The sequence below is a fragment of the Adlercreutzia equolifaciens genome (genome assembly GCF_029076695.1).
GTDB lineage: Bacteria > Actinomycetota > Coriobacteriia > Coriobacteriales > Eggerthellaceae > Adlercreutzia > Adlercreutzia equolifaciens_A.
In genome coordinates this window covers 403,700-461,370 of the sequence record NZ_JARFIK010000001.1, presented here as the reverse complement: position 1 = coordinate 461,370, position 57,671 = coordinate 403,700, and the positions used below count along the sequence as shown (strand labels likewise).

Annotated in this window: 44 protein-coding genes and 5 tRNA genes (1 of these 49 cut by a window edge); 25 read left to right on the top strand and 24 right to left on the bottom strand. The window is 56.7% G+C overall.

The features are described from left to right. Positions 1–60: 60 nt before the first annotated feature. The gene (locus PZH32_RS01620) at positions 61–2,037 is read right to left on the bottom strand and encodes an MDR family MFS transporter (RefSeq protein ID WP_275205883.1); all 1,977 of its coding nucleotides are present in this window, start codon (positions 2,035–2,037) and stop codon (positions 61–63) included. Positions 2,038–2,405: 368 nt separating this feature from the next. Between PZH32_RS01620 and PZH32_RS01615 the strand changes: the two genes are divergently transcribed. Next, positions 2,406–3,716, top strand: a complete 1,311-nt coding sequence (locus PZH32_RS01615; protein WP_275205882.1) for a hemolysin family protein — start codon at positions 2,406–2,408, stop codon at positions 3,714–3,716. Between the two features lie 568 nt (positions 3,717–4,284). Here the strand turns inward: PZH32_RS01615 and PZH32_RS01610 are convergent. Next, positions 4,285–5,091, bottom strand: a complete 807-nt coding sequence (locus tag PZH32_RS01610) for an amidohydrolase family protein (RefSeq protein WP_275205881.1) — start codon at positions 5,089–5,091, stop codon at positions 4,285–4,287. A gap of 196 nt (positions 5,092–5,287) precedes the next feature. On the opposite strand from PZH32_RS01610, the gene PZH32_RS01605 reads away from it, so the two are divergent. Both PZH32_RS01605 and PZH32_RS01600 read left to right on the top strand, forming a co-directional pair. Continuing rightward, positions 5,288–5,379: transfer RNA gene (locus tag PZH32_RS01605), tRNA-Ser, on the top strand. 65 nt (positions 5,380–5,444) lie between these two features. Next, a tRNA-Ser gene (locus tag PZH32_RS01600) sits at positions 5,445–5,537 on the top strand. A 387-nt stretch (positions 5,538–5,924) separates the two neighbouring features. On the opposite strand, the gene PZH32_RS01595 is transcribed toward PZH32_RS01600, so the two are convergent. The 5 genes from PZH32_RS01595 to PZH32_RS01575 form a co-directional block, all read right to left on the bottom strand. After that, positions 5,925–6,845: an ABC transporter ATP-binding protein gene (locus tag PZH32_RS01595; RefSeq protein ID WP_275205880.1), complete on the bottom strand. Its 921-nt coding sequence runs from the start codon at positions 6,843–6,845 to the stop codon at positions 5,925–5,927. A 91-nt stretch (positions 6,846–6,936) separates the two neighbouring features. Beyond that, positions 6,937–8,220 (bottom strand): peptidylprolyl isomerase, encoded by a 1,284-nt coding sequence (locus PZH32_RS01590; protein ID WP_275205879.1) that lies wholly within the window; start codon positions 8,218–8,220, stop codon positions 6,937–6,939. 339 nt (positions 8,221–8,559) lie between these two features. Next, on the bottom strand, positions 8,560–10,371 hold the full coding sequence (gene typA, locus PZH32_RS01585) for a translational GTPase TypA (protein WP_275205878.1): 1,812 nt from the start codon (positions 10,369–10,371) through the stop codon (positions 8,560–8,562). Positions 10,372–10,506: 135 nt separating this feature from the next. Further along, positions 10,507–11,130 carry a J domain-containing protein gene (locus PZH32_RS01580; protein WP_275205877.1) on the bottom strand — a complete coding sequence of 208 codons (624 nt, stop codon included), beginning with the start codon at positions 11,128–11,130 and terminating at the stop codon, positions 10,507–10,509. A gap of 9 nt (positions 11,131–11,139) precedes the next feature. Continuing rightward, the gene (locus PZH32_RS01575; RefSeq protein WP_275205876.1) at positions 11,140–11,823 is read right to left on the bottom strand and encodes a CPBP family intramembrane glutamic endopeptidase; all 684 of its coding nucleotides are present in this window, start codon (positions 11,821–11,823) and stop codon (positions 11,140–11,142) included. A gap of 37 nt (positions 11,824–11,860) precedes the next feature. On the opposite strand from PZH32_RS01575, the gene PZH32_RS01570 reads away from it, so the two are divergent. After that, positions 11,861–12,676, top strand: a complete 816-nt coding sequence (locus PZH32_RS01570) for a TraX family protein (RefSeq protein ID WP_275205875.1) — start codon at positions 11,861–11,863, stop codon at positions 12,674–12,676. Here the strand turns inward: PZH32_RS01570 and PZH32_RS01565 are convergent. From PZH32_RS01565 to PZH32_RS01515, 11 genes are all read right to left on the bottom strand, one after another. Beyond that, positions 12,659–13,738 (bottom strand): Rpn family recombination-promoting nuclease/putative transposase, encoded by a 1,080-nt coding sequence (locus tag PZH32_RS01565; protein WP_275205874.1) that lies wholly within the window; start codon positions 13,736–13,738, stop codon positions 12,659–12,661. The two genes, PZH32_RS01570 and PZH32_RS01565, sit on opposite strands and share 18 nt — an antisense overlap. Before the next feature lie 168 nt (positions 13,739–13,906). Beyond that, a complete protein-coding gene (locus PZH32_RS01560; RefSeq protein ID WP_275205873.1) occupies positions 13,907–14,407 on the bottom strand; it encodes a hypothetical protein in 501 nt (166 codons plus the stop codon). 54 nt (positions 14,408–14,461) lie between these two features. Beyond that, a complete protein-coding gene (locus tag PZH32_RS01555; RefSeq protein ID WP_275205872.1) occupies positions 14,462–18,172 on the bottom strand; it encodes a leucine-rich repeat protein in 3,711 nt (1,236 codons plus the stop codon). A gap of 359 nt (positions 18,173–18,531) precedes the next feature. Next, on the bottom strand, positions 18,532–19,119 hold the full coding sequence (locus tag PZH32_RS01550; protein WP_275205871.1) for a signal peptidase I: 588 nt from the start codon (positions 19,117–19,119) through the stop codon (positions 18,532–18,534). A gap of 95 nt (positions 19,120–19,214) precedes the next feature. Continuing rightward, positions 19,215–20,306 (bottom strand): MucBP domain-containing protein, encoded by a 1,092-nt coding sequence (locus PZH32_RS01545; protein ID WP_275205870.1) that lies wholly within the window; start codon positions 20,304–20,306, stop codon positions 19,215–19,217. After that, entirely contained in the window at positions 20,303–21,145 is an 843-nt protein-coding gene (locus PZH32_RS01540; RefSeq protein ID WP_275205869.1) for a hypothetical protein, read from the bottom strand. Before PZH32_RS01540 ends, PZH32_RS01545 begins: the two co-directional genes overlap by 4 nt. 12 nt (positions 21,146–21,157) lie before the next feature. After that, positions 21,158–21,913, bottom strand: a complete 756-nt coding sequence (locus PZH32_RS01535) for a hypothetical protein (RefSeq protein ID WP_275205868.1) — start codon at positions 21,911–21,913, stop codon at positions 21,158–21,160. Positions 21,914–21,915: 2 nt separating this feature from the next. After that, positions 21,916–22,641, bottom strand: a complete 726-nt coding sequence (locus PZH32_RS01530; protein WP_275205867.1) for a hypothetical protein — start codon at positions 22,639–22,641, stop codon at positions 21,916–21,918. Between the two features lie 17 nt (positions 22,642–22,658). Beyond that, a complete protein-coding gene (locus PZH32_RS01525; RefSeq protein WP_275205866.1) occupies positions 22,659–26,600 on the bottom strand; it encodes a hypothetical protein in 3,942 nt (1,313 codons plus the stop codon). Positions 26,601–27,108: 508 nt separating this feature from the next. After that, positions 27,109–27,184: transfer RNA gene (locus tag PZH32_RS01520), tRNA-Ala, on the bottom strand. Between the two features lie 125 nt (positions 27,185–27,309). Beyond that, a tRNA-Ile gene (locus PZH32_RS01515) sits at positions 27,310–27,386 on the bottom strand. Between the two features lie 122 nt (positions 27,387–27,508). On the opposite strand from PZH32_RS01515, the gene PZH32_RS01510 reads away from it, so the two are divergent. Continuing rightward, complete coding sequence (locus PZH32_RS01510; RefSeq protein WP_275205864.1) at positions 27,509–28,036, top strand: bifunctional nuclease family protein; 528 nt, start codon at positions 27,509–27,511, stop codon at positions 28,034–28,036. A gap of 101 nt (positions 28,037–28,137) precedes the next feature. On the opposite strand, the gene gyrA is transcribed toward PZH32_RS01510, so the two are convergent. The 4 genes from gyrA to dnaN all read right to left on the bottom strand — a co-directional run bounded on the left by gyrA (position 28,138) and on the right by dnaN (position 35,422). Further along, positions 28,138–30,939, bottom strand: coding sequence for a DNA gyrase subunit A (gyrA, locus tag PZH32_RS01505; RefSeq protein WP_275205863.1), 2,802 nt, complete (start codon positions 30,937–30,939; stop codon positions 28,138–28,140). Between the two features lie 71 nt (positions 30,940–31,010). After that, positions 31,011–32,954, bottom strand: coding sequence for a DNA topoisomerase (ATP-hydrolyzing) subunit B (gene gyrB / locus PZH32_RS01500; protein ID WP_428994007.1), 1,944 nt, complete (start codon positions 32,952–32,954; stop codon positions 31,011–31,013). 182 nt (positions 32,955–33,136) lie between these two features. Further along, complete coding sequence (gene recF, locus PZH32_RS01495) at positions 33,137–34,252, bottom strand: DNA replication/repair protein RecF (RefSeq protein ID WP_275205861.1); 1,116 nt, start codon at positions 34,250–34,252, stop codon at positions 33,137–33,139. Positions 34,253–34,321: 69 nt separating this feature from the next. Then, positions 34,322–35,422, bottom strand: a complete 1,101-nt coding sequence (dnaN, locus tag PZH32_RS01490; protein WP_275205860.1) for a DNA polymerase III subunit beta — start codon at positions 35,420–35,422, stop codon at positions 34,322–34,324. A 701-nt stretch (positions 35,423–36,123) separates the two neighbouring features. Here dnaN and PZH32_RS01485 point away from each other — a divergent pair. From PZH32_RS01485 to PZH32_RS01440, 10 genes are all read left to right on the top strand, one after another. After that, entirely contained in the window at positions 36,124–37,224 is a 1,101-nt protein-coding gene (locus tag PZH32_RS01485; protein WP_275205859.1) for an ATP-binding protein, read from the top strand. A gap of 71 nt (positions 37,225–37,295) precedes the next feature. After that, positions 37,296–39,023: a chromosomal replication initiator protein DnaA gene (dnaA, locus tag PZH32_RS01480; protein WP_343074484.1), complete on the top strand. Its 1,728-nt coding sequence runs from the start codon at positions 37,296–37,298 to the stop codon at positions 39,021–39,023. Between the two features lie 362 nt (positions 39,024–39,385). Further along, the gene (gene rpmH / locus PZH32_RS01475) at positions 39,386–39,520 is read left to right on the top strand and encodes a 50S ribosomal protein L34 (RefSeq protein WP_022737978.1); all 135 of its coding nucleotides are present in this window, start codon (positions 39,386–39,388) and stop codon (positions 39,518–39,520) included. A gap of 9 nt (positions 39,521–39,529) precedes the next feature. Beyond that, complete coding sequence (gene rnpA, locus PZH32_RS01470; protein ID WP_275205858.1) at positions 39,530–39,922, top strand: ribonuclease P protein component; 393 nt, start codon at positions 39,530–39,532, stop codon at positions 39,920–39,922. After that, positions 39,885–40,139 (top strand): membrane protein insertion efficiency factor YidD, encoded by a 255-nt coding sequence (gene yidD / locus PZH32_RS01465; protein WP_275205857.1) that lies wholly within the window; start codon positions 39,885–39,887, stop codon positions 40,137–40,139. Before rnpA ends, yidD begins: the two co-directional genes overlap by 38 nt. Before the next feature lie 34 nt (positions 40,140–40,173). Beyond that, positions 40,174–40,950 (top strand): YidC/Oxa1 family membrane protein insertase, encoded by a 777-nt coding sequence (locus PZH32_RS01460; protein ID WP_275205856.1) that lies wholly within the window; start codon positions 40,174–40,176, stop codon positions 40,948–40,950. Positions 40,951–41,048: 98 nt separating this feature from the next. Then, on the top strand, positions 41,049–41,618 hold the full coding sequence (locus tag PZH32_RS01455; protein ID WP_275205855.1) for a protein jag: 570 nt from the start codon (positions 41,049–41,051) through the stop codon (positions 41,616–41,618). Between the two features lie 65 nt (positions 41,619–41,683). Next, entirely contained in the window at positions 41,684–42,358 is a 675-nt protein-coding gene (gene rsmG, locus PZH32_RS01450) for a 16S rRNA (guanine(527)-N(7))-methyltransferase RsmG (protein ID WP_275205854.1), read from the top strand. Between the two features lie 105 nt (positions 42,359–42,463). Beyond that, entirely contained in the window at positions 42,464–43,450 is a 987-nt protein-coding gene (locus tag PZH32_RS01445) for a ParA family protein (RefSeq protein WP_428994006.1), read from the top strand. Further along, on the top strand, positions 43,443–44,531 hold the full coding sequence (locus PZH32_RS01440; protein ID WP_275205853.1) for a ParB/RepB/Spo0J family partition protein: 1,089 nt from the start codon (positions 43,443–43,445) through the stop codon (positions 44,529–44,531). Before PZH32_RS01445 ends, PZH32_RS01440 begins: the two co-directional genes overlap by 8 nt. 106 nt (positions 44,532–44,637) lie before the next feature. On the opposite strand, the gene rlmN is transcribed toward PZH32_RS01440, so the two are convergent. Next, positions 44,638–45,687, bottom strand: coding sequence for a 23S rRNA (adenine(2503)-C(2))-methyltransferase RlmN (gene rlmN / locus PZH32_RS01435; RefSeq protein ID WP_275205852.1), 1,050 nt, complete (start codon positions 45,685–45,687; stop codon positions 44,638–44,640). Between the two features lie 103 nt (positions 45,688–45,790). Here rlmN and PZH32_RS01430 point away from each other — a divergent pair, with 103 nt between their 5' ends. After that, positions 45,791–46,735: a D-alanine--D-alanine ligase family protein gene (locus PZH32_RS01430; protein ID WP_275205851.1), complete on the top strand. Its 945-nt coding sequence runs from the start codon at positions 45,791–45,793 to the stop codon at positions 46,733–46,735. A 67-nt stretch (positions 46,736–46,802) separates the two neighbouring features. Here PZH32_RS01430 and PZH32_RS01425 read toward each other — a convergent pair whose 3' ends face one another. Continuing rightward, the gene (locus PZH32_RS01425) at positions 46,803–47,441 is read right to left on the bottom strand and encodes a hypothetical protein (RefSeq protein ID WP_275205850.1); all 639 of its coding nucleotides are present in this window, start codon (positions 47,439–47,441) and stop codon (positions 46,803–46,805) included. 143 nt (positions 47,442–47,584) lie between these two features. Here PZH32_RS01425 and PZH32_RS01420 point away from each other — a divergent pair, with 143 nt between their 5' ends. The 9 genes from PZH32_RS01420 to dnaB all read left to right on the top strand — a co-directional run. Further along, positions 47,585–50,548: a helicase C-terminal domain-containing protein gene (locus PZH32_RS01420; protein ID WP_275205849.1), complete on the top strand. Its 2,964-nt coding sequence runs from the start codon at positions 47,585–47,587 to the stop codon at positions 50,546–50,548. 14 nt (positions 50,549–50,562) lie between these two features. Then, a complete protein-coding gene (locus PZH32_RS01415) occupies positions 50,563–51,822 on the top strand; it encodes a hypothetical protein (RefSeq protein ID WP_275205848.1) in 1,260 nt (419 codons plus the stop codon). Positions 51,823–51,882: 60 nt separating this feature from the next. Then, positions 51,883–54,960, top strand: coding sequence for an aminopeptidase (locus PZH32_RS01410; protein ID WP_275205847.1), 3,078 nt, complete (start codon positions 51,883–51,885; stop codon positions 54,958–54,960). A gap of 53 nt (positions 54,961–55,013) precedes the next feature. Then, positions 55,014–55,089, top strand: a tRNA-Arg gene (locus tag PZH32_RS01405). Between the two features lie 273 nt (positions 55,090–55,362). After that, positions 55,363–55,656 (top strand): 30S ribosomal protein S6, encoded by a 294-nt coding sequence (rpsF, locus tag PZH32_RS01400; protein ID WP_275205846.1) that lies wholly within the window; start codon positions 55,363–55,365, stop codon positions 55,654–55,656. A 49-nt stretch (positions 55,657–55,705) separates the two neighbouring features. Continuing rightward, positions 55,706–56,200 (top strand): single-stranded DNA-binding protein, encoded by a 495-nt coding sequence (locus PZH32_RS01395; protein WP_275205845.1) that lies wholly within the window; start codon positions 55,706–55,708, stop codon positions 56,198–56,200. A gap of 20 nt (positions 56,201–56,220) precedes the next feature. Beyond that, entirely contained in the window at positions 56,221–56,481 is a 261-nt protein-coding gene (gene rpsR / locus PZH32_RS01390; protein WP_016310128.1) for a 30S ribosomal protein S18, read from the top strand. Between the two features lie 15 nt (positions 56,482–56,496). Then, a complete protein-coding gene (gene rplI, locus PZH32_RS01385) occupies positions 56,497–57,078 on the top strand; it encodes a 50S ribosomal protein L9 (protein WP_275205844.1) in 582 nt (193 codons plus the stop codon). A 239-nt stretch (positions 57,079–57,317) separates the two neighbouring features. Further along, positions 57,318–57,671, top strand: partial view of a replicative DNA helicase gene (gene dnaB, locus PZH32_RS01380; protein WP_275205843.1) — the beginning only. It continues 1,050 nt past the right edge of the window; the window shows 354 of its 1,404 coding nt (coding positions 1–354); its start codon is at positions 57,318–57,320; the stop codon falls past the right edge of the window.

The window sequence follows — 57,671 nt, the reverse complement described above, 5'->3', positions numbered from 1 at the left end:
GCCTCGCGGCTTCCCAAGCCCAAGCGGCCCCGTTGCCTTGCTCGCCGGGGCCGCTTGATTTTATTTAGAGGGCAGCTCGCACACACCGCTGGCATCTTCTACGCACTCGTCCTGGCCCGAGGGACCGGCCCCCACACTCACGGCACGCTCCGGATGATCGGCCAGGTAGGCGGCCATAGAGTACTGCGTGATGTCGCTGCGGTTGATAATGCCCACAATGTGGCCGTCCTCCAGCACCGGCACCTTCTTCAAGTGGTTCTCGGCCAGCACACGGCACACATCGGGCAGCTTCGCATGGACGCTTACGCAGATGGGACGTGCGGCGCCAATCTCGCGCACGGGCATCTGCATAAGCTTCGCCAGCTTCTCCTCGTAGCCCTCTTCGTCGATCATGGTGCGGTTGATAAGCACAATGGGATCGGTGAACGAGGCGCCGCGAGGCGACAGGCGCTTCAGGATGTCGCCGTCGGACACGAAGCCCACCGGCTCACCATGGGCGTCCACAATTGGTGCCGCGGAAATGCCCTTGTTCACGAACAGGCGCATGGCCTGCTCCACTGTGGCATCCACCGGCAGCGAGAACACGTCGGTTTTCATAATGGACTTCAGCAGCGACTTGCGCGCGCCCTCTTCGTCCACGGCCGCTTCCTCGCCGGGTTTGTCTTTCACCAGCGCGATGGTCATAACCAGGCCGATCAGGCACAGCAGGGCGCACACGGTAAAGGCCACGTTGATACCGAACATGGTACCCTGGGCCTCTCCGAAGGTGGGCACCGTGGCCGCTTGGGTCATGGTGGACGCCGAAATAATAATAGCCGTGCCCAGCGAGCCCGCCACCTGACGCAGGGTGTTGTTCACCGAGGTGCCGTGGTTCATGACCTTGTTGTCCAGGGCGTTCATGCCCCAGGTGGTGATGGGCATGTTCACCAGGGCCATAGAGAACATGCGCACGGTGTACACGATGGTGATGTAAATGATGTTCGACTCAAGGTTCAGAATGGCGAAGGCCACCGTAGTAAGCGTCAGCAACGACATGCCCGTAATAGCCATCTTGCGAGGGCCATGGCGGTCGAACATCTTGCCGGCAATGGGGTTCATGATGCCCATGAGGATGGCGCCGGGCATAAGCACCAAACCGGACAGCGTGGCCGAGAAGCCGCGCAGGGACTGAATGTAGATAGGCATGAGGATACCGGCGGCCAGCAGAGCGCCTTGCACCAGCATGCCAATGATGGTGCCAATGAGGAAGCGGCGGTTCTTCAGCACCTCGACGCGCAGCATGGGGTGCGGCAGGCGCGTCTGACGAATGAAGAACCACACGACGCCGATCACACCGACAAGCGTCGTGCCGATGGTGACGGGCGTGAACCCGCTCGATCCCAGGGCCGAGAAGCCATAGAGCAGCATGCCGAAGCCCAAGGTGGACAGTGCCAGGGACAGCGGATCGAGCACCGCGTCGCCCTTGTTCGCCGGCGGCTTGTTGTCGATGAAGAATAGCGACAGCACAATGATGGCCAGCGAGATGAAGAACACCGCATAGAACAGAATGTGCCAGTCGGCCTGATCGATAACGAAGCCCGCCACCGTGGGGCCGATGGCCGGCGCAAAGGCAATGACCAGGCCGAAAATGCCCATGGCCGAGCCGCGGCGATCCACGGGGAACACCAGCATGAGCACCGTCATGGTAACGGGCATAAGGATACCGGCGCCCGCCGCCTGCACCAAGCGGCCGCCCAGCAGCAGCGGGAAGTTGTAGCCCACCGCCGCCATCAGGGTGCCCAAGGCGAAGCACCCCATGGAGAACACGAACAGCTTGCGCGTGGAGAACCGGTCCTGCAAAAATGCCGTAATGGGGATCATGATGGCGTTCACCAGGGTAAAGCCCGTCGTCAGCCACTGGGCCGTGGACTGGTCGACGGCCATCTCCTCCATAATGGAGGGAAGGGCCGGGGTAACAAGGGTCTGGTTGAGCACCGTTACAAAGGCACCCAGGACCAGCACGATCAGCATCAGCCACTGCTTGCGCGTAAGCTTCATATCCACCTCATTTGCTCTCGCAACTTCTTATGCTCATGGAAAACTATGTCACTTTACCACCGCGTCAACGAAGTTGATGATGGGCTCGGTCAAGAAGTTCCTTTCTTGTAGGAACGGGCGAGCTCGATCCGCAGGGGACGGCCGGCGGCCCCGTCCGAGAACCAGAAGCTCTGCTGGCCGCAGCACAGCTTGCTCCCTTCTGTCCGACCACTGTCTTCACCAAGGGCTCTCTGGCTTGTAATAATGTGGTGTCAGTTTCTCTCCAGGCGAACGTCGCTGAAGAAAATCGCCTAGGATAAGACTCATATATGTTTCAACGACGAAGGTGCCCGCTGGGCAGATGCCTTCCGCGAAAGGGTGTTTCCGGTATGTATACCGCCATATGCTTGCTACTCGTGCTGTTCTTCCTGCTTATGAACGCATTTTTCGTAGTAGCCGAGTTCGCGCTCGTCCGTGTGCGCAAAAGTCAGATCGACATGGCCGTGGCCGAGAAGCGCCGCGGGGCTGAAGCTGCCCGCGACGTGACCACCCACATCAATGCCTACCTGTCCGCCTGCCAGCTGGGCATCACCCTTGCCTCTCTGGCCATCGGCTGGTTGGGCGAGCCGGCCGTTTCCGCCGTGCTGGAAGCTCCGCTGCTGGCCTGGGGCTTCCCCGAGTCGGCTGTCTACCCCATCTGCGTGGCCGTGGGCTTCTTCATCGTCACCACCCTCCATGTGGTAGTAGGCGAGCTCATCCCGAAGTCCTTCGCCATCTTCTCCACCGAAAAGTACGCGCTGCACACCGCTGGTCCTCTGCGCGTGTTCTACCGCATCACCTACCCTGTCATGGTCATCTTCAACGGCATCACCAACGGCGTTATGCGCCTGTTCGGCCATGACCCGGCCGACGAGCACGAGGTGTACACCGGCGAGGAGATCAAGCTGCTCATCGACGAGTCCACGGAAAACGGCCTTATCGGCGCCGAGGAAAACGAGTTTGTGGACAACATCTTCGACTTGGGCGACAAGGACGCCGAGGGCATCATGACCCCCCGCACCGACGTCATCTGCCTGAACCTGGAAGACTCACTGGAAGAGAACCTCGAGCTGATTCGCCAGTACAAGTACTCGCGCTACCCGGTGTGCAATGGGTCGAAAGACCATATGGTGGGTTTCGTCCACACGAAGGACCTGGTAGATATGCCCCTCGACACGCCCGTGGCCGACTGGAACATCCGCGACCTGCCGCCCGTTCCCGAAGGCATCCCCATTGCCAAGCTGCTAGAAACCATGCAGGAGGGCCGCACGAAGATCTGCGTCGTAGTTGACGAGCACGGCGGCACGGCCGGCATTGTCACCATGAGCGACATCATGGAGCAGATTGTGGGTCGCATCGACGACGAGTACGTCCACGACACCGATGACGACGTGGAGCAGATGCCCGACGGCACCTACCAGATCAACGGCACCCTGGGCATTAACGAGCTGGTGGAGATCCTGGGCTTCGAGCCGGAAGAGGCCGGCGACGTGGAGACAGCCGGCGGCCTGCTGCTCTCGCTGTTCGATCGCATTCCTGGCGAGGGCGATGTCTGCGTCCTGGAGGACAAGGGCACCAAGGTTACCTTTACCGTGCTGGCCATGGATCGCCTGCGCATCGACCGCATCGGGATGGCTATCGAGCGACCAGACGTGGAGTAGCACTGACGGTTCTCTCCCAGACACGTGAAAATGGAGTAGCTCCACGCCTGAGGTTCCATTCCCGGGACACGCGAAAAGGCCCTTTTGGGCCTTTTCTTGTTGTTGGGGGCTAATTCCCCCGGGCCGCGAAAACCAAGGTCGGGGCGCTTGGTTCCAGAACCAGGGGGTTTGGTTCCAGAACCAGAAAAAGTTCCAGAATTAGGGGGTTTGGTTCCCCCTCTTGCTTTTAAGAGGATTTATGACCTGGGGTTTTGCGACGTGGAGGTACCGAACTCTTCGGTTTTGACAGCTGTCAGGGAACCAAACTAGGCACTCTTGGAACCTGGAGGTTCAAGCCACCTGACCGCGGACGGCCCCGGCATCCCCTCCGGGCACGCGCCGCTCCGCTGCTCGGCCTTCGGCCTCGTGCGCTTCGCTCCTTCATGTATTCACTTGGCGACCTTTGGTCGCCTTTCTTTTTGGTGTTCAGACGGTGCCCTCCGGGGATGCCGGCGCCGTCCGCTACGCTGTCTGGATTTGGGGCATAGGTTGGAGCTTTGGCTTTAGCCTGGGATTGCGGGCGAAATAGCTACTTGAGAAGTTCGTCTTCCTCTATTCCGATGAAACGCAGGGCGTTGTCCCAGGTTATGGCTTTGAATTCTTCTTGGGTGAAATCCATAGCGGCCAGCATGTTCAACTCCGACACGGGGCTCCACATGGGGAAGTCGCTGCCGAACATTACGCGCTCGATACCGTAGGCGCGGGCTAGTTCCACGGTGCGACGCGGGCCGAGGAATTCGAGGGCACTAGAGGTGTCGATGTAGCAGTTCTCGTCCTCGAGGATTTCCAAGGCATAGTCGAAGATGGACCAGCCGCCGAAGTGCGCGGCATCCACCACCAGGTTCGGGAAGGTATGGAGGATCTTCTTCAGGCGCCTTGGATGGGAGAAGTCGAAGCGGTAGTCTCCCGTGTGGATAACGATGGGCAAGCGTCCCTCGATGCACTCGTAGAGACGCATGAGACGCGGATCGTCCATGTTCACACGCTGATTGTCGGGGTGGATCTTCACGCCTTTCAGCCCCAGACCAATGGCGCGGTCGATTTCTGCTTCCAGGTTCTCGTAATCTTGATGCATGGTGGCGAAACCGATGAAGTTGTCATGGGCAGCGCACTGCTCGGCCACGAAGTCGTTGATGGTTTCAACCTGCGCGGGACTGGTGGCCACCGAATGGACCAGGTGATGGGTAATGGGAGATCCCTCACAGGTATCCAGGAGCGCCTGGGCCGACGCGTCCGGGGCATCCATATGGGCAGAGTAGAACTTCCCTACTGATCCGACGGCCTTCTGGGAAATCTTCTCGGGGTAGATATGGGAGTGGGCATCAATGATGGGCATGGCTCGTCCTTCGTTTTCTCTCTTTGGCACCATTGTACGCAGCGATGCTTGCGGGCGATATGGTCAAATCGCTGAAAGAAGGGCTTCCGCGGCCAACTTATGCAAATACGCCCATCCTACGAAAATTTTCTTGAGGTGCGCCGTTTGCTGCGCTATACTTCTAAGGCACTTCACTTCGGTGAGGCAGACGCTATGCGGAGAGATGTCCGAGCTGGCCGAAGGAGCACGATTGGAAATCGTGTATGCCCCAAAAGGGTATCTGGGGTTCGAATCCCCATCTCTCCGCCAGATTTTCCCACGAGCCTTCCCGGCTCGTTTTTCTATGGCGTCCCTGTGGACGCATCACCCCGCGCGGAGGGGTGGCAGAGTGGTTGAATGCGGCGGTCTCGAAAACCGTTTCACCGGTAACCCCGGTGACGAGGGTTCGAATCCCTCCTCCTCCGCCAGTTTACTTTCTACAAGGTAGTTCCTACCTGCAGCAACACATTTCAAAACAAGCTAGACCTCGAGTTCTCTGAAGGACTGCTGTCTTTCTGGGCATTTTCTTGCGTTTTGTTAGCATGGAGTGGCCTTCGGAGCCAAGAAAACATCTTCTTGGGAGGAGTAACCCTCTTGTTTTTGTCCCATGTGGTCAATCAGAGCGTGATTTCCATCGGAGTGTCGGCAGAGAGGTTAACTAAACGCAAATTATTCCCCCGAAACGCTCGAAACTTGGCTATAGGGGAATTTGCCGAAGGAGAGGATGAGGGCGAATCCGAAGCCGAAGCCGGGGCCGGGACGAAGCCGAAGCCGAAGCCGAGGGCGAGAGCGAGAGGGAAAGGCGCGTCGAACCTCTAGGCTCCGACGATGCTGTAGTGGCCGTGGGCTTCTACTACTTCCAAGGGTACGTCGAACAGGCGCGTCATGACGTCGCTGGTGAGCAGCTCTTTCTTGGGGCCATCGGCCACGAGGCGGCCGTCCTTCACCAGCACCAGGCGTTGCATTTCCGGGACGATATCCTCGGGATAGTGTGTAACCAGCAACACCGCGCGACCCTCACGGGCTAGCTGGCTCATGGTGTTTCGCACATGGTACATACCGGCGGGATCGAGTCCCGTGCAGGGCTCGTCGAAGATGAGTACGTCCGGATCGTGCACTAAGGCACGGGCGATGAGAACGCGGCGTGCCTGGCCCGTCGACAGCGTCAGGATGTCCCTATCCGCCAAGTCGGCGATGCCCAGAGCGGCCATGGTCGAGCGCGCCTGAGCACGCTGACCCTCGGTCACCTCTCGCCGCAGGGGCACGCCGAGCGAGCCGAACAAGCCGCCAGCCACAATGTCCGCCGCTGGCAGATGCACGCGAATCTGATCCTGCATCGACGAGGACACCACGCCCATGGCCTTCTTGATGTCGGCCAAAGGGGTGCGGCTGCTGCCGCGAAACAGCACGGGCGCTTCATCGCGATGAAGCGGGTGCACCTCACGCGTAATGAGCCCGATGAAGGTAGACTTGCCCGAGCCGTTCGGGCCCAGAAGCGCCACCGACTCTCCCTCCTGGAGAGAGAACTCCCCTACCGAAAGAATCGAGCGGCCCGCGCGTCTCACACAGGCATCGCGCAGCTGCACGAGAGGAGCCTGAGCCGATGAGGATACCCCAGCGCCTTGTTTGCCGTCCCCAAAAAGAGCCGAACCGTCGCCTGCAAGCGTGCCCGAATTGCCATAACCAGCGAGAAGGCGCTCATCTTGCGGGTTCGGGACAACTTCAGCACAGACCATGGGTCCATCTCTCCTTCTCATGCGGAAGCGCCCGCTCAATGAGCGGGCGCTTCCTTCTCTCTCCTCGCAAGGTAACCCTCGCGACGTTTCTCTATTCGGCGGCCGTTTCGCCCTCGCCGGAACCCTCATTGGAGCCCTCGTCAGAGCCTTCGCCTTCGGCACTCTGGTCGCCGGCGTCAGAGCCCTCGTCCTGAGCACCTTCCTCGGAGCCCTCTTCCTGGGTGGCCTCATCGCCCGTCTCTTCGCCGTCAACCGTCTCGACGCTGATCGGGTTGCCGTCGGCATCGGTGCCCACAATCTGGGCGCTGTCGTCGGTCTCGCTCTTCGGGTAGTTCGCCATGTCGACGTAGTAGGGCAGGCCCTCGGGCATGTCGTTGATCACGATGTCCGCACCCTCGCGCTGCTCCTCAACCCATGTGTAATAAGCTTGGGACTCGTTGTTGGACGTGAGGATCGTGCGCACGGCCTCCTGGAACTCCTCGGGCAGCTGGTCCATCTTGGTCAGCTCCTCCGGAGCCTCGAAGACGTCGGTGCACTGAATGATGTGGATACCATAGCTGCTGGTAACCAGACCGCTGATCTCGCCCTTCTCCAGCTCGTTCAAGGCCGTGGTGTACTCCGTCACGAAGCTGGTCAGCTTGTCCCAGCCCACGTTACCGCCGTCGGCAGCCGAGCCGGTGTCCTTCGAGTAGGACTCGGCGGCGGTGGCGAAATCAAGCTCGCCAGACTGCAGCTTCTCGAGCACTTCCTGGGCCAGGTCTTCATCGCTGGCGTCAAACAGGATATGGGAAGACTTCTTCGCGCCGTCGTAGGTGGGAAGATAGGTCTGCGCCGTAGTTACCAGCTCTTCCTCGGTGGGCTCCTCGGAGTTCTCGGCCAGCTTGGTGCGCAGCTGCTGGGATACCAGGGAGAGCTCGATGTTATCGCGATACTCGTCCTCGGTCATGCCCACGGCCTCAAGGGCATTGGCCCAGGCCTCATCGGAATCGTAGTTGCTGCGCATGGATTCGATGTACTGGTTAACCTCGTCGGAGTCGGCCGTGATGTCCATGGCCTCGCTGCCCTGCTTCACCAGCTCCTGGTCCACATAGGAATCGATGATCTCCTCGCGGACGCTCTCGGGGGTGTAGTCGTTCTCGGCGAGCCACTTGCCCCAGGAGTCCTCGTCGGTGACGCCCATCTGCTCACGAATGCCCTCGATGGCAGCCGTGATGGTGTCCTCCTGGATCTCCACCCCGTTGACGGTGGCGGCTACCCCTCCGGTGTAGGTTTGCTTGTTCTGCCCATCGCTCGAAGAGCAGCCCGTGGCGCTCAGAGCGCACAGTGCAGCCAGGCTGACGACGGCAAGGGACTTCGCAAAAAACCGTTTCTTCATACTTACCTTCCCTCATAGGTGACGGGGCTGCGAATTTCGTTGCACGAGTGCGTTTTGAGACAGTCCCCGATGATTTCGTTCTGCATTGTCCCACGGCTTACCATTAGGTAACAACCGCCGCACAATTTGCCCACTTTTGATTCACGTATCGTCAATGACTGCAAAGAAAGAAACCCCATGTCAACCATGAGTAATTGACATGGGGTTTGATGCGAAAAAGAGACGTGTTCACAGGTGCGCCCAAGGAAGTCAGTGAGATTCCCTCTGGCGCGAGGCCAAGCGTCTGTTAACGCCGCAACGCTAGCGCTCCCGACGTCCGTCAGCAGCGACGAGGCCCGCTTACTTCTTGGCGGCCTTCTTGCGGTCGGTGGCGGACAGCAGGCGCTTGCGCAGGCGGATGGACTCCGGCGTCACCTCCACCAGCTCGTCGTCCTCGATGTACTCCAAAGCCTCTTCCAGCGTGAAGGTGATGGGCGGCGTCAGCTGAATGGCCTTATCGGCCGAGCTGGAGCGCTGATTGCCCAGGTTCTTCGTCTTCTCGACGTTCACCACCATGTCGCCTTCCTTGGCGGACTCGCCCACAATCATGCCCTCGTAGCACTCGTCGCCCGGGCTCACGAACAAACGCCCGCGCTCCTGGAGCGTGTCAAGGGCGTAGGCCACCGCCTTGCCCGTGGACATGGCGATCATGCCGCCGTTCTTGCGGCCGGCCATTTCGCCCGAGAAGGGACCGTACTCCTTGAAGTGGTGGAACAGCACCGCCTCGCCGTGGGTGGCGTTGAGGATACGCGTCTTCAGACCCATGGTGCCGCGCGAGGGGATGCGGAAAGTGAGGTGGGTCATGGTCTCGTCCTGAGCCATGTCCTCCATGATGCCGCCCGCGGTGCCCATGACCTCGATGGCCTTGCCGGCGTACTCGTTGGGCACGTCCACCGTGGCTTCCTCGATAGGCTCCAGCTTGCTGCCGTCAGCGGCAGTCTTGTACACCACGCGGGGACGGCCCACCTGGAACTCGAAGCCTTCGCGGCGCATGGTTTCCATGAGCACCGACAGGTGCAGCACGCCGCGGCCAGCCACCTCGATGCCCGTCTTGTCCTCAAGCTCGTTGATGCGCATGGAGATGTTGCTCTCCTTCTCGCGCATGAGGCGCTCCTTCAGCTGGCGGCCGCCCACAATATCGCCCTCGCGACCCACCAAGGGGCTGGTGGAAGCCTCGAATACGACGGCCATGGTGGGCTCCTCCACCTTGATGGCGGCCATTTCCACCGGGTTCTCGGGATCGGTGATGATGTCGCCGATGTCGGCGTCCTCGATGCCGATGACGGCCACAATGTCGCCGGCGTCGGCGGCGGTCACCTCGGCCTTGCCCAGGTTCTCGAAGGTGTAGACCTTGCGAATCTGCGCGCGGCGCTCGGTGCCGTCGGGCTTCACCACCAGCACCTGCTCCTTCTCATGCAGCGTACCCGAGGACAGACGCCCAACGCCGATGCGGCCCTCGTAGCTGGAATGGTCCACCGTGCACACCTGCAGGGCCACCGGGCCATCGATGTCCACGTCGGGAGCGGGAATCTCGGCCAGAATGGTGTCCAGCAGCGGGATCATGTCCATGTTTCCGTCATCGGGAGTCATGCGGGCGTAGCCGTTGACCGCCGAGGCGTAAACCACGGGGAAGTCGAGCTGCTCGTCGGAAGCGCCCAGTTCCACCATCAGGTCGAACACCTTGTCCACCGCGCCCTCGGGGTCGGCGTTCGGACGGTCGATCTTGTTCACCACCACCACAATGCGCAGACCACGCTCCAGGGCGTGGGACAGCACAAAGCGCGTCTGGGGCTTCGGGCCCTCGTAGGCATCCACAATGAGCAGCGCGCCGTCGGCCATGTTCAGCACGCGCTCCACCTCGCCGCCGAAATCGGCGTGGCCCGGGGTATCGATGACGTTGATCTTCACACCCTTGTAGGTGATGGAGATGTTCTTGGACAAAATAGTGATGCCGCGCTCGCGCTCCTGATCGTTGGAGTCAAGCACGCGCTCCTCTACCTGCTGGTTCTCGCGGAATACATGGGACGACCACAGCAGACGGTCGACCAGCGTGGTCTTGCCATGGTCAACGTGGGCGATGATGGCAACGTTGCGGATGTTCTCTTGCTTCATGAATCTTCTTTCGTATCGTTGGGCTCGGGATGGCCGGGTTCGCAGCCGTCGATGCCGCTTGCTGCGAAGGCGGCAAGGCGTCGTGGCGGCGAACACTGGTGCATCGGCCGAGCATGGGGCCTGGAAATTATAAGCCTACTCTTCCAGGAGTGCTTCGTATTCTTTGCGTTCCTCGGTGAGCTTGGCCAAGTGATCGTTCAAAGTGTTGAGATTTCTTTGCGCGCCGATCACCTGGATGATACCCCACACCGTTGCCGTACCCGCAACAGCAGCGATCATACCGAGGATGCCGAAGGGGCGACGGATGGTGACAAGGGTGGCAACAGCACCGACACCAGCCATGATAAGGCCGTTGCGACGCTCGTCGGCCACCAAGTCGCGCTGGGATACCAGCTGGGCACGGGCGGCGGCAATGCCGGCCAAGCGCGCCTTGATCTCGGCGACGGTGAGGTACTCGACTTCGACATCACCCTCGGTCTCTGTCCAAGAGCGAGCCGCAGCGCCCCCCGAAGAGGCGCGGGAGGACGTCGAGGATCCCGAGCCACGAGACCCACGAGCTTTCCCCGCCGAGGAGCATAGAAGGTCATAGGCCTCTTGCAGGCGCTTGAACTGTTCCGTAGCGCGGTTCTGCAGCTTCTCGTTGCCCGCGAACTTATCGGGATGGAGAATCTGCACCGTCTCGCGGTAGGCAATTTTGATGTCGTCGGCCGAGGCGTCATCCTCAAGACCGAGAATATGCAAGGCTTCTGTTCTGTTCATGCGGGCATCCTAGCACGAACCGCCCGCTTGGCCGCAGTGCATTCCTTGCCTGCACGAAAACCGCAGCGCTGCCGCAAGGAGCAGGGTCGTTACTGCCACGGTAACGACGTCGGCCATCGATCCTGTCAGATAGGAATCAGGCAACGAGAGTCCTATGCAAAGAGGGATACCCAAGTACAGCACATCGAAAGCGAAGTGCAGCCCAAGAGGAGCCGCCAAGCTTCGTGCTCTCAGCCACCCGACCGCCTGGAACCAAAGGCTGCGCACCACCAGCTGCGCCATGAGCACGCCGAACAAGGTGGCCTGGGTCACCTTCAGTACCGCCTGAATGGCCAGAATAAGCCAGGGAATGCCGCTGGTCTGAGCCGCCGACCAGGCCTGATCCGAAACGAGAGGCCCGTCGGGGGCAAGATGGAGAATGCCGAACAGCAGCGCCGACACCACCACTGCCTGCTTTGTGCGGCCCGATCCCCACCAGGATATCAAGCCCCAGAGCACCACGCCGCGAAAGAGCACTTCCTCGACCACGCTGGTTTCCAACGCCACCGCCAGGGCATTGCCGAGGCCCTCAAGGGTGAAGCCCCCTGGCAAGCCGGCGGCAACCGCCGTTCCCATGCCACCAATCAAGCCAGCAAGCAGCACCAGCGCCACTGGTGCGGCGGCGATGCGGTTGCAATGTGGCGCTGCGGTCAAAGGGTTCCCCTTCCGTGTTTTCGTTTACTATAGCAGCATGAACAGACCAGCCATTACAAGTTTCACGCTGAAGGTTGTGGCCATTGCGGGCATGACCTGCAACCACGTGGCGAACATTTTCGCCTTGCAGCTGCCTGGCTGGGCCACGGTAGCCCTTTGCAGCCTGGGCGGCCTCACCTTTCCCATCATGGCGTTTCTGCTGGGAGAAGGCTATCGCTACACGTCAAACATTCGAAGCTATGCGTCGCGCTTGGCGGTGTTTGCCGCACTGTCCCAGATCCCCTATTCGCTTTTATGGGGCGCCGGGGCCAGCGTGCTTGTCACCCTTTTGCTGGGCCTGGGCGTGTTGTGGGCCCACGACCACGTGCGCCGGCGCTCCTTGTTTTTCGGCCTTTTTGCGATGGTCCTTGTGGCAAGCGTGTGGTGCGACTGGGGCATCATTGGCCCTCTGATGATTTACCTGTTCTATCGGCTGCGCAGCGAAGGCGCGCGACGGGCGGTGGGACTCACTATGCTGGTGGCCGCGTTGGCTTTGGGGCTTCCCGCCCTCGAAGGCCTGAGCGGCGAGGCATTGCTTCAAACGGAAGCGCCTATCGATGTAGTGGCCCAGGGGCTGCTGGCTGTGGGAGGAGACGGCAGCGGCCTGCCAGCCTTCGTCAGCTATACGGTCAACGATGCCGGAGCGCTTGTCAGTTCCTTGGGAGCCTTAGGCTATGCCACTGTGGGCTTTGGTTTAGCGACGTTGCTCCTTATAAACTTCAACGGCCGGCGAGGCCGACCGTTGAAATGGCTCTTCTATTGGTACTATCCCGCGCATCTTTTCCTGCTGTGGGGGTTAGCCCAGATCATCTAAGCCCAGTTCGCGGGCTTTTGCCGCCAGCGCGGCCTCCCGCGCCGCCAGCGCTTCCTCCCTTGCCGCAAGCTCTTCCTTCTGGACGGCAAGGCGCTCTTCCTTGGAGGCGAGGCTTTCCTCCATGGAGGCGAGGCTTTCCTCCATAGAGGACAAGCTTTCTTCCTGAGCTGCAAGGCTGTCTGCCCGTGCGGAAAGACTCTCTTCCTGCTCAGCCAATGCGCCTTGCTGAACCATCAGCCTCTCATTCTCCGCGGCCAGCCGCTCCTCCTTGACAGAAAGGTTCTCTTCCTGAGCCGCAAGGCTCTCCTCCTTGGAGATAAGGCCCTCTTCCTGAGCTGCAAGGCTCTCCTCCTTGACAGCAAGCCTCTTCTCTTCGCCGGCAAGCCTTTCCTGCATACCCCGCAGCCATTTGTCCTTTGATGCAAGATCTTCCTGCCATGTATAGACGTCCATGTTTTCCCTCCGCCATCTTTCGTCTGCATTGGCACTTGCAACGGCACTTTTGATGTCCGCGGTCAAACTGCAGGGACGCTCAACGGTGCCTTCTGCCACGTATTCTAACAGGTCGTGAAGGGGGCCTTTCTGGAGTCTTGCGAACGCCTTTGCATTCAAGATGATCCACTTGAAATCATGCCCAACCTCTATCGACAAAGCGTCCCGGCACAGCACGTCGAGCTCGTATACGGGAAGACCCCTCTGGTAAGGGTCATAGGTGCAGATGAAGATAATGATGCTTCGCGGAAGAGCGTCATACGGGTCCCCTTTCTGCAACATGCCTACGTCCATGGCTCCCTGATAGTAGCGAAGGCGTTTGCCCATATCGAAGTCACCCACGGTCTGCATCTCTATATCGTAGACAGCGTTGCTGGATTTCACATAAACGTCGGCCCGGATGCCGCGCGAGGCCAATCGCGGCTCGATAACATGCTCGATGTGCGAGTACTCGATTCGCTCGATATCAATGCCAAGGATGGCCTCGAGCACTCGGCGACAAATGCTTTCGTCCGCCATGACGCGGCTGAACATAGGTGCGTCGGTAAACTCCAGTTGACCATTGCGCATGGTTGCTCCTTTGATCGCAGGGGAAACCACGCCATGATGCCTATGCTTCGTCACATCCTTGTCGCATTAGACTCGCCTTCGGTTCGCAAGCCATCAAGCACAATGCAAAAGGGCCGCCGGCAACTGCCGACGGCCCTTGTCTTCGCGTATTTGTCTCTTTGCGAAACCTTAAGCGGCGGTGCCCAGGAGGCGGGCTAGTTCTTCGCGGCCGTTGAAGCGCACGGCCGGGGCGTCGGGGTTGCCCGCGAGAAGCACCTCACCCTCCCATACGTTGCCGCCCTGGTCGAATTTGTGGGAGCGCACCACCCAGCGGAACGCCGGACGGTTCTTGCGGGAAAGCTCAGCCGGCTGATCCGCATAGCTGAGGGAATCGAGGGTGCGCTGCAGCGTCGATACTTCGTCCCAGCCATGTTCCACCATCACAATGCCGCGTTCGGCGTTATAGAGAACGCCGTCGCCCACGAAAGCCACGCGCATTCTCTGGCGGCGCTTCTCCTCGGCCATCATAATGCCGGCGATAACCGCAGCCACCACAACCCACCACAGCACAGCCACCACCAGGTCAAGCGTGGTATCCACCTGGTTGAACCCAAGCCCGAACCACAGAGCCAAAAGGGCCACGGAGGCAACCACCGCTACGGCGACCACAATCCAGTTGTTCTTTCTCATCTTTCAGCCTTTCCTATGGCGGGACCGCCCGAGGGCCATCCCGCCCGATGATGTCTACAGTGCCTGACGACCGTCAGCGGTGACGTTGGTGGTTTGGGAAGCATCGGAGCGACCGAGGATCTGATCCTCGTAGTCGTCGATGTCGTCCTTCATGCCCAAGCGGCGGCGCACCACGGCAATGCCGTAGATAGCCGTAGCCACCAGACCCAGAATCATCAGCCAGTGCGCCCAGCAATCGGGGTGATCTTCCTCGAAGGCGCCCATGGGGGTGGCGTCATCGTCGATGGTAGTGCCGTTATCGGCGGCAGGCGCAGCAGCCTGGGGCGTCGCATCGTCAGCGATGGTCTCGGGAGCCGCGAAATCGTTGGCCGGCGCTGCCGTTGCCGTATCTTCACCCTCAGCTGCGGGAGTGTCATTGGCGGTAATGACCGTGCCCGGTGCGGCGGCCGGTGTTACCACTGTTGCCGTCGGTGCAGGCGCGGCTGGATTGGTTGTCGTTCCCGGCGTGGGCACCGTAGGTGCAGGGGTGGTCGGAACCGTGCCCCCCGGATTCGGCATCGGATCGACTGGATCAACAGGGGAAGGATCGGGCTCGGTCGGATCGGGGTCCGTCGGTCCCGGCGTGGGCACTGGATCCTCGCCACCCGGGCCCTCTTGCTCCGTGCGAGTGTAGCGCAGCGTGATGGTGCCTATCGTTCCTTCAACAACGGTAAGGGCACCACTTCGATCGGTCGGCTCATACTGAAGGCCGTTATAGACCGGTCGCGGCGTGACGTCGGCGGCCGAAACCTGGGTTCCAACAGGAACGGTAAACGTTTCCGTATAAGAGCCATCCGCAACACCATTCGTTACGTATTCATGGGTTACCTGGTAGCTGCCCATCACCACCGGAACCTCAGGCGTAGCAACGGTACGCGTAAGCGTTAGCTTGACACCGGCGGAGGCGCCAGCGCCCTCGAAAGCGGCGTCGCCGTTGTTAACCAGATATCTGCTTGTTCCCGTCTTATTGAGATTGTCGGCCGTTAAGTTCATCGTATAGGTGAGAGTGTGCTTGGTGAAGGGCGTATCGTTCACCGTCCAAGTGAGAACACCGGCTTCGTAGCTGCAGACGCCAGCGCTGGCCACAATGTTGCTCACACTAAAATCTGCACTGTTCACGGGAATGGTCACCGTATGCTGTCCATAGGCCCCAGTAAACGCAGCGTTCATTGCCCTGCCGAAACTCTCGGTATCAATGGAAGTGTAGTAGTTATCGGCTCCGCAGACCGCCGCCATAGCGTTCTCGGCATATTTCACGGCCGCCGTGCCGGGCGAGTGAAGAACTCCGTAGATACCGTCTACGCCTGCGTCTCTAATCTGCTGGGCGATACCGGCGATTTTCTCGTCATTCTCTTTCAGCTGGGCCACGGTCTTCAGCTGCGTTGGCCCGTCATAGGTGGGACGGCCGTCGGACAAGAAGACCATTGTTGTATTGCGGGCTTCGTCCTGTGCTTTTGCAAGCTTGAGGGCCTCGTTCAATCCCAACGCGTAATCGGTGTTCTCGTTCAAAGGCTCCAATTGCTTAATATAGTCGGCCGCTTCGGTGGCGCTCGTCATGAAACCGGAACTTTCTTGCGTTGCATTTCCTGCGTGCAAGCCTCCAAAGGTAACGATAGCTACGCGGCAGTCATAGCCAGGTGTTCCGAGGAGTTTGCCTGTCATGTCAAGAAGCTTCGACTGCATGTCATAGAAACGGGCATTGCTGTCCGCTTCGTTACCGCGCTGCGCCATGGAAGCAGACAAGTCAGCAACGAAGATATAGTCCATCTGCTTCTGGCCTGTGTAGTAAGCGTCGACTTTCACCTCGGCGACACCCTGCTCAACATTGGCCCAGCGGGCTTGCTGGGAAATCTGTGTTCCGTTTTCGTAGGTGTTCCAGTTGCTACTCTGTCCAACAGCGCCGGTGGTCCATCCCTCATCCAGCTGCAGCGCCCGAATAGTCGTGGGGGGGTCGAGTTTGAACTTTCCCGCCAAGATATCCTCTACGCGCCCCATAATCTCGTCGTTGGAGCCCACATAACCCATTTTCGTTGCATCGTCGACCGTCAATCCCGTGAGGCTCGAGCACCCATAGAAAGCAAAGCCACCGATGGTTTTTACATCCTGCAGACTTGCTATGGTGCTCAGATTCTTGCAGCCCCAGAACGCGTAGTTATCGATGACGTCGACAGCCTCCATGGCAACCTTTTCGAGTCCGGTGCAGTTATAGAAGGCATACTGCCCGACGGTTCCCACGTCGCTGAGCGTGGCGGTCTTGAGTCCGGTGCAGTTATAGAAGGCGTAGTTATCAATCGCTTCGACGGCTTCCGCAGAAACTTCTTCGAGCCCGGTGCAGTTATAGAAGGCGTACTGCCCGACGGTTCCCACGTCGCTGAGCGTGGCATTCTTGATGCCCTTGCAGCTGGCGAAAGCGTTCTTGCCCACGATGCCGACATTGATCAGATCGACGTTCTCGATGGCCGTGGCGCCCACAAATGCCTCTTCGGGAATTGCCTCTACATTTTCAATAGTGAGCCTTACGGAACTAGAGCAATTTTGCAGCAGGCTATTACCTGAGGCGTTAAATCCCCCGTCAATATGAACTTCTTTCAAGTCCGTACAGCCGTAGAAAACTTGACCTCCGAGAGACTCGACGTTGATCAAATGAGCGGTTTCTATACCCGTGCACCCGTTAAAGAGCTGAAGACCGAGCGTGTTGATATTACTTAAGCTGACCGTTCGCAAACCGGTGCAGCCATAGAACATGGTGGTACCGAGAGAGGAGATGCCGTCTTTCTCTCCATCGATCGTAAGAGACGTGAGTCCTGTGCAATACGAGAAGGGGGAGCGATCAAACTCTTCGATATTGGTCATAATAAGATCCGTTAACGCACTGCACTGGCGGAAGGCTTCTGCCTGCACGAGACCGATTCCGTCAAGTGCCACCTCGGCAACCTTTTTGCTCTCTGCGAAGGCGTTCGTTCCAATCTCATCGATGCTTTCAAGAGCCACACTCTGCAACTCAGGACATTTAAAGAAAGCGCGCTCTCCGATGATCTGGGCATTGGAGATGGAAACTTCTTCAACAGCGGCCCACATATAGAAGGCATAGCCTGCTATCTCGCCTGCTCCGTTAACGTCGATTCTTTTGACCGTAGACCCAAAATTTGTAAAGGCATCGCGGGCAATATTTCCCACGTTGCGCAGCTTCAGCGCCGTCACGTCCGATGCTTTGATATTAAGCTCGGACAAATACCCTTGGACCGCTTCCTTGGTCAAACCATCCACATTGCTGATAGTCAAAACGCCGTCTGCAAACGCTACATGAGGCGCTTCGGCCTCTTGCTCGGTTTCGTTTTCGTCCGTTCCCTCCGAGTTCGATGAGTCATTTCCGTTAGCGACCGACTCCTCGTCGCCTTGAATGTCTCCCTCGCCCTCGTTGGAAGTCGCCGCGCCAGACTGCTCGCCTTCTTGTTCAGAAGCGTCACCCGAAGAAGACTCCTCATCGCCCGAGTCCCCTTCTGATTCGCTTTCCGACAGGGATGCCTCTCCGCTTTCCCCTGCCTTGTCGGCCAGTTGATCTTCCAACTGCTCCGTCTCCGCTTCGTCGCCTTCGGCGGCTCCGGCAGAGTCGGTGAACATGGTTACGTTCAGGAAGGAAAACACCAGCAGAACCGACAGCATGGTTGCTATGAACTTGCCCTCGGCGGTGTTTCGTGCGTCGGCAAAACGCGCCAACTTGTACATTCGTACCACCAACCTTTTCTTCTTCGTCCTTGCCCTTAAGGAACCAGATGTCTTATCGCTGGTACGATCTGGCAACCAACCACGAGCGACCTGGCTGGAAAGCCTGAAACTCAGTACTACCGGTAACGCGTATCTGCGGAATACCTCCAGCGGTGAGGCATCCGATTCCTCATTCCCGTCTCTTCTGGTTCGGTTAAAATCGAAGGGTGGGAGCCTCGATAGTATCAAACAATCAATGACTTATTTACTAAATTATGACAAAAGGGCTGATCAGAGCATTGATGTTAACTTCCTGTAACTTTAAGCGTCAATAAGGAAGCGTTCGCTACGAATTTCGCGTTGTTCGTATAAAAGCGAATTTACCCTTCACGGCGGCGCGCCATATTCCCCAAAACCGAACCTGCGACGCAAAGCGCCACGGCCATGAGCAAATACCATCCCACGGCCAACATGCCTGGCAGGGAGCGCAACGCCATAAGTACGTACCCGATAACGGGCACCCCCAGCTCCACTCGACCCAGCACATTGGCGTAGGGCACGGGGCGCACGTCGTTCTCGGCGTTGGCGTCGCCCTTGGTGACCAGCTCCCCCTCATCGCCGTGATTTTCCTGGACTCGATGCACAATGACATCTTCGCCGCGCCAGAACGCCGCAACATCGCCCTCCGCCAGAGACGACGGGTCCACGGACGCCGCGTACACGACGCTTCCCGTGGGATAGGCCGGCTCCATGCTGCATGAAATAATGGCGTAGGTTTGGAGCCCCATCACGCGCGGCACCACCGACACCGCCAGGCACGCCACCAGCGCGCCGGCCAGCAGGCAGCCGCCCAACACCGAGCATACCCGTGCCAGCACGCGCAAGCGGGCAACCCGCCGATGGACTTTCTCGGAAAAGCTATCGGCAGCATTAGGCTCGGAGGATATGTCGAGGGATTGATCGGCCACGTAAAAGGCACCTTATCACAAGAAGCACCCGTCAGAAACGGGTGCTTCGCAACGACAAATGAAAATGGGATGCGGCCCCAGAGCCACCGCAGGTCCTAGACTTCCGTTGCCTCGTTCTGCTTCTTGCGGCCGCGCAGCAGAATGAACACGATGAGCAGCGCGATAGCAGCAGCGGCCACGGCCCAGGGAATCCAGGCGGTATTGGCAGGCTGCTCGGCACCCGGGGTGGCCCCAGCGGCCATGGGCGTCTCGTTATCGTCCAGGTTCTCCTCCGTCGGCGCCGCCAGCGGAGCGCCTTCATCGCTGATCACTTCGGTACCCGCATCGGTGACCAGCGGCGTGACGCCCTCATCACCTTCTGCATCGGCTTCAGCGGCATCCACGGTGGTGGCCGTGGGGGTGGTAGCAGTAACCGTGGTGCGGTACGCATCCGGCACGGTCGAGCCGTCGGGAGCGATGATAGTCACGGTGCCATCGGGGTTCGGCACGGTGGTGTAGCCCTCGGCCAGGCGGTCGTACACGAACGGGAACACGTTCTCGGCCTCGTTGGCCGTCAGCGTCTTGGTCAGCACATCGGCCCGCGGCACATAGCCCTCGATATAGGCCGCCGCCGTGGCCGGTACATCGCCAATATCGCCGAAGAACTGCTGGGACGGAGCAATCTCGTTGCCGTCAGCGTCCGAATAAGTAACGGTGTAGGCCACGCGATTGGCCTGGATGCCGTAGGCCACCACAAAGTCGGTGTCCTCGGTAATAACCGCCGGAGCAGCCGCCACCAGCGAGCCATCGGTGCTCACGTTGGCGTAGTACACCGTCGAGGTCACTTCCTCGCCGCGAATGTTGTCGGAGCGCACGTTGTCCAAAGCCGCCAGGCGGATGCCCTTGGCGTAGTACTTGCTATCCTCGGGCACTTCGATTGCCAGCGACGAGAAGTCCACGGTCTCGCCCGGAGCCACATCGTCAATCACGACGCTGTCCTGGCCGTTAATGGTGCCCTGATTGCCGCCGTACACCTTCACGGTATAGGTGGTGCCCGCGTAGGACACCTTCTCCGCCGCGGGCGTCTGCTCCGACGCGGCATCGTCGGTCGGCTCAGCGAAAGCCGGGGCCGCTACCAGCGACAAGGAAAGCGCCGCCGCACAAACCAGGCCGAGGGCCTTAGTTGCTTTCATCTTGAAGAGACTCATCGGGCCTCGCCCTCCTTTTCCTGCTTGTTGGCGCGGCGATTGCGTACCACCACGGCGACGATCACCGCCGCAGCCACTACCGCCACCGCGATAAGGCCGCCAAGCTGCAAAGCATCTCCCGTCTGGGAAAGATCATTCTCGTTCTTGTCCGTCGTCGGTGTAGAGGGGGTTTCCTCGCGCGGCGTCTCCGGCTCCACCGGCGCAGTGGGCTCCTCCGGGTTGTCCTTGGCCGGCTCGGCCGCGAAGGACAACTGCACCTTCGCGTTGGTGTCGAAGTAGGGGTTGCCGTGGGTCTCGCCATCGATGGCCACTGACAGCACTACCTTGGCATGGGCCTGGGAAGGCAGGGTGTCCAGATAGAACCAATCACCCGTGGCCGTGGTGGCGTCAAACAGACCCTGGGTCGTGCCCGTGCCCGCATCGCCCGACACGGTCTCGTTCTCCAGGATGACCTTCTCCTCACCCTGAGGGTTGGTGTACACCAGGCGGTAGCTGTAGGCGCCGCCGCTGTTGGAGTTGGCGTCGGTGAAGGACTCCTCCATGGACTTCAACACTTCGTTGCGCATGTACCAGTCCGCCGAACCGTCGTAGCTCTCGAACAGGTCGATGTCGAACTGCGCGGAATCACCCGGCTGCATACCGCTAATGGCTTGGGCAATGTCCGCCGAGCCGTCGTCCTTCATCTCGGTGCCGGTGAACTCCACGGTCCACTGGCGCTCGATGGTCTGAGCGAAGGCAGGAAGCGCACAAGCTAGCGAAAGGCACACAGCCGCCAGCAGCACCGCAAAGATGCGGCGGTGCGAAGCGAGCTGGGGAGGGGCGCTTGTCATGGATCTCATAAGGCCACCTCGCTAATTTTCCTGAGACCAGTCAAGGCCCTGGGCCTCGAACTGGCTCACGTCGATGCCCCAAGCACTCTTGGCGGCGTCATAGGCGTTGTTCACCTGCACGGAGTCTACCTGCGCCGAAAGGCCCAGCCAGCAATCCTCGTAGGACTCGGCGGCGTTCTGCAGGGCGGAATCCACCGCCACCTCGGTCACCGCCGGAGTAGCAGCTGCCTCGCCGGCCTTCAGCAGGTGCTTATAGTAGAACACCAGGCGCTCATCGTTGCTCTCCTCGGGAGAGAACACCCAATCGCCCTGGGAATCGGCGTCGTAGGTCAGCTTGATATAGGCCGGGTTGAGGGTGGCCGTCTTCGTACGCGGATCGGCCGCACCTTCCTCGGGCTCCTCGCCCGTGGCCCAGTACTTACGCACGGTCAGGCGAACGTACTCGTCCATGTCGTCGGAAGCGTTCTGCACCGAAAGCTTCTCGGCGTAGGGCGTGTCGAGCTGGATGGTAGCGTCACCGGCCAGCAGCAGCGCGGGATCCTGGATAAGCTGGTTGTCGCCAGCCACCACACGGGGCGTGGCCTCGGTACCCGTCTGCTCGGTGAGCACGACGCCGATATGGGCCTGCTGGATTTCAGCCACGTAATCATCGCTGAAGAACGTGAGAGCCGAACGGGCCGGGGTGGCCGCGATCATGGCGAGGCACCCCACCAGAGCAGCGGTCAGGACAATAAGGGCGATGCGCTGAGCCAGCGGGAGATTCTTGATAGTCTGCATGGCTACTCACCGTCCTCTCCGTTGGCGGTGACACCCGAGTCAGTGGTCTCGGTCGGGGTATCGGGCTCGGCGGGTTCGCTGTCGTCCGCACCACTCTCGCCCTCAGTCGTCTCGGAAGGTGTCGGGTTCAGAGAGGCCTCCTCGATGACGATTGGCCCCTCCTCCGTCACAAAGGTGCCGCAAAGCTTATCGTCCTCCGTGCGGTCGACTTTAGCGCACTGCTGGATGACCACGATATCGAAGGGACGCATATTGTCCTTGTCCCCTACCTCTACTTTGACCTCGATTGTGGGCGTGACAGCATTGGGGTCAATCGGCTTCAGATAGTAGTACCAGTTGTCCTTGCCCTTCACCCAGCCCTCGCCGGCTATCACGTTAATGCTCACATCGCCGGCCATATGATTCGGATCGGGGTAGATCAGCTGCACGCGTACCAGGGCAGCGACCTTGCCGGTATTCTTCACGGCGATAGTCTTATCCAAGCCGTACAGCTTCTCCTCGACTTCCGTCTTCGGCTTATCGGGATCCTTGGGATCCTCAGGATCGGTCGGATCGTCGGGATCGTCGGGATCGTCGGGGTTGTCTGGCGTCCACGAGAAGGCAATCAAGCCGTTCGCCTTTGAGGTGTCGGTATAGTACGCGAATGCCGTGGTGGCCATCACGCTCAGGCAGGCAACCAGAGCGAGGCACAGGGCCACAACAAACTTACGGGAAACGTTGCGGTTCATCTCTCTCCTCCCCTTCTCTAGTTAGCTGCCACGGCAGGAGTCTCTTCCGTAGAAAGCTCCAGCTCTTCAGGCGTGTCGGTCTCTACCTTCGTCGTGCGCTTCAAGTAGAGAGCATCTTGAGTGACTTCAACTTCTGTCGCACCCTTTGCGTAGCTGTTCACCACGCTGGTAGAGTAGGCACCCTCATCCTTGTAGGTGTTCTTGAACTTCATGGTTATGTTGGCATCCATACCTACTTCGGCATGGGGCGCATCGGTTTCGAAATTATCGCCGACGGTGTCGACCTCTTCCACAACCACATACCAACCTTCTTTGAGGTGCTCAAGAAGGCGCGTCTGCTCTGCCTCAGAGTCCTTATCGAAGGTCATGGCCAATACGGTTTCGAAAACAGGCTCGGCCGCACCGGGAGTTGTTTTGTTCGCTTCGTAATGGGCCTTACTTTTATATACGACCACTTTGAAAGCCGCCGTTAGCGATCCGTTCTGATTTTCTTTCAGGTCATCGATATTCGACCAAGATTTGTTGATGGTCAGATCGAAATACTTCTCCTCGGGAGGGGTGGGGTCGTCGGGGCCCTCAGTGCCGGGTTCCCGACCAATAACAATCTTGCCATTGCAACCAATGCCGCCGCCGTTATTGTCAGAATAGTTGCCCGCAAAGAATACCGTAGCGGCACTAAAGGCTGCTTGACGGGCCGAGGCACCTGTCTTTTTCCCCTCCGGATCTTCCCTTTGATTCAGGGTAGGCTTGGCTTTCAGTGCCATGAAACGCGTTGCGCTGGCGTAGCCATTTTCCGGGAATTGTTCAATTTCATAAATGTTGTAGTGGCTCGGTGTGCCCGACGACAGCTTGGCTTCCAGCGTCTTGTAAAACGTTGCACCTGTGGTCGGATTACCGTCTTTGTCGTAGAGCGAACCGCCAGGGACCGTATCAGCCTGATACTCGGGCTTGGGCGCGTCAAAGTCAAGGCGGAATGCCAGCTTGATGTATCCAGGCGCGCCGCCATCGTCGTACTTTTTCATTTCAAGAATGACGCCGCCCTCGGAGAGCTCTGTGTTCGCCATATTTATTGGATGAAGGTACGTGCCTAAAAGGTCTTTCTCCAGCTGCGCTAAATCAGTTTCTTGGGGAACGTAAATCCAAGCATATTTCTCAACAGAGGGGTCGGCGAACGCTTGCGTCTCCCCTGTGTTCGGATCCATACCCGTATTAAAACACTTAAGCGTTGCACGAGAGCTACTTCCTGCAGGCGCAAAGGAGAGTTCGGCTTGGCCGTATTTGATGCGCTTAAAGATGGTCGTTGCACGACCGCTCATGAATCCCCACCAATTATAGGATCCACCGCCTAGCATGTCATTGAACACGGCACTTTGTTTTGCACAGAAAAAGTCATCGGAGGAGCCTTCAGGCAAAGCCGTTTTCAAACCACCGAATTCTTGGTTATACCAATATCCCTGGTCAGAAGCCCAGGCATCACCGAATTCGTTTTCGTTGGTGGTATGACCATTTTGTTTTGCCGTGTTGTCAAAGATGGCTGCATCGGAAGTAATAACCGTTCCGTTGGTGCAAGCAGCCACTCCACCGCCCCATCCTTGGGCAGTGTTAGCAGTTACCAGCGGGCTATACACACGCAGGTAACCACCAGACTCCAAGAACAGGCCGCCTCCACCGTAATCAAACGCCGTGCCTGTCGCATTGTTGGTAATGAAGCCCCGCTTGATATAGCTGTCTCCAGAAACAGGCACTTTGTCTTTCAGAGTCGCATCCGGATGGCAGAAGATGCCACCGCCTTCGGAGTAGTCGCAGTAGTTGCCCGCGATGACGGTGCTTTCCACAAACAGATCCGGTTTAGCTTCTCCCGATCCACCTTCACCGGGCAACAACAAACCACCACCAGCATCGGAAGCAAAATTGTTGACTATCTGACCACCGTCAATGCGCGTTATGCCCATCGAGAATACGCCGCCACCACCGCCAGCAAAGATGTTCCACCAGCTGCTGTCAGGCTTGGCCGTTTTGTTCTTTGGATTCCAGTAAGACATGTCACGCATGGCGCGGTTGTTGGAAATATTAGCTTTCTCTTTCAGAAAGAAAGAGTTGCCCGTCTTGTTTGGTGAGGAGTCGGTAAGCTTCGACGAGGGTTTCACATAAACCCCGCCGCCGTCGTTCGCGGCGCGATTGCCAGCAATGACAGCGCTGCCTTGAATCACAAGATCAGTATTGTCCTTGATATAAACACCGCCGCCGTTATACCTGCCATAGTGTTTATTGTCGCTGAATCCATTACCGCCATCGCCGCCGTTTATACACTCCTCTGGATCACCAGCGTAGTTGTTGGCAATGACAGCTTCTCCCCCGACAGTAACGGTGCAGTTATTCGCCCACAGGCCACCACCGTTTTTACTACCTGCACGGGCAATATTTTGAGCCACCACAGCAGTGCCAGAAATGGTCAAGGCGCTGTTCGTTCGTGTTTTACCATCAAAGCGAATACCCGCTCCGTCGCCGTCGTCTTTCTCTTCGTATTTATAACGCCCGTTCCCGACAATGAATCCACCGTTAACGGTCACATTAACACTCGTTCCCTCAACGACATCAGCGTTGATGGCGTGGTAGCCGTTGGTGTTAACAAGCAATCCACCACTCATAGAGAAGTTGCCGCCACGTACCTTGATGAGCGTGAACAGACCCTCACCGATAATGGAACCTGCTTCGTGCATATCGAGCTCCATCGTTGCTCGCTCCTCTGAAGAGGTTCCTGTCGAGCGATCGGTGTCAGAGGTCGACACATAGTAAGTAAGTACCTTCGCTTCATCATCATACGAACCGCTTTGGGCCAGTTCTTCTTGCGCCCATTTTTCAGTTAACGACCAATCCTCGTTTTTAGTCCATGTATCGGGTCCCGTTGTCTTTGCGAACTCCTTCGCTCTCGGTTTGATCCCCACAGAATTTTTATCCGTAAGGGAAAGCTGAGCTCCCGGTCCAACAAGTATCAGGCTCTTGGTCGAATTCCTGAATGCCTCCCCCGCCGATAGGGAATGCCCGTTCAGTTCAATATTTTTCACTCCCTTGACTTCAAGCGTCTCTAATTTCGGAGCAGTAATATCGGCTATTAACTCAACAATGCAAGATTCATTTATCTTCAAGCTGCTCTTGAGTTCTTCCCAGGTTGAAACTTGATGATATTTGCCAATCTCTTCAGCAGTGACGCGAACTACTATTTCCTTGTTCTCGTCAGCGGCGGAAGCCAAGGTGTCCTTGGTTAGAAGATAGGCGCCGTCCTCGCCTTCGAGAGAAGCAGACTTGGAAACGTTGGCGTCTTCACCCTCGGCATCATCAGACGTAGCTTCGGAATCAGAATCAACAACGGGAGACGCAGCAAGGGGAGTAATCTCATCCGCAAGAGTCTCTTCGTCGTCCGTTGTTATTGGCTGCGTTGGCTCCTGATTCCCGACAGAGATGTCCTCGTCAGGGACAACCGTCGAATCATCGACTGATATGTCGTTATCAGAAGCGACAGGTTCATCAACCGGATCAGATCCGTTGCTGTCGGAGGGGTTTTCCAAAGCAGGCGTTTCAATAGGTTTCTCTATTGAAGAGGACTCATCTTCGGGAGTAGTGTCCTGTTTCTCGTTGAACAGGTAAGACACCGCGCCGACTTGATAGACCGCGTTATCCTGAACAACCGCTTCCACGGTAAAAGGGAGATCATAGGCAGTTTTTGCCTCAAAAACATACCCTTGCTGAGCGATGTCTTTTCCCGCCACGCGAACAACAAGTCCCGGGTCGGCATCAAAGCGCACGGTGACGGTCTGATCGACCGCGGGCGGCTCCTCCTCTGGAGCACCAAAGGCCTGAATGTTACTCATGGAGGCAACAAGGGCAGTAGCCGTTATGACGGCGATGGCCTTGCGCCAGGGTGAGGTTTTATGAGCGAAGTCTCGGCTTACTTCTTTCATAGTCTCCACCATTCCTTTTACGTGGGCGCTGTGCGCCCGGTTCCTCGTCTTTCCGCTTTACGCGTCTTCTTGCTTTCCCAAGAAGCACATGAAATGCGTCAATGCGCGAGAGGGCAAGCTCCTTCGCGCATATCGTGTTTTCAGTCTTAAAAGGATACGAACGATGCGTTATTTGTAACTAACGATCAATTCCCCCTTCTGTTCTGTTTTAAGCGAAGTTCTCAAGCCCCCAGATTCCTCGTCTTTCCGCTTGCGACCTGCGCTTATTTGTTTAACGACTGTGAGGATATTGTAAACAAATGCGCCATCAAAAGTCCATAGTCAGCCCGTCAATAGGCATTCCCGAAAGGCGATGACACCAAATTGTTGATTTTCATCATGATCTATAAGATTTTGGGTAATAAAATACTCCGCACACTTTTCGCACACTTGCGCGGGCTCCCCGCACACTTCCCTGGAGAAAAAGAAAAAGGCCAGCCGCCCTATAAGCGACTGACCTGGCAATTCATGGTGGAGCGTAGGGGGATCGAACCCCTGACCTCAGGCTTGCAAAGCCCGCGCTCTCCCAGCTGAGCTAACGCCCCATGAAGGACTTCTTCTTGTTTTAGCATTCAGGATAGTTTGATGAAATGGGAACAAACCGTCCCGAAATATAATAAACGCTCCACCGGCTAACTCGGCTCACGGTGGAGCGTTTATCGCTAAAAAATGGTGGGCCCGAATGGATTTGAACCAGCGACCTCACGCTTATCAGGCGTGCGCTCTAACCAACTGAGCTACGGGCCCTTGAAAAAGTGCTTGACTATCTTACGCCACAAGCAGCGCCAGGGTCAAGGAAAATTTTGCCGTTTTGTAAAAAGAGTCAGGATGGCGGCAAACGGTAAACGTGGCACAATAAAAGAAACCTGATGGAAGGATTCGCTATGGTGCCGTTGAAAGTTCTTACCCTGGTTGTGGCCGGCCAGGGGCAGCCCTCGGTGCTGGTGCTGCAGCCCGTTGAAGACACCCCGGTAGGCAAGGCGCGTATTATTCCTATTTGGGTAGGCCCCTCAGAGGCCGCGCAAATTGGCATGGCGCTGGAACAGGTTAAATTCCAGCGCCCTATGACTCACGACCTCTTCCTTGACGCCCTTACCAACCTTGATGCGCGCATCGACTCCATGGTCATCACCCGCGCCAAGGGGCAGATGTTCTTCTCGGAACTCACCCTTAACCAGGCGGGGCGCCTTATTCGCCTGGATGCCCGGCCCAGCGACGCCGTCTCACTGGCCCTGCGCCAAGGAGCCCCTCTTTATATAGAAGAGGAAGTGCTCGATCAGGCATCCTTTCCCTTCCTTTTCAAAGGTGAGCATCAATCAGAGGAAGAGTTGGCCGAGTTCAAAACTTTCCTCGATCATTTGTCCCCTGAGGACTTCGAGGATATCGAAGGCTTGTAGGCTCTCGCAACAGGCTCGAACAGCAAGAAGGGCCGCGCTCCTAAGGGAGCGCGGCCCTTCTCTTGTTGCAGCAGTATCGAAGGAGTACCGGGAACTAACTCCTACTCTTCGCCCTCTCCGTCGCCGTCAAGGTCGTCGATGGCAAGAGCGCCGTCTTCGCTCTCCTCAATGAGCTCAAGCTGGTCCTCGTTATCGTTCGCCACGGGCTTGGCCTTTTTCTTGCCCGTGGAAGAAATAGCCACAGCGCAAACGCGGTCCTTGTCAGCCACGTTCATGACCTTCACGCCCTGGGTGGAGCGACCCAGCTCAGAGATGCCCTTCACCGGGGTGCGTACAATGACGCCCTCTTCGGACACAATCATGATCTCGTCATCGGGGCCGACAATCTTCATAACCGCCAGCAGACCCTTCTTCTGCGTCATAGTAATAGTGTAGACGCCCTGGCCGCCGCGATGATGCTCGGGATACTCCTCAATCTTCGTGCGCTTGCCGAAGCCCTTCTCGGTAATCACAAACAGATCGGTGCCGGGGCGGGCAATTTCCATGCCCAGCACATGGGCATCGGCAGGCACGTTCATGCCGCGCACGCCCTGGGTGCCGCGGCCCATGGCACGAGCCTCGGACTCATCCCACAGGATGGCCTTGCCGGCGCTGGACACCATAATGACCTTCTCACCGGGAGCCACGCGCTTCACCGAGATCAACTCGTCGCCATCCTTCAGGTTGATGGCAATGAGGCCGTCGCGGCGGGTGCGGTCGTACTGGTCCATGGACGTCTTCTTCACGTTGCCCTGGGCGGTGGCGAACATGAGGAACTCGTTGGCCGGGAATTCCTTCGTGGCAATAACCGCCGAGATGGACTCGCCCTTCTCCAGCGGCAACAGGTTCACGATGGCCGTGCCGCGGGCATGGCGGGATGCCTCGGGGATCTCGTACACCTTGAGGCGGTAGACCTTGCCCTTGGTGGAGAAGAACAGCATGTAGGAGTGCGTAGACGCCACGAACAGGTGCTCCACGAAGTCGGCGTCCTTCAAGTTCACGCCCTGCATGCCCTTGCCGCCGCGCTTCTGCTGTCGATAGGTGCTGACGGGCAGACGCTTGATGTAGCCGGCCTTGGTCATGGTGACCACCATGTTCTCATCGGCGATGAGGTCCTCGACCTCGATGTCCTTGGCCTCGGCGGCAATGCGAGTGCGGCGAGGGCTGCCGTACTTCTTCTTGATTTCCTGCAGCTCCTCCTTGATAACCTGCTTCAACAGGTTCTCGTCGGCCAGGATACTCTTGTAGTAGGCAATCTTCTCGCGCAGCTCGGCCAGCTCTTCCTCAATCTTGGTGCGCTCCAAGCCGGTCAGACGGCGCAGGCGCATCTCCAGGATGGCGTCGGTCTGCTTCTTCGACAGGCCGAAGCGCTCAGTCAGGCGCGCGGCGGCTTCCTTGTCAGTTTCCGACGAGCGAATGATATGGATGACCTCGTCGATATTGTCGAGGGCGATGATGTAGCCCTCGAGGATGTGCTCGCGCTCCTCGGCCTTCGCCAGCTCGTAGCGCGTGCGACGGGTGACCACGTCTTTCTGGTGCTCGATATAGTAGAAGAGGATTTCCTTGAGCGAGAGCACGCGCGGAGTGCCGTTGACCAGGGCCAGCATGTTAGCGCCGAAGCCCACCTGCAGCTGCGTGTGCTTGTACAGCTTGTTGAGCACCACCTGGGGAATGGCGTTGGCCTTCAGGTCGATGATGATGTCGATGCCCTTGCGGTCGGCGGCGTCGTGGATGTTGCTGATTTCCGGCAGCTTCTTGTCGCGCACCAACTCGCCCAGCTTCTCCAGCAGGCGCTTACGATTCACCTGGTAGGGAATCTCCTTCACCACAATGGAGGCACGGCCGTTCTTCTTCTCCTCAATGGCGCACTTGGCGCGGATGGTCATGTTGCCGTGGCCGGTCTCGTAGGCATCCAGGATGCCCTTCTTGCCCATGATAAGGCCGCCGGTGGGGAAGTCGGGGCCCGGCATAACCTGGAGCAGCTCTTCTGTGGTGACGTCGGGGTTGTCCATCATGAGGCAAGTAGCGTCGATGGTCTCGCCCAGGTTGTGGGGCGGGATATTCGTGGCCATACCAACGGCAATACCGTTCGAGCCGTTGACCAGCAGGTTCGGGAAACGAGAAGGCAGAACCGTGGGCTCCTGCAAGCTCTCGTCGTAGTTGGGCTGGAAGTCGACGGTTTCCTTGTCCAAGTCGCGCAGCAGCTCCATGGCCGGCTTATCCAGACGGGCCTCGGTGTAACGCATGGCAGCGGCGGAGTCGCCGTCGATGGAGCCGAAGTTGCCGTGGCCGTCGATGAGGGGCAGGCGCAGGCTGAAAGGCTGGGCCAGGCGCACCATGGTGTCGTACACAGCGGAGTCGCCATGGGGGTGGTACTTGCCGATAACGTCACCAACGGTACGAGCCGACTTCATGTGCGGCTTGCTAGGCGTATAGCCCGACTCGTTCATGGCGTACAGGATGCGGCGGTGTACCGGCTTCAAGCCGTCGCGCACGTCCGGCAGGGCGCGGGACACAATAACGGACATGGAGTACTCGAGGAACGAGGTCTGCATCTCCTTGCCCAGGAAGGCCGCGCGCACGGTCGTACCTTCGCCGCCATTGGCTCCTTCGATAATGGAACCATGGGGGTTCGGCATATCGACGAGCAGAGAGCGTGCCTTCTCCTCCTCGGAGATGACGTGCTTCACGTCGGATTCCTCATCGATGGTAGAGCTGGCCGAGGCAAGTTCCGCTTCCTCGTCGGCTTCTTCATCGGTATCGACATCTTCGGCCAGGTAGGCGGCGTCTTCCTCGGCCGCTTCTACCTCGTCGCGCTCCTCAGCGTCGTCGAAGTCGTCGAAATCATCAAAATTATCAGCCATTAGTTTCCTTTCTTGTCAGAAACATAGTGGTTCGTAAAGATCAATGGGATTCCGCCCAGGCGAACGGAACCTTAAATATCCAGGAAGCGGACGTCGCGGGCGTGCTTCTGGATGAACTCCTTACGGGGCTCCACCTGGTCTCCCATGAGCTCGGAGACCACGCGCTCGGCCTCGACGGCGTCGTCGATGTTCACCTGCAGCAACGTACGGGTAGCCGGCTCCATGGTGGTTTCCCACAGCTGCTCGGGGTCCATCTCGCCGAGACCCTTGTAGCGCTGCACGTCGAACTTGCCGGGGTCCGGGTATTCAGCCAGCGTGGCAGAAAGCGCCTTCTCGTCGTAGATGTAGCGCTCCACCTTGGGGCTGCGGGAATTCTTCTTCTTCAGGCCGAAGATAGGAGGCTGGGCGATGTAGATGTAGCCCAGGTTGATGAGCTCGGGCATGTAGCGATAGAAGAAGGTAAGCAGCAGGCAGCGGATATGGGCGCCGTCAACGTCAGCATCGGTCATGATGATGATGCGGTGGTAGCGAGCCTTCTCGGCGTCAAAGTCCTCGCCGATGTTCGTGCCGATGGCGGTAATGAGGCTGCTGATGGTGTCGGAAGACAGCGAGCGATGCAAACCGGCGCGCTCCACGTTCAGGATCTTACCGCGCAGCGGCAGGATAGCCTGGAACTTACGGTCGCGGGCCTGCTTCGCCGAGCCACCTGCCGAGTCACCCTCTACAATGAAGATTTCGGACTGGCTGGCGTCCTTGCTGGCGCAGTCGGCCAGCTTGCCGGGCATGCTGAACGAGTCGAGCACGTTCTTACGGCGCGTCATTTCACGGGCCTTGCGAGCGGCCTCACGGGCCTTCAGGGCCTGAGTGGCCTTGCCGATGATGCGCTTGGCCGGGGTGGGGTTCTCCTCCAGGTACTCGGCCAAACCCTGGGTAACGGCATTCTGTACCAGCGGACGAATCTCGGTGTTGCCCAGCTTCGTCTTCGTCTGGCCCTCGAACTGCGGGTCATGCAGCTTCACCGAGATGATGGCGGCCAAACCTTCGCGCGCGTCCTCGCCGGAGAGGTTGGAGTCCTTCTCCTTCAGCAGGCCCTTGCTGCGTGCGTAGTCATTGATGGTACGGGTGATGGCCTGCTTGAAGCCGTCCATGTGCGTACCACCCTCATGGGTGTTGATGTTGTTGGCGAAGGCCATGACCGAATTGGTGGAGTAGGAGCTGGACCACTGCAGGGCCACCTCCACCGTGCCGTCGGCATTCTCGGCCTCAAAGTAGATGGGCTTGTTCAGCGTTTCCTTGCCCTCGTTCAGGAACTTCACGAAGTCAACGATGCCACCCATGGCCTGGAACACCTCGGTACGCGGGTTGCCCTCGGCGTCGGTAACGCGCTCGTCGATGAGGATGATCTTCAGACCGCGATTGAGGAAGGCCATCTCGCGGAAGCGAGCCGCCAGGGTATCGTAGTCGTACACCGTGGTCTCGGTGAAGATCTCCGGATCGGGCCAGAAGGTGACCGTGGTACCAGTGTGCTTGGCCTTGCCAATCTCGTGCAGCTTCGTCTTCGTCTTGCCGTGATCGAAGTCGATCTCGTACTCGACGCCGTCACGACGCACCTGCACCTCCACCTTCGTGGACAGAGCGTTCACAACCGAAACGCCCACGCCGTGCAGGCCGCCGGACACCTTATAGCCCTCGCCGCCGAACTTACCGCCAGCGTGGAGGATGGTCAGAACCACCTCAACGGTGGGAATTTTCTCCTTGGGATGCTTGTCTACGGGAATGCCGCGGCCGTTGTCCTCGCAGGAGATTGAGTTGTCGGGATGAATCGTTACTTTAATAGTGTCGCAGTAACCGGCCAAGGCCTCGTCGACCGAGTTGTCGACAACCTCGTACACCAGATGATGCAAGCCGCGGGGGCCCGTCGATCCAATGTACATACCTGGGCGTTTGCGAACGGCCTCAAGTCCTTCGAGAACTTGAATGTCAGAACCGTCGTAGTGATCTGGTTTGTTTGCCACTGACACGCTCCTTCTGTCTCTAAGCATAAAAATGCGCCTTAGTATGGCGCTGATTCTGTGTCAATTATAACAGATACCCCTGGATTTGCGACCAACAAGGCTTAAATGGCTTGTTTTAAGGCGTTCTAAGCTATGGTTTACCATTTTTACGGGATAACTACTGAAAAATTGAAAGTTATGGTTTAGATATGATCTGATGCCGTCAATGGCAAGTGACGCACATCGCTGCGCTCCAACATGCCCTGATCGAAATAAGCCAAGTTGGCAGTAGTAAGGAAAGTTTGGCTTCCTTCGGCAATATGGGCCACCAGCGCTTCACGGCGCTGGCCGTCCAGTTCGCTCATGACGTCATCGAGAAGGAGAACCGGCTTTTGCTCGAGAATATCCTCGATAACCGCCGCTTCTGCCAATTTATAGGCCAGCACAATCGATCGCTGTTGTCCCTGGCTCCCAAAGAGTGAGGCGTCCTGCCCATCCAGGGTGAACACAAGGTGATCGGCATGGGGTCCCACGACGGCCCGACGGCGAGCTTGCTCCTCCCCCGCGCGCTCATGAAGCGCGCGGGCCAACGCCTCGCGGACTGTTTCACGTGAAATCATTCCATTTTCATCAGGGGTTTCACTCCAAGAAGGCACATACTGCATGCCCAGCACTTCTCTTCCGCTGGAGATGCCATCGTAGAGAGAAACGAGCGGTGTTACCAGACGGCGAAAGAGGGCGTCCCGGTAGCACACCAGCTGGGACCCTACCGTGATGAGCATTTCATCGATCGTGGCCAAGAGTGCCGGCGCGGCTTCTTCCTTCAGAAGGCGATTCTTATGGCGAATCACCTTCTCGTAGTCGCGGCGAACAATATAGTAGTTCTTGTTTACCTGCGACCCAAGAGCATCCAACGCTGCACGCCGCTTCGTCATAGACCCTTTGACCAGGTCTAAGTCGTCGGGAGTGAAGATAACGGAAGGAACAAGCCCCTTTAAATCAGCGGGGCGTTTCGCCTTCCCGTTCAACTGGTACTTCTTACTGTGCCCTTCCAGGGTAAGCGCCATAGCAAGCTGGCGGTTTCCATCGGAGATTGACGCTTCCAGGCGCCCCCGTTCCTGTCCATGGCGAACGAGCTGCTCGATAGTGGCATGGCGAAAGGAACTGAGCGCCGTCAGCAGCTGCACTCCTTCGATAATGTTCGTTTTGCCAATGGCATTTTCGCCCACCAGTACCGTCACATCACCCAGGTTTTCCAGGGTGGCGTGGTCGTAGTTGCGAAAATCCCGCAACGTCAGGCTTTCGATGCGCAGTGTCAAACAGCACCTTCTATTCGCGCGCCGGCAGCGTTGGAAGAGGCGCGCCGGCACTCTTTGATTCTGGAACCTTTAGGAAAGGCGTACCGGCATGACCAGATACAGGAAGTTTTCCGGCTCCAACGCACGGAAAATACCCGGTTTCAGGGAAGACTGAACTTCAAGATACACCTGATCAGTGGCAATCGATCCCAACCCGTCCAACACGTAGGCGTAGTTGAATGCAATCTCAACGTCTTCACCCTCGATGGTGCAGGGAAGAATTTCCTGAGCACTGCCAATATCTTGGCTGGCCGCGGTGATCTGCGCCGTTTGAGAATCCTGATTCAAATCGAAGCGCACCGGAGAGGAGGCTGAACCCAGCAATGAGGCACGTTTCACGCTAGCCACCAGTTTGTCCACGTCAAGGGTAGCGCGCGTGGTATAGGAATCGGGAAGGAGCTGCTTGTAGTTGGGGAAGTTACCCTCAATACGGCGGTTAATGAACACCGTATCTTCGCAGGTAACCACAATCTGGTTGTCGGCCAGAGCCAAGGAAACCGGTGCCTCGGTTTTGGGTAGAGAGGCAATTTCGGACAGGAAGTTGCCCGAAATAACGGCTTGGAATTCATCTGCTGAAGCCTCTGGAAGCGGAGCATCTGTGATGGCCAAGCGGTAGGAGTCGGTTGCCACCATGCGAAGAACCCCTGCCTCCAGGGTAATAAGCACGCCGGTCAAGATAGCACGGCTTTCATCACGCGACACCACACGGGACACGCGCTTGACCATGGTCGCGAACTGATGGAAGGGGATCTCAATTTTCTGATGAGTATCCACCTGGGGGAAGCCGGGGAAGTCCTCGGCATTCAATGCGCGAATAGAGAAAGAAGAGGTGTCGCAAGTAATGAACGCCTGCTCTTCGGCTGCTTCCACATGCACAGCCGCGTCGGGCAGGTTCTTAATAATGTCCGAGAACAGTTTGCCCGGCACTACCGTGCGGCCCTCTTCCTCCACCAGGGCCGCCACCGAATACTGAATAGAAAGTTCCAAGTCGGTAGCTTGCAAGATAATGCGATCCTGCGTGGCCTCAATAAGAACACCGGCCAAAACCGGCAGGGTAGACCGCGTGGAGACGCCCTTTGCCACAATGGAAAGCGCGTTAGCTAATTCGGTGCGGTTGATGCTGAATTTCAAAGGCGTCCCTTTCTCGCTGGGGGATAAGAGCACGGAATAATGCTTAGTTAGGTATCGGGACGCTATTATAGCGTCTCCCTTCGTTGAATAATTCTTCCACTTATCCCCAAAAAGTCTTTTAGTTTTTGGGGATAAGGTGGAAAACTCCCTCTTTGCCCCGTGAAAGTGGTGCAAAACCCCTTTTTACACTCTGTTAAAGTCTCCACCAACTTCTACACCCTGACGGTTTAGAAGTTTTTAACGAGGATATGCTGTTCAGAGAAACACCTATTTGAACTGGGGTTTCATTAAAATGACAAAATTAGTAACAATTGAGGCAAACTTCTGTTCGAAGAATTAGCTTTACTATTCTCATATCTCCTCTTTTCACCCCAAAGAACAGCAGATGAGCAAATCGAACGGTTTTGTCAAGGAAAATCGGAGAAGTTTTTCACCAAAAGCTTTCTTTTCCCCGTTTTTCTAATTCTGAAATATTCACTGTTTTCCACTTTTAATGAATAAATTGGGTATAACTCTGAATTCCTTTGGAAATACCTGGTTATTACCGCATGAATTTTCAACAAATCCTGAATACTCGGTGAATTATTAACCGAACGCCAAGAAAGGCGCAGGAAAACATAGGTTTAATCTTGGAAACACGCTACAATACCTTTGAAAAGTCCGGAAAACGATGAATGAACGCTGAACAAAACGGAACGATCTTGGAAACTTTCAACGAAAACCCCGAACAGAATGAAGAGACCGCGGAAGCGGCTCTTTTCGACTATAGCTTTGTCGAGACCACCGGGCGTATTGCCCTTTATGACGACCTGCGCAGCGCGCCGCGCGTCATTGATATCCCCCCTTCGGAGACGGCCGCCTATATTGAAGCGCTCGCCTCGAACATTTACGAACAGGCACGCGGTGCGGGAGGATCGATCCCCTACTCCGTCATTCGCGAAGTATCGGAGAATTTCATTCACGCGCGCTTTCGTGAGGTGGTGGTCTCCATCCTCGATCACGGCAATACTATCCGCTTCGCCGATCACGGCCCGGGCATTCCTGCCAAGGAAAAAGCCCAGATGCCAGGATTCACCTCGGCATCCGAGCCCATGAAGCAGTACATTCGCGGTGTTGGTTCAGGGTTACCCCTGGTCAGGGACTATATGGAGTCGTTTCGCGGCACCATTACCATCGACGACAACCTTGGCACCGGAGCCGTGGTTACCGTCAGTTTGGTCCACGACCCTCTCGATGACCCGGCCGCCCTCGAACAAGAATTGCAGCGCGAGCAGCAAGCTTTCGCCGAGACTGCTTTGCAAGCGGCACCATCCATGGCGGCCGCCAGCGCTCCCGGTGCAGCGCCGACCTTGGGAGCCGCTGCCGCTTCGATGGCCCCCGCGGTGCCGGCGAATGCCTATCCTGCGGCCCCCTACCCCGTGACAGCGGCGCCGGCAGTGCAGCCCGGTATGGCCCAGCCTCTGGCGACCGCACCCATGGCGGCGGCCCCGGTAGCCCAACCCTACCCCGTCCAGCCAGCGGCACAGCCCGGCTATCCTGCCTACCCCGCAGCTCCGGCCTACGGCTACGGCGTCCCTGGCGCCCTGGCCGGACCCCCTCTTTCCGATCGCGAGCGCGAATTTCTGAAGTACTTCCTCTCGGAGGGCATCCTGGGTATTACGGACATGAAGAACATCACCGGACACCCAGGCTCTACGGTCCACACCACCATGGAAAAGCTTCAGGAAGCAGGGCTTATCGGCCGCGTCGGGCAGAAACGCGCCCTCACTCCTTATGGCGAGCAAGTCGCCCGCAGCATATAGAGCCCCTATCACTTTGTTACAATAATGCCCCTATCCAGGCGCACACCGACCTTTAACCCCTACGGGAGAGCATGATGGACAGCGAAAAACTCAATGAACAATGGTATGGCGTATGCGCCCAGGTCAAAAGCTATCCCAGTATTGACGCCTCCCAGGTAGACGCCTTCTTTTCGCGCCTTGAGCCCCAAGCTATGAGCGAGGGGTTCCTCATGCTGACGGCCGACAACGACTTTATTAAAACCTGGGTAGAGCAAAACTACCTTGAGGTTATCAAGCAAGCGCTGTTCGACCTTCGCGGTAACCCCTACACCGTTGCGCTGGCTGTCGATCCTACCCAGGAGCAGCGCAAAGCTGCCCAAGCGGCCACCCCGGCCAGCACACCGGCGGCGCAATCTCCTGCTTCCTACCCCGAGCCAGGGGCATTTTCTGCGCCAGCAATGTCTCAAGCTCCGACGCGGAGGCCCTACGACCAGGAGACCCCTTCTTTCTCCCCGACTTCACACGAGAATGACCGAGGAATGATGAATTCGTTTTCACCAGCTCCTGCAACCTCGGCCCCAGGGCATCAATCGGCGCCAGCTTACGGGCATCCCTATTCGGGAGCCGCTCCTCAACCGGCGGCGGCACCTTCCCCTTACATGCCCTCCTACGACGAAAGCTCCCTTGTTGACCACTATTCGCCTGAAGCACCAGCGGCGCGCGAAAGCGGAAGTGCGGCTGCCTCTGGAGGCAATCGCTCTGCGAATCCCTCTTCAACGCTGACTTTTGGCAATTACGTTATTGGCGACTCCAACCGCATGGCCTATTCCATGTCCGTCGAAGTTGCTGAATCACCTGGTCGCACTCCTCTGAACCCGCTCTTCCTCTATGGCAAGAGCGGCTTGGGCAAAACCCACCTGATGCGCGCCATTCAGAATTACGTCGAGGAGACGCGCCCCAATCTGAGAACTGTGTACGTCGACTCTGCTGATTTCCTGTCGCGCTACACTGAAGCAGCTCAGGCCCACGACCGCGAAAAGGCCAGCTTCAAGAACTTCAAAACCTACTACGAGGAAGCCGATGTGCTGCTCATCGACGATGTGCAGTACCTGCAGGGTAAAAGCCAGACCCTCGATATTGTGTTTCAGCTGTTCAACACCTTGACCAATCAGGGAAAGCAGGTCGTTCTCTCTGCCGACCGCGCCCCTAAGAACATCGATATCGACGAGCGTTACACCTCTCGCTTCAATGGGGGCGGCGTCATCGAGATCAATCCGCCCGAAATCGAGACTAAGCTAGGCATCGTCAAGTCTTTCATTAACAATTACAGTCAAGATGAAGGATTTGGCCACTTCGAGGTCTCGGACGAAGTGCAGCTCTACATTGCCGAGAATTCAAGCTCCAACATCCGCGAGCTTAAGAGCGCCGTTACGAAGGTTATCTATCAGATGACCCTTTCCGAGCAGGCAGACATGACTATCGAGGAGGTGCGCCTCCTGCTGCAGAACCATTTCTCCGGCGGCGCTTCCCGCAACCTGGCCGTCAGCGATATTCAGCGAGAGGTAGAGAGCTTCTTCAAGGTGTCTCACAACGATCTGGTGGGTCCGAAGCGCGCGCGCTCTATTGTTTACCCGCGGCAAATTGCTATTTACCTGTGCCGTCAGTTGCTCGACCTGCCCTATCAGGACATCGGCCTCAAATTCAACCGCGATCACACCACCGCCATGCACTCGGTTTCCATGGTCGAGGAGATGATGAAGAAAGACCGCGGCGTCCAGGAAGAAATTGAAGCTTTGCGCAAGCGAATTCGTGAACTTTAGTGCATAACTAAGGGGATTAACGGGGAAAGACAAGGGTACAACTCAGGTTTTATCCACGAATTCGGGACTACTGGTGGGCGACGGAGCCGGGTGCCGGTGGATGAGCGTTACAAACTTCTCACGAGTTAAGAACCGCTAAAAAGGATGTTCTACCAGCAGAAAGAGAACCTTTCTCACAAACTAACCGCCTTTATTGTTACTACTATCTCTTCTTTATTTCTTTTTTAAAGAAACTCTAACCTATCCTTTCTCCTTGGTCGTTCCCACAACCGAGCGATTTCACCATGAAGCCCCGTTGACACGGGTTCTTTGTGGTATATAATTTGAAAGCTACTCTTTGAACCACGAAAGGGAAAGAAACAATGAAACGCACCTACCAACCCAATAAACGCAAGCGCGCCAAGTGCCACGGCTTCCGTGCCCGTATGGCTACCAAGGGCGGCCGCGCTGTTCTCGCTTCTCGTCGTGCTAAGGGGCGCAAGCGCCTGACCGTCTAGGGAACTCGATTGGAAACTATCAAGTCCAGTATTGAGATCTCCGAACTCTTCGCAAAGGGAAGACGAATCAAAACTCCTTTTGTCACCCTCATTGTGAAGAAGCATTTTCAAGAGAAGTCCTTCGGGGACGATGAGCAACACGGCCCTTCCGGTCGTGTTGCTTTTATTGCTGGGAAAAAACTCGGTAATGCTGTCTGGCGAAACCGAGCGAAACGTCGCATGAGGGCTGTTTGCCAGTCGCTTGGCGGTCCTTGGCAAGGATACGACGTTATATTTCTCGCGAAATCGTCCGTCTGCGAGACATCTTATAGTAAAGTGCTGAAAGCATGTGAAGGAGCTGTCGAGCGCCTTGCTTCAGGGAAGGATGGGCGTGTCGTTGAAAAAAGTGCTCATAGCCATTAAGAAGCTCCCAACGCTTGTCGCGCTGGGACTTATCATGTTTTATCGAGCGGCTATTTCCCCGATGCTTCCTGCTTCTTGCCGGTTTGTTCCCACATGCTCCGAGTACGGTCTCATCGCCTTCAAGCGCTACGGATTCTGCAAAGGATTCGTGCTCACGGCGAAGCGGATCCTGAAATGCCATCCAGGAGGACCCCACGGCTACGATCCCGTACCGTAAGTCCTCTGCGATAACAAACTGAGAAGGAAACACTATGTGGGACATCTTTAAGGATTGGATCTTCGACGTTATCCAGTTCTTCTACGGGTTCTGCCACGATTGGGGCCTTGCCATCATTGTGGTTACGATCATCTTCCGTATTATCGTCGCCCCTCTTATGCACAAGCAGGCTCGTTCGTCGTACGATATGCAGAAGGTGCAGCCTAAGATCCAGGCCCTTAAGGATCGATTCCCTGATGATCCTACCCGTCAGTCTCAGGAAATGCAGAAGATCTATGCTGAGATGAAGTTCAATCCCCTCGCCGGGTGCCTTCCTATTCTTCTGCAGATGCCTATCTTTATTGCCCTGTTCCAGGTTCTTCGCGAAATGGGCGACCGTGTGCAGGACAGCTCTTACAGCTTCTACAACCTGGTGCCCAACTTGGTTACTACACCCTCTCAGGCATTTTCTGAAGGATTTGGAACATTTGTTCCTTACTTGATCCTGATGGTTATCTTCGCCGGTGCGACTTTCTTGCCCATGATTCTGCAGCAGTTGCGCACTGAGAATACGCAGCAGCGTAATCAGACGCTTCTCATGGGCGGCATCATGTCCCTCATGATGCTTTGGATCTCCTGGGGTTCGCCTGCCGGTGTACTTCTCTTCTGGGGCGTCTCCTCGTTGATTGGTGTGGCGCAGAACCAGCTTACGTTGGCTCACTGCCGCGCCCAGGATCGCCGTAAGGCTGAGGAAGAAGCGCTGGTTGTTAAGCCCGTCGAGGTTAATGTTACTCGCAAAGAGAAGAAGCCTCGACCCAAGAAGAAGCGCTAACTTTGTTGTTCAAGGCACTGTTTCACGTGAAACAGTGCCTTTATTTGTTCGCAGATCCCAGTATCCGCTGCGAAACTCATTATGGTTAGGAGTGCGTTATGGCCGATGAATTAGTAACTGAAGTCGAAGAGGAACCAGTTGTAGAGTCTGGTGAAACTCAGGTAGTTGAGGAGACGGAGGAATCGGATGAGCTTGTCGTGACTGATGAGATGCTCGACAATATCGCTGATACTGCGATCGCGGCTCTCCAAGATATTCTTCAATACTTCAATGTCGGTGATATTACGATCGATGAATATGAAGGGGAAGATGGAGAGCTGATTCTTGATATCAGCGGAGATGACATGGCTGTTTTGATTGGGCGTCATGGCAAGACCTTGGATGCTCTTCAGTTTATTGTCTCGATGATCACTATTCGTACCATTGGCTTCCGCTATCCTGTTGTTGTGGACGTGGAGGGGTACAAGAATCGTCAACGTCAGAAGTTGGAGTCGATCGCTCACTCTTCTGCCAATCGTGCTGCGAGCCAGCATCGCAAAGTAGGTCTTCGTCCGATGACCCCTTACGAGCGTCGTATCGTTCACATTGCTCTGCGTGATGACGATCGTGTTGAGACTGTTTCCGAGGGCGAGGGTTCTGCCCGTCATGTAGTCATCGTTCCCCGGTAGTATTGTTTTAGCCTAAAAATAAGGGGAGCTTCGGCTCCCCTTATTTGTATTGGAAAAGAGGCAAGGTGGATTCTGGTCAGGCTCAGGTACTTTGTGAACAGTATCTTGATGGTGTCCTAGAGATAAACAAGACGACAAATCTTACCCGCATTGATAATCGAGAGGAAGCGCTTGTTCTACATATTGAGGATTCCCTTGTTGGCTTGCCGGAGATCAACGAAGCTCCTGAGGGGAAATATGCAGATTTAGGCTCCGGCGGCGGTTTTCCAGGTGTTCCCTTAGCACTCTACACCGGGCGAGACACACTGTTGGTCGACTCAGTGAAGAAAAAAATGCGACTCGTCTCCGAACTTATTGCGAGTCTGGGATGCTCTGATGCTATTCATGTTTATGATGGACGCATTGAAGATCTCGCTAAAGAGCATAAGGGCGAATTTGCCGTTCTGACAGCAAGAGCTCTATCTCGACTTGTGTCCCTCTTGGAGTTAGCTTCGCCTCTTCTCATGAAGAAGGGTCGTCTTGTTTGCTATAAAGCAGATATTACGGAAGAGGAAGTTGATGAAGCTCAAGCAGTTGCTTCTCTTTTGGGGATGAAGTTGCTGTCTAGAAGAGAAACAGTTTTAAGTGATGGTGAAACTAAAAGAACCATCCTTACCTATGAAAAGATTGGTCCTGCTCGATTGAAACTTCCTCGCCGCGTAGGAATGGCTCAGAGGAATCCTTTGCGTCCTAGAGATTGATGTTTCACGTGAAACATCAATCTTTTTAACCCGCTCTCGGCTTACATCGTCTCACGCTTCTGATGACGATGCTATACTGTGGTGCACTTAAGGAAGGAGGCCTCTGTGGGATTTTTTGATAGTCTTAAACGAGACAATAAACAAACCCCGACTGTCAACAACGAGGAAATAGCCCCGGTGGAGCAAGAAACTGCTCCGAGCCCTCAAATTCAGGACCCTGAAGAAATCGAGGTCCATGTAAGAGAGATCGAAGCGCCTACCATTGATCCTGTTCCCTCGAAGCCGCTCAAGACCTTTAAAGAAAAGGCGCCGGTTCAGCATGTAGTTGGACATACGAAGATTATTGCCATCATCAACCAAAAAGGCGGTGTTGGTAAGTCAACTACAGCTATCAACCTAGGTGCAGCCTTAGGGGAGATGGGAAAACAAGTGCTCCTCGTGGATCTCGATCCTCAAGGTAACGCTTCAAGTGGCCTTGGTGTAGATAAGTCTCTTATTCAGCAGTGCATCTATGATGTATTGCTGAATGATGTGCCTCTTGAGGAAGTTATTATTCCCGATATATCTGAGGGACTGGATATTGCCCCAGCTACTATTAACTTGGCGGGCGCTGAGGTCGAATTAGTTTCGGAGATGGCCCGCGAGAATCGTCTCAAAGATGCAGTAGGAGGCATGAGGGGCCGCTACGACTTTATTTTGATTGACTGTCCTCCATCCTTGGGTCTCCTGACGGTAAATGCTCTTGTAGCTGCTGACAAGCTTCTTATTCCGATTCAATGCGAGTTCTATGCCTTGGAAGGTGTGACAAAACTTCTTGAATCAATGAAACGTGTCAAATCTCGCCTTAATCCTACCTTGGATATCTACGGTATTTTGTTGACTATGTACGATAGTCGTACCACTCTTTCCAAGCAGGTGGTTGATGAGGTACGAGATTACTTTGGTCGTTTGGTCTTCTCGACGCCTATTCCTCGAACAGTGAAGCTATCTGAAGCTCCTAGCTTTGGCCAGCCGATTACTCAATACGATCCTAAGGGTCGTGGATCCCTTTCCTATATTGAACTCGCAAAGGAAGTGATTGCTCGTGGCTAAGAACGAACGTCGCGGTCTTGGTCGTGGTCTCGGTTCCCTTCTTCCTGGCTCCTATGAACCGGTAGCCCCGGCAACTCCCTCGCCAGCTCGTCAACGTGTGACGGTCGATGTTGAGGAGTTCCAGGAATCAGAAGAACTGGTGTCCTCTCGTACTTCAACTCAACCCGTTGCGCCCACTGCCTCTCTTGAGACCGATCCCTACAATGAGGTCATCTCGGAACCTATAGTGCGAGAAGTATCTACTGAAAAGACGCTGACTGTTGAAGAAACAGCAGTCGAGACTGATGAAAAAGCCACTGATGAGGTCGATATTGATCTTATCGAGCCTAATCCTGATCAGCCTCGTACTCAGTTTAAGAAGGAAGAGATAGAGGAGCTTTCGTCCTCTATTGAGAAAGATGGACTTCTCCAGCCGATTCTGGTTCGTAAGATCGAGGGTGGTCGTTATCAAATTATTGCAGGTGAGCGCCGTTGGCAGGCATCGCGAGCTGCTGGCTTGGCAAAAGTCCCGATTCGCATTAAAGATGTGGATGACAATCAAGCGCTTGAGTTGGCTCTTATCGAGAACATCCAACGCTCGGATCTGAATCCCATCGAAGAGGCCTATGGCTATCGACGCTTGATGGAGCGTCGCAATATGACCCAGGCCGAGGTTGCTCAAGCAGTGTCTAAAGGCCGGTCAACGGTAGCGAATGCTCTCCGATTACTGGATCTTCCCGAAGAGGCACAGCAGCTTCTGTTTGAAGAAAAGATCACTGCCGGCCATGCCCGCGCTATTCTTTCCGTACCTACTCAAGAAGGAAGAGCAAGTCTGACCAATAAAATTGTTGAGGGTAACCTAACAGTACGTGAAGCTGAGAACCTTGCACGTCTGCTTGCTGGACGCGACTCAGCAAAGAGTGCTGCCCCTCGCCCCGCAACGCCGCCGCTTTTTAAGTCCGTTGCTAAAACCCTGCGTGATACTTTAAAGACGAATGTACGAGTGAAGTCTTCGAAGGGGAAGAATAAGATCGAAATCGAATTTAAGAGTGAAGAAGAGCTCCAGAGAATATTCGATGAGATAGTATCAGGTATCGAGTAAATCGCTTTACATAACACTTTATAGAGAAGCCCTTTGTTTCACGTGAAACAAAGGGCTTCTCTTATTCTTAATCAAGAAACAGATCAGTGATGTTTCACGTGAAACATCACTGATGATCCAAGGTGCTATTCTTGAGCTGACCACAAGCTCCGTCAATATCGGATCCACGAGAGACGCGCGCGGTGGTCTCGATGCCCTCTCTGTTAAGCCGATCAAGCCACTGCTTCATAGTTCGAGAGGTGGAAGGTTGAAGAGTGGCCCCCTCGACAGCGTTCATAGGAAGCAAATTGACATGGCAGAGAAGCCCGCGGCAGAAGTTGATAAGAGCTTCAAGATGCGCTTCATCGTCGTTGACGTCCTTAAGAAGGAGGTACTCGAGTGAAACTCTCCGCCCGGTTTTCTTATTGTAGATGGAAAGCGCTTCCTTTAAGGAATCAAGAGGTTGGGAGGAGACGCGAGGCATAAGTGCATCTCTTGTTAAAGGAATGGCGGAGTGTAGAGAGACGGCCAAGGTAAATTGCTCTGGCTCATCAGAAAGCTTGTTGATTCCCTCGATAATGCCACAGGTAGAGAGTGTAATGTGACGGGCTCCGATATTAAGATCTTCCTTACTGTTAAGAATACGAAGCGCTTTAATCACTTCGTCGTAGTTGAGAAAAGGTTCTCCTTGACCCATGACAACAACATTGCTCACCCGTCGCCCAAAGTCGTGCTGAACAGCGACAGCCTGTTGGACGATTTCTTGGGCTGTCAGGTTACGCGTTAGTCCTTCTCGTCCAGTAGCGCAGAAGGCGCACTCCATAGGACAGCCGACCTGCGAGGAAACACAAACAGAAAGCCTTCCCTTGTCGGTGCCTGCTCCTAGTTCGGGGAGACCAACTGTTTCGACCAGGCAGCCATCCGAAAGACGGACAAGATATTTGCGAGAGCCGTCGCAGGAAAGGGCTTTATGAGCAATTTCGATATCGTGACTTGGGAATTCCTGACTCAATTTATACCTGAGGGTGGCTGGAATATTCGTCATTTGATCATAAGAAGTAACATGGTGGCGATGCAGCCATTCATGAATTTGCTTTCCCCGGAATTTAGGTTGACCCCAGCTCTCCATGAGATCACCAAGGTCGTTGGCGCTGTATGTGAAAAGTTCATTGTTCATGAGGCTATTATAATTGAGCTGACAACCCCTTTACTGGTTCAAGCTAAAGAGTCTCCCTTTGGTATACTGACCCCGATGTAATTTGAGTTTAGAAAGGCCCGCTATGCTCACTTCTTTGGTTCCATCGCAATGCAAAGTAGCTCTCCTTGCGGGAGGTACGAGCGGAGAGCGGGAAATTTCCCTCTCTTCTGCAAAGGGCGCTGGGAAGGCCCTTGAGACAGCTGGCTTTGTTGTAACTTACCTTGATCCCGCCTCTCCCTCAGATTTGAAGCGGTTGATTGATGAATCTTTTAACGTCGCCTTTTTATGCATGCACGGGAAAAAAGGCGAAGATGGTGTGCTTCAAGGGTTTTTGGAGCTGATTGATCTTCCCTATACCGGCTCAGGTGTCTGGGCGAGCGCTACGGCGATGGATAAAGCGAAATCGAAGGAAGTGTATCGCAAGGCCTCAATTCCTACAGCATCTTCTTTCTCCGTTATCAAAGGAGAAGAATACGACTCGAAGACTATGGCGCAAGAAATTAAAGGACGTTGCGTCGTTAAGCCTGCGACAGAAGGAAGCTCTCTAGGTATCTATATTGTCGAGGGAGAGCAGGCAATACGGGATTCTTTGGATAAGGTATTTGAGATTGATGATTCCGCTCTGGTAGAGCAGTATATCGACGGGAAAGAGCTAACTGTTGCCGTAATAGGCAATGAAGACCCGCAAGCACTTCCCATTATTGAGATTATCCCTCAAGGTGAATCGTATGATTTTGACTCGAAGTACGCACCCGGTGGTTCTCAGCATATCTGTCCGGCGGCGCTCGACGAGGAGATTACTTCTCGTATTCAGGGTTTGGCGGTGCAAGCTCATCAGGCCCTCGGATGTCGTGGTATGTCGCGCACGGATTTTATCCTCGACAAGGAAGGTCAGCCCTGGGCGTTGGAAACAAACACTATTCCTGGAATGACCAGCACCTCGCTTCTTCCTGATGCCGCGAAAGCAGCGGGCATAACCTTCCCTGAGCTCTGCACGCGTTTAGTAGAATTCGCCCTTGAGAAATAAATATCAGGCTGAGACAACAGAAGACCCGAGCGACTATCGCTCAGGTCTTCTGTTGTCTTGCAACTGTCTAGAATACACCGCAGGATTTCAAACTAAATATAATAGCCGCGACCACACAGAGAAGGAAAGCCCAGCTTGCCACATAGCATCCTTTGTTCCCTTTGCGACTCTGCTCTACTAACTGGTCAGTCAAGGACTGGCGCGTTTTAATGTAGGCAGTGCCTTTCTTTGAAGCCGGAAGAGGAAGAGTGTCCTTGGGCTCCCAGGCCCCTTTTGACTGCACAATACGGTTAATAGCGTCTTCCTTGAGTGCTATCACCGGGCGAACCCCCTTCTTCAGAGACCCGCTAACGAAATCGACAAAAGCGCCAAAGCTTTCTTTCTCAAGAGGGTCGTAGGCGATCACCGCGGCTTCTCCCCAGTAGTGGCCGGGCTCGGGTGTGTCAGTGAATGCCACAAAAGACAACAGACCGACCATCACGAGATCCTGTGCCTTAAGAAGGCTAAGCTGACGAGAGAAAGCAGGGTCGAAATATCCCACGCGCGCATTGAACTTATTGACCAGCCACGCCTTCTGCACGCCGTCTTCAATAGTGCATTCGATTTGGTAAAAATCGCCTACCAGATTATCAGCGCCGATAAGCCCCGCTGCTTCCTTGCGGGACGCCGTTTGAAATGTTTGATATGTACCAAAATAGCGTTCCATGGTTATCTCCTCGCAGAGGCTGATACAATACCTTCGTTGTTAAGACACACGATAACCGAGCCTGTCCGATACGGGAACCACCGCTTTGACGAGGTTCCTTTTTTTCGGCCTGAGGGTGCCGTGTCGAAGAAAAGGCAAACGCTATGTCCCGTGATACCACTCCTTTAGAAGGTCTGCTCCAAACGTTTATTACCGACGGTACCCCTCAAGAGATTGTTGAGCGGTATGAGTCTCTTCCTGCTTTGGCGGCGTCAATGGATTTTGGGCCCTTCGACAACAATCTTGTGGTTTTAGATACGGAAACCACGGGTTTTTCCCTCAATCATGACGAGCTTACGCAAATTGCTGCCGCCCGCGTTGAGCAGGGGAAAATTGTCGATTGGTATATTACCTTCGTTAATCCGGGCAAGCCGATTCCTGACGATGTGGCCCATTTGACCGATATTCACGATGAAGATGTAGCCGACGCTCCTTCTCCTTCGGAAGCACTTGCCGGTTTGGTTGAGTTCGTTGGCGATGCCGTTGTGGTGGCCCATAATGCAACATTTGATCGCAACTTCACGACTAATCATCCTGCAGGTTATCCCTTACTTGAGAACACCTGGGTCGATTCTCTTGATTTGTCGCGTATTGCGCTTCCCCGCATGAAATCTCATCGTCTTATCGACTTGGTGAAAGCGTTTGGTGCCCCTCGCTCCACTCATCGAGCTGATGAGGATGTAGCAGCCACCTGTGCCTTGCTCCGCATCCTCTTAGCGGGCGTCGCATCGATGCCGTCCATGTTGGTTAAGGAGATTGCCGGTATGGCTGAACCTGAGGTATGGCCTACCGTGACAGTCTTCCAGTATTTCTGCGAAAAAGCCGCTGAGCAGGAGCCTATTCCTGCCTTTTCTCTCCGCGCCCTTCGACGAGAGCGCGTCGGCGCTCTCAATATGACCCCTCTGGCGGATGCTGAGGTGCTTGCCGGGGATCCTCAGCGGGGACTGACTTATCCCTCAACTGAAACAATCAGCGCCGATTTTGCCAATGCGGGTGTTTTGGCCACGCTTTACGAAACCTACGAACAGCGTACAGAGCAACAGGCCATGGCCGAGGCGGTCCGCACGGCATTCGCCACTTCACGCAATCTTGTGGTCGAGGCCGGCACAGGGGTGGGGAAGTCCATGGCCTACCTGCTTCCTGCTGCTCGCTTGGCTATGGATAACGGCGTAACCGTTGGTGTGGCTACTAAAACCAATGCTCTCCTAGATCAGCTGGTCTATCATGAGCTTCCTGCCCTGTCTGCAGCCTTTGATGGCAAGCTCACCTATGCCGCCCTTAAGGGCTTCTCTCATTACCCCTGTTTACGCAAGGTTGAACGCATCACGGTTGATGGGCCGCAAATGCGACTGGTGGGTAAAACCGAAGAAAGTCAGGCACCGGCTCTCGCGGCTTTACTGTCCTTCGTTGAGCAGACCAGCTACGATGACATGGACTCTTTGAAGATCGATTATCGTGTACTGCCTCGCTGGGCCATCACAACCACGAGCCATGACTGCCTGCGTCGTAAGTGTCCCTTCTTTGGTACTTCTTGTTTTGTTCATGGCTCTCGTCGCCGCGCCGAAGCCGCGAATATCGTCGTAACGAACCATAGTTTGCTCTTCTGTGACCTGGCGGCTGACGGAGGACTTCTTCCTCCTATCCGTTATTGGGTGGTCGACGAGGCCCACGGCGCCGAAAATGAAGCCCGCCGTGCCTTCTCGCTCGAGTTGGCCGAAGAGGATATTCTTGCGCTCACGAAACGCGTGGCTTCGGAAGACGCCCGCCGCAATGTCTTCGTTCGTGCAGAACGAACGGTGGTCATGCCCGGCAACGAATCAATCTCCACGTTGTTCTACGCATTGACGAACAAAGCGCGCACCGCGGGAAAGAAATTTGCCTCCTCGGCAGAAGAATTCTGCCACCACCTGAAAGACCTCTTGTTCTATGACACGAACAAGCGGTCCAAGGGCTACGAGAACGTCGACTTATGGCTTAACGACGAAATCCGCGCCTCCTCTCTCTATAAAGCGGTGGCTGCTTTCGGCCGAACGATGGCCGAAGACGCCGAGAAGATGATTACCGCCTGCCAAGAGCTGGTCGGCTATCTGGAGGATATAGAGGGTGCTGCGGTTATCCAGCGCGAAGTGGCGGCAATTGCGCTTGAGCTGAAAGAAATTGTGCAGGCCGTTGAGATTATCTGCGTCCAATGCCCGCCGCAGTACGTGTATGCGGCGCATTTGACGCGCAAGAACGATCGTCCTCAGAACAAACTCGAGGCTCTGCTATTCAATGTCGGTCAGAAACTCGATGAGACGCTCTATGCCAACACCCATTCTGTGGTCTTTGCCTCGGCTACCCTGACCGTCGACCAGAGCTTCAAGGGCTTTGAGGAAGCCCTCGGCCTCAACACCAGTGAACAATCGGCTACCGATGAGCTTTACCTGTCATCGAGCTACGATTTCGACCGGCAGATGACTGTGTTTGTGGCCAACGACTTGCCTGAACCGAACGATCCCGCCTATTTGGGAGCGCTTCAGGGCCTCCTTACCAAGGCTCACCGGGCGCAAAAGGGCTCGATGCTCACCCTGTTCACCAACCGTCGTGAGATGGAGAGCTGCTTTGACGTCGTTCAACCAGCACTGAAGGAGAATGATCTCCGTCTTGTGTGCCAGAAATGGGGTGTTTCCGTAAAGGGGCTCCGCGATGATTTCCTGGCCGACGAACACCTTTCGCTCTTTGCCCTGAAAAGCTTCTGGGAGGGATTTGATGCGCCAGGAGCCACGCTCAAGGGCGTGGTCATCCCCAAACTGCCCTTCGCTAAGCCAACCGATCCCCTCTCTTGTGAGCGGGCGGCTCGAGATGATGCAGCCTGGCGGCGCTATGTGTTGCCGGCAGCGGTGTTGGAAGTGAAACAGGCGGCGGGGCGTCTTATTCGCAAAGCCGATGATGAGGGCATCCTGATTCTTGCCGATAAACGCCTGGTGACAAAAGGTTACGGCAAGACCTTCCTGCGCTCCTTGCCCAGCCAGAATATTCGTGTGCTGAGCACCGAGGACATTATCGCCGCCATTGAAGAGCGCCAGTAATAAGCAGGTGTGTCGTGGCCCGAAAGAAGTCCCATCAGGGTATGCATATCAAGCGGAATACTGCTGGTTCGTCCAACGAGATATCGTTTAGCGTTCTGGATGCGGCCAAAGAGGCCCTCGGCGACGACCGTCACGATCAGGGCGGCACGGGAGGGATTTCCCTTTTCACCTTGGGGAAGAAGGGGAAGCCCCGCTCCACGCCGGCTAAGGACCAGCACATCGTCCTTTCGGGGGACGCCGCAAAGCACTCAAGGTCGCGGTCGGCGTCCCCGTCAAGCGGGGAGCGCCATGCGGCGGCGCAGGCTCGGACTGCCCGTCGCACCATTCCCGTTATTGTGGGCATTTGCGTGGTGCTCGTCCTTGCTCTGGTGGGTCTGCAGACTTGGCTCCAGATGGTTGATCGCCAAAAAAGCCTGCGCACGCAGCTGGACGGGCAGTTAGAACTTCTTGCTGCGGCCGATGAGGTGGTGATCCCTCTTGATGACCTTGTCATGAAGCTTGTGGACGCCAATTTCTTCTCTGAAGAGGCTCAAGACGATCCCCAGCTATCCCAGGAAGCCCTTGCTGAAACCTATCGAACGGTGGTGGCCGATATCGCTCCGGCGCGGGCCGACTTGGAAGGCATGGTGTCCTCTATCGAGGATATCGAACCTTCTTTGACCGACAATAGAGACGAGGAAGCAGCAGCCCAAGCCATCATCGCCGCTCAGTCGCGACTGAACATGCTGGACGCGGGAGTGAAAATCATCGACGAGGCCCTCATGGCCACCGAATCCTACGAGGCGGCGGAAGATGGGTGGACCCGGGTTATCGATGGAGATGCCGCTGTGCGTGAGGCCACTGATCTGGCCAAAGACATGACAAAGGACAACGTGCAGGCGTCTATGGCGAAGACTCAGGAAGCCATCGTTGCCTTTGGCGAGGCTGAGGCGCTGTTCGACCATGCTGTCAGCGCGTATCCAGGCCTTGATCTGCAGTCGGTGGAAGAATACCTGGCGAAACGGCAGGAAGCCCAAGCTGTGGCTCTTGAGCTTGACCAGGCCTACCTTGATCGCGACAAGACGGCTCTGAAGAAAAAGAGCAGCCAGTACAACACGCTAGAAGACGAGGCTGCCTCGCTGGCCCAAACACTAGGGGAGCGCCCTGAAAACATCGTGGTACAGAAATATCGTTCCGCTGTGGCTGATGAAAAAGAGGCCTATGATGCAGAGCGATTGAAAGCAGGTAATGCTGATACGTTTCTCCGTGATTATTTGGGAACAACCCCCGAATAGCGTATACTAGTAATACTTGTGTCAAATTAACAACCCTCACCACGAGGAAAGGCCATAGACATGACCGAGCTCAACGAGCATGTTGCATATCTATCCCAGGAAATTGGACCGCGCCCTGCCGGAACCGAAGAGGAGCAGCGCGCGGCTCTTTACATTAGCGATGCCCTCTCAAATGAGGCGGGGCTTCCTACCACGTTGGAAGATTTCCAATGCAACCCCGACAGCGGCCTTGTTCGGGCTTTGTGCTATGGCGTAGCCGTTGTGGTAACTCTTATCGCCACCATCGTGGCGGCTTTGGCCATTCCCGCGCTGGTCATCGGCTTTATTTGCGCCGCGTTGGTGGCCGCGGAGATCTTTGGAAAGCCTGTGCTTTCTCGCCTGATGAACAAAGGAGTGAGCCAAAACGTGGTGGCTCAGTACAAGCCCATGCGCTCCACCTCGCGCTCGTCGCGCCGACGCAAGGTCATCGTTGTGGCAAACTACGATTCGGGTAAGGTTCGCCGAGGCCTGACCTCCTCGGTGGTGGCTGCGTTACCGGTCATTCAATGGGCTGAACTGGCTGGACTGGTGCTTATGCCGGTTCTTCTGCTTATTCGCTTCATCGTAGCGCCCTCCGATGTGGCGTTGATTGTCTTCAACGTGCTGCTGGCCGTGGTCATGGTGCTGGACGTTCTTCCCGTGGTTTCTTTTGTTATGGAGAAGTTGGCTGATTACAACGAAGCAGCAAACTGCAACGCCGCCGGCGTGGCGGTAATGATGGAAGTGGCCCGTCGTGTGGCCGAAGCCCAGAATCTGCCTGACGAGCCCGATGCACTCATCCATGGCGAACAAGCGGCCCAGTCGGCTGGCCTTGTGCCCGAAGGGGCCGAATTGGTCTATGAAACGGCTCCTTCCGCCGATGCCGATGTTGATACCTCCATGGAGTCGGCCGCCGCGCGTCTGGCCGCCGCTAAAGCTGCCGTGGCTGCTTTGTCCGGAAAGCCGGTTTCTTCGACGACAAACGTGGTGGAGAGCAACCCCTCGGAGCAGACCACCGACGAAGCCGTACAGGAAACAGCGGAAGCTTCTGATGAGGTAAAAACAGCTCCTGCCTCTGTGGCCGCTCCCATTGCAATCGCTCCGGCGGTCGAGGAGCCTGCCTCCGACGTTCCCGAATGGTTCAAGAAGGGCCAGGAGCAGGCGAAGCGCCCTGCCGTCGAGAAGCCGGTCCAGCGCTCTCGCTATGCCGATGCCCTTGCAGCGGCGGAAGAGGAAATCCAGTCGCGCGAAGAGGCAGATCAGGCAGCGGCTGAGCTTGATGCCCGCATGCGCACTATGCGCGCCTCGGTCCAGGCGGCCGCTGAAGCGGCTGGCTCTCACAAGACCGCGGTCATCGACCCGGCCCCCGCGGCTGATCAAGCGCTTGAGGCCCAGCAAGAGGTACCGGCGGCTCCGGCTCCCGCGACGTCTGACGCTCCGGTGTCCGCGTCGGCTGCAACCTCCGAGAACCCTTCTCCTTCGCCGGCCCCCGAAAAAAACTCCACCGCGGCCCGTATCGACAACCCGACCATTGCCGTGCCCGCGATTGAGCCGTCCTCTACGCCGAAGGCCCCTGCCGTTTCCTCGTCGCTACCCACCATTGAGGTGGCCGACGAAGCCGAGGTCATGGTTCGCGAGGCCCCGCGTCCGCTTACGGGATCCACCGAAAACGCGGCCCTGGCCGGTATTCCCAGCCCTGCCGACAGTATTCCAGCGCCTGCTCCGAAGAGCGGCCGCCGCTTGGTGGTGCCCGCCATTGGGGAGGAAGTGGTGGCCGAGGAGGCCGCAGCGCCCGCTCAGCGTCGCCGCCGCGCTATCTCGCTGCCGAATATTGGCGTTTCCCAGGAACTGCCTCGCATCTCCATGGACGATCGCGGTCAGGCCGCTCCCTTGTCGGAAGAGCGCCCTGCGCGCGATGGTCGCGTGCGCGACCTGAGTGCGGTTATTCCCGCTGTGGCCGAGCCGTCTACCAGCGGAGCAGTGTCGTCGCGCACGGGGGCGAACGAAGCCGCTCTGCGCAATGTGCTGCCCTCTCTGAATACCCCCGCTTCCCAGAACGACCCGTCGCTGTCGGGAAGCATCAGCCTGGCCGGCTCGTTCGCTTCCATTGGGGCCACGGGTGCCGCGCCGGCGCTGGGCGAGGAGCTTTTCGAGAACGCCTCTCCCGATGACTTGTACATCGACGATGCTGACGATTCCGCCTATCAGGAGCAAATTACGGAAACCGGCGCCATGGCTGGCCCGGGCTACGTTGAAATGCCTAAGAGCCGCTTCGGGCGTCTGTTCGGCAAGCTGCGCCGTAAGGAGAAGGAACAGGTATCCACGCCGCAGGAGTGGCTTGACGTGGAAGACACCTTCGAGGCTCAGGAAGTTGGAGCCGCACGTGGTAGCTGGGAAAGCTTCCGCGACGACAGCGTTGAGGATTTGGGGCAAACCACGGCATTCACGCCGGATTACCTGGAGGACGCTTTCGACGACGAGTACGACGCCAACATGGGCTCGCAGCCGCGTTATCATGGCCGTCCGTTTGAAGGAGGAGCCTTTACCCCCGAAGAAGGGGAGGCCGACCTGGGCGAGACCATGGCTGTTCCTGTCAGCGCGTTCGCCGAGGGCCTGCCGGCCGATTTCGTCTTCGAGGCGCAGCCCGAAGAGACGGTCATCGAGCAGTTCCACGCCAAGCGTGTGGATATGGAGGTCTGGTTCGTGGCGCTTGGTTCCGAGCTGGCCAACAATGGTGGCATGCGCGCCTTCATGGACGCCCATGCTGCTGACTTGAAGGGATCTATCATCATCGAGCTGCAGGGCCTGGGCGCGGGTCAGCTAACCCTCATCGACAAAGAGGGCACCTATGGGGCGAAGAAAGCTTCAAGCCGTATGAAGCGCCTCGTGAAGAAGGCGGGCCAGGCTGTGGGGCTCTCGGTTCCCACGGGCACCATGGAGTGGATGAATTCCGCAGCCGGCTACGCGCTCAAGCACGGCCAGCAGTCCATGCACCTGGCGGGTATGGACGGGCGCAAGCCTGCGTTCTTTGCCCAGGCCGACGATGTGATCGAGAACATCGACGAAGATCAGCTCTCTCTGAATGCCGACTTCGTCATGGAGTTGCTTCAGAGCATTTAGCACGACGGTTCGCCACGGCTGGTACCCTGCTCCGTGGTAGAATCAGGCACCCTGCCCCCGTAGCTCAGCGGATAGAGCGTCGGTTTCCTAAACCGTGCGTCGGAGGTTCGAGTCCTCTCGGGGGCGCCACTGTTCACTGGTACGAGCACCTTCGGGTGCTCGTACTGTTTTCTCGACCTGCTTACTGTCCTCAAGATGCGACATCAGGGCGACAAAAAGGAGAGTTGCCTCCGAATAAAGATACCTAGGATCGGGCGCTAGCTTGGCAATGTGCGCATTCCGTGAGGGAAAAGGGGACAAGGAAACGCTCGAGCGGAAGCTCTGATAGAATATTCAGGCTATTCCTGCTCCGGTGTTTGCCTTCACCAGCCCGGAGCCATACAGTCCAAAGGAGGTGAGCTGATGAAGGCTTATGAACTGCTGTTTATTGTTGCCCCCACCATCGATGACGAATCTCGCGCCGGCGTGATGAAGCGTATCGAGACGGCTATCGCCGAGGGTGCCGGCGTCGTTGATAACGTCGACAACTGGGGCAAGCGCAAACTCGCTTATGAGATCAACGGTCTGTCTGATGGCGACTACACTCTCATCGATTTCCACACTGATCCGCAGAGCATTGCCGAGCTCGATCGCGTGCTGCGCATTAACGATGCTGTTATGCGTCACATGATCGTCGCCCGCACCGATCGCGATTAGTAGAAATCCCGAACAGCCAAGCGGCTGTTCACCATGAGAAGAGGTAGAAATGAGCATCAACCGAGTGATCATCAGCGGAAACCTGACCCGCGATCCTGAGCTTCGCTCCACGCAGTCCGGCATGGACGTGTTGAGCTTCGGCGTGGCCGTGAACGACCGTCGCCGCAACCCCAACACGGGCGAGTGGGAAGATTATCCGAACTTTGTGGACTGCACTATGTTCGGCAACCGCGCCCGCAGCCTGAGCCAGTACCTGACCAAGGGTACGAAGGTGGCCATCGAGGGCAAATTGCGCTGGAGCCAGTGGGAGCGCGATGGTCAGAAGCGTTCCAAGCTGGAGGTCATCGTCGACGAGCTGGAGTTCATGTCCAGCCGCAACGGCAACGGTGGTGCTTCGCAATACGGCGATTACGGCGCGCAAGCCCCGTCCTACGGCAGCCCGGCCCCGGCCTACAGCGCCCCGGCTCCTGCCCCGGCACCGGCGCCCGCCGCTCCCGTTATTGATGCTACCTCGTCTGTGTACGATGATGACATTCCGTTTTAAGCGAAAGATTAGAGGTTAATATGGCCGATTACGCTAAGCAGCCTCGTCGTAAGTATTGCCAGTTCTGCAAGGACGACGTTGAGTATGTCGATTACAAGGACACTCAAATGCTGCGCAAGTACGTTACCGATCGTGGCAAGATCAAGCCCCGTCGCGTGACCGGTGCCTGCACTCAGCACCAGCGCGACATCGCGGAAGCCGTTAAGCGCGCCCGCGTCATGGCTCTCATGCCCTACGCCGTTCCCGCGGTCAGTGGCCGCGGCGATCGTCGCAATCGCTAGGCGAAGGAGGGAACCATGCAAGTTATTTTGCTGAAGGAGCTCCCGGGCAAGGGCGGCGAGGGCGACGTCATCGACGTTGCTCGCGGCTTTGCCAACAACTACCTGCTCACCCAGGGTTTTGCCGTGAAGGCTACCAAGGGTAACCTGAAGCAGCTGGAGGAGCGCAAGAAGAACATCGCTAAGCGCGAGGAAACCCGTATCGCCGATGCCAACGCTCTGGCCGAGAAGCTCAACGCTGCTACCGTGCACGTTGAGGCTCAGGTGGGCGAAGAGGGCGTCCTCTTTGGCTCCGTCACCGCTCCCATGGTGGCCGACGCCATCGAGAACGAGCTCGGCATCGAGATCGACCGTCGTCGCGTCGAGCTGGGCAAGCCCATCAAGATGGTGGGCACCTACAAGGTTCCGGTGTCGCTGTACCGCGACATCAAGGGCACTGTCACCGTCATTGTGGGCGGCGACGAGGCTGAGGAGACCATCGAGGCTCTCGATGAGGCTATCGAGATTGCCGAGTCTCCGGCTGGCGAGACCGTCGAGATCGACGGCGAGGTGTCCGAGGACGGCGTGGTCGAGGTTGAGGTGACCGAGACCGAGGAGTAATCTCCCTGTTCTGCTGACATGAAGGCCCTCTGCTTCGGCAGGGGGCCTTTTTCGTAAGGAAGCCCCTTAAAGCCCAGGCCGCAGCCGCGCGGCCGTCAATGTTTCACGTGAAGCGTTTTATCAAGGAGCCGATAAACGCTCATGCGGTAAAGAAGCCATCGCGGGTCGCCCGTGTTTGCCTCAGGCGCGGTACAATAGACCACCAGCTAAGTTTGCCAAGCGTCAGAGAAGGATGTCCCATGCCCTACCAGGACAACGCACCGATGCCCGAGCCCATGGGGGGCGGTCCAAAGCTCCCCCCTCATAACATTGAAGCCGAGCAGGCCGTGCTCAGCGCGTGCATCCTGGATGCCGATATCAATGAAGAGTTGGTCATCAAGCTGCGTCCCGAGCACTTCTTTCGCCCGGCCCACCAAATCATCTTCGAGAGTATTCGCAATCTGACGCAGCGCAATATTCCCGTGGATCAAATCTCCCTGGCCGATACGCTGCAATCGGCGGGGCAGCTGGAAGCGGTGGGCGGCCGCGCCTACTTGGCCGAGCTGGCCGACTATTCCTTCGCCCGTCTTGCCTGGGAGCGTCACAGCGATATT

What these genes read in the sequence shown, in the direction of transcription:
- PZH32_RS01620 (WP_275205883.1), bottom strand. Translation starts at nt 2,037, where the DNA reads ATGAAGCTTACGCGCAAGCAGTGGCTGATGCTGATCGTGCTGGTCCTG.
- PZH32_RS01615 (WP_275205882.1), top strand. Translation starts at nt 2,406, where the DNA reads ATGTATACCGCCATATGCTTGCTACTCGTGCTGTTCTTCCTGCTTATG.
- PZH32_RS01610 (WP_275205881.1), bottom strand. Translation starts at nt 5,091, where the DNA reads ATGCCCATCATTGATGCCCACTCCCATATCTACCCCGAGAAGATTTCC.
- PZH32_RS01595 (WP_275205880.1), bottom strand. Translation starts at nt 6,845, where the DNA reads ATGGTCTGTGCTGAAGTTGTCCCGAACCCGCAAGATGAGCGCCTTCTC.
- PZH32_RS01590 (WP_275205879.1), bottom strand. Translation starts at nt 8,220, where the DNA reads ATGAAGAAACGGTTTTTTGCGAAGTCCCTTGCCGTCGTCAGCCTGGCT.
- typA (WP_275205878.1), bottom strand. Translation starts at nt 10,371, where the DNA reads ATGAAGCAAGAGAACATCCGCAACGTTGCCATCATCGCCCACGTTGAC.
- PZH32_RS01580 (WP_275205877.1), bottom strand. Translation starts at nt 11,130, where the DNA reads ATGAACAGAACAGAAGCCTTGCATATTCTCGGTCTTGAGGATGACGCC.
- PZH32_RS01570 (WP_275205875.1), top strand. Translation starts at nt 11,861, where the DNA reads ATGAACAGACCAGCCATTACAAGTTTCACGCTGAAGGTTGTGGCCATT.
- PZH32_RS01565 (WP_275205874.1), bottom strand. Translation starts at nt 13,738, where the DNA reads ATGCGCAATGGTCAACTGGAGTTTACCGACGCACCTATGTTCAGCCGC.
- PZH32_RS01560 (WP_275205873.1), bottom strand. Translation starts at nt 14,407, where the DNA reads ATGAGAAAGAACAACTGGATTGTGGTCGCCGTAGCGGTGGTTGCCTCC.
- PZH32_RS01555 (WP_275205872.1), bottom strand. Translation starts at nt 18,172, where the DNA reads ATGTACAAGTTGGCGCGTTTTGCCGACGCACGAAACACCGCCGAGGGC.
- PZH32_RS01545 (WP_275205870.1), bottom strand. Translation starts at nt 20,306, where the DNA reads ATGAGTCTCTTCAAGATGAAAGCAACTAAGGCCCTCGGCCTGGTTTGT.
- PZH32_RS01540 (WP_275205869.1), bottom strand. Translation starts at nt 21,145, where the DNA reads ATGAGATCCATGACAAGCGCCCCTCCCCAGCTCGCTTCGCACCGCCGC.
- PZH32_RS01535 (WP_275205868.1), bottom strand. Translation starts at nt 21,913, where the DNA reads ATGCAGACTATCAAGAATCTCCCGCTGGCTCAGCGCATCGCCCTTATT.
- PZH32_RS01530 (WP_275205867.1), bottom strand. Translation starts at nt 22,641, where the DNA reads ATGAACCGCAACGTTTCCCGTAAGTTTGTTGTGGCCCTGTGCCTCGCT.
- PZH32_RS01525 (WP_275205866.1), bottom strand. Translation starts at nt 26,600, where the DNA reads ATGAAAGAAGTAAGCCGAGACTTCGCTCATAAAACCTCACCCTGGCGC.
- PZH32_RS01510 (WP_275205864.1), top strand. Translation starts at nt 27,509, where the DNA reads ATGGAAGGATTCGCTATGGTGCCGTTGAAAGTTCTTACCCTGGTTGTG.
- gyrA (WP_275205863.1), bottom strand. Translation starts at nt 30,939, where the DNA reads ATGGCTGATAATTTTGATGATTTCGACGACTTCGACGACGCTGAGGAG.
- dnaA (WP_343074484.1), top strand. Translation starts at nt 37,296, where the DNA reads ATGATGGACAGCGAAAAACTCAATGAACAATGGTATGGCGTATGCGCC.
- rpmH (WP_022737978.1), top strand. Translation starts at nt 39,386, where the DNA reads ATGAAACGCACCTACCAACCCAATAAACGCAAGCGCGCCAAGTGCCAC.
- yidD (WP_275205857.1), top strand. Translation starts at nt 39,885, where the DNA reads ATGGGCGTGTCGTTGAAAAAAGTGCTCATAGCCATTAAGAAGCTCCCA.
- PZH32_RS01460 (WP_275205856.1), top strand. Translation starts at nt 40,174, where the DNA reads ATGTGGGACATCTTTAAGGATTGGATCTTCGACGTTATCCAGTTCTTC.
- PZH32_RS01455 (WP_275205855.1), top strand. Translation starts at nt 41,049, where the DNA reads ATGGCCGATGAATTAGTAACTGAAGTCGAAGAGGAACCAGTTGTAGAG.
- rlmN (WP_275205852.1), bottom strand. Translation starts at nt 45,687, where the DNA reads ATGAACAATGAACTTTTCACATACAGCGCCAACGACCTTGGTGATCTC.
- PZH32_RS01430 (WP_275205851.1), top strand. Translation starts at nt 45,791, where the DNA reads ATGCTCACTTCTTTGGTTCCATCGCAATGCAAAGTAGCTCTCCTTGCG.
- PZH32_RS01425 (WP_275205850.1), bottom strand. Translation starts at nt 47,441, where the DNA reads ATGGAACGCTATTTTGGTACATATCAAACATTTCAAACGGCGTCCCGC.
- PZH32_RS01420 (WP_275205849.1), top strand. Translation starts at nt 47,585, where the DNA reads ATGTCCCGTGATACCACTCCTTTAGAAGGTCTGCTCCAAACGTTTATT.
- PZH32_RS01410 (WP_275205847.1), top strand. Translation starts at nt 51,883, where the DNA reads ATGACCGAGCTCAACGAGCATGTTGCATATCTATCCCAGGAAATTGGA.
- rpsF (WP_275205846.1), top strand. Translation starts at nt 55,363, where the DNA reads ATGAAGGCTTATGAACTGCTGTTTATTGTTGCCCCCACCATCGATGAC.
- PZH32_RS01395 (WP_275205845.1), top strand. Translation starts at nt 55,706, where the DNA reads ATGAGCATCAACCGAGTGATCATCAGCGGAAACCTGACCCGCGATCCT.
- rpsR (WP_016310128.1), top strand. Translation starts at nt 56,221, where the DNA reads ATGGCCGATTACGCTAAGCAGCCTCGTCGTAAGTATTGCCAGTTCTGC.
- rplI (WP_275205844.1), top strand. Translation starts at nt 56,497, where the DNA reads ATGCAAGTTATTTTGCTGAAGGAGCTCCCGGGCAAGGGCGGCGAGGGC.